Origin of the sequence: Salinivibrio sharmensis (genome assembly GCF_001995985.1) — a bacterium.
In the GTDB taxonomy this organism is placed as follows: Bacteria; Pseudomonadota; Gammaproteobacteria; order Enterobacterales; family Vibrionaceae; genus Salinivibrio; species Salinivibrio sharmensis.
Genome location: NZ_MUFC01000003.1, coordinates 1 through 57,671 on the forward strand (window position 1 = coordinate 1; position 57,671 = coordinate 57,671).

49 protein-coding genes, 2 tRNA genes, 2 pseudogenes and 1 other annotated feature (1 of these 54 running past the window's edge) are annotated in these 57,671 nt (G+C 51.1%); of the genes and pseudogenes, 37 read left to right on the forward strand and 16 right to left on the reverse strand.

Features of this window, described 5'->3' with window-relative positions:
• Nucleotides 1-360 precede the first annotated feature (360 nt).
• The 5 genes from ruvB to aspS form a co-directional block, all read right to left on the reverse strand.
• Nucleotides 361-1,374: a Holliday junction branch migration DNA helicase RuvB gene (gene ruvB, locus BZG74_RS03530; protein WP_046075362.1), complete on the reverse strand. Its 1,014-nt coding sequence runs from the start codon at nucleotides 1,372-1,374 to the stop codon at nucleotides 361-363.
• Between the two features lie 3 nt (nucleotides 1,375-1,377).
• Nucleotides 1,378-2,007 carry a Holliday junction branch migration protein RuvA gene (gene ruvA, locus BZG74_RS03535; protein WP_069361235.1) on the reverse strand — a complete coding sequence of 210 codons (630 nt, stop codon included), beginning with the start codon at nucleotides 2,005-2,007 and terminating at the stop codon, nucleotides 1,378-1,380.
• Nucleotides 2,008-2,314: 307 nt separating this feature from the next.
• Nucleotides 2,315-2,836 carry a crossover junction endodeoxyribonuclease RuvC gene (ruvC, locus tag BZG74_RS03540; protein WP_046075360.1) on the reverse strand — a complete coding sequence of 174 codons (522 nt, stop codon included), beginning with the start codon at nucleotides 2,834-2,836 and terminating at the stop codon, nucleotides 2,315-2,317.
• Nucleotides 2,837-3,583 carry a YebC/PmpR family DNA-binding transcriptional regulator gene (locus BZG74_RS03545; RefSeq protein WP_046075359.1) on the reverse strand — a complete coding sequence of 249 codons (747 nt, stop codon included), beginning with the start codon at nucleotides 3,581-3,583 and terminating at the stop codon, nucleotides 2,837-2,839.
• Nucleotides 3,584-3,768: 185 nt separating this feature from the next.
• Nucleotides 3,769-5,553 (reverse strand): aspartate--tRNA ligase, encoded by a 1,785-nt coding sequence (gene aspS, locus BZG74_RS03550; RefSeq protein WP_077665833.1) that lies wholly within the window; start codon nucleotides 5,551-5,553, stop codon nucleotides 3,769-3,771.
• A gap of 254 nt (nucleotides 5,554-5,807) precedes the next feature.
• Between aspS and BZG74_RS03555 the strand changes: the two genes are divergently transcribed.
• From BZG74_RS03555 to BZG74_RS03590, 8 genes and pseudogenes are all read left to right on the forward strand, one after another.
• Nucleotides 5,808-6,686: a DUF72 domain-containing protein gene (locus BZG74_RS03555; RefSeq protein WP_077771378.1), complete on the forward strand. Its 879-nt coding sequence runs from the start codon at nucleotides 5,808-5,810 to the stop codon at nucleotides 6,684-6,686.
• 133 nt (nucleotides 6,687-6,819) lie between these two features.
• On the forward strand, nucleotides 6,820-7,548 hold the full coding sequence (cmoA, locus tag BZG74_RS03560) for a carboxy-S-adenosyl-L-methionine synthase CmoA (RefSeq protein WP_077771379.1): 729 nt from the start codon (nucleotides 6,820-6,822) through the stop codon (nucleotides 7,546-7,548).
• A 27-nt stretch (nucleotides 7,549-7,575) separates the two neighbouring features.
• Nucleotides 7,576-8,547, forward strand: coding sequence for a tRNA 5-methoxyuridine(34)/uridine 5-oxyacetic acid(34) synthase CmoB (gene cmoB / locus BZG74_RS03565; protein WP_077771380.1), 972 nt, complete (start codon nucleotides 7,576-7,578; stop codon nucleotides 8,545-8,547).
• 344 nt (nucleotides 8,548-8,891) lie between these two features.
• Nucleotides 8,892-9,680: an ATP-dependent zinc protease family protein gene (locus BZG74_RS03570; protein WP_077771381.1), complete on the forward strand. Its 789-nt coding sequence runs from the start codon at nucleotides 8,892-8,894 to the stop codon at nucleotides 9,678-9,680.
• Nucleotides 9,681-9,689: 9 nt separating this feature from the next.
• A pseudogene (locus BZG74_RS03575) lies at nucleotides 9,690-11,192 on the forward strand (inactive transglutaminase family protein); the annotation flags it as partial.
• Between the two features lie 43 nt (nucleotides 11,193-11,235).
• Nucleotides 11,236-12,243: an alpha-L-glutamate ligase-like protein gene (locus tag BZG74_RS03580; protein ID WP_077771383.1), complete on the forward strand. Its 1,008-nt coding sequence runs from the start codon at nucleotides 11,236-11,238 to the stop codon at nucleotides 12,241-12,243.
• Nucleotides 12,244-12,381: 138 nt separating this feature from the next.
• Nucleotides 12,382-12,894, forward strand: a complete 513-nt coding sequence (locus BZG74_RS03585; protein WP_077771384.1) for a VC2046/SO_2500 family protein — start codon at nucleotides 12,382-12,384, stop codon at nucleotides 12,892-12,894.
• A 257-nt stretch (nucleotides 12,895-13,151) separates the two neighbouring features.
• Entirely contained in the window at nucleotides 13,152-13,799 is a 648-nt protein-coding gene (locus BZG74_RS03590; protein ID WP_077521223.1) for an SDR family NAD(P)-dependent oxidoreductase, read from the forward strand.
• Nucleotides 13,800-14,005: 206 nt separating this feature from the next.
• On the opposite strand, the gene adhE is transcribed toward BZG74_RS03590, so the two are convergent.
• Nucleotides 14,006-16,735 (reverse strand): bifunctional acetaldehyde-CoA/alcohol dehydrogenase, encoded by a 2,730-nt coding sequence (gene adhE / locus BZG74_RS03595; protein ID WP_255566388.1) that lies wholly within the window; start codon nucleotides 16,733-16,735, stop codon nucleotides 14,006-14,008.
• A 561-nt stretch (nucleotides 16,736-17,296) separates the two neighbouring features.
• Between adhE and BZG74_RS03600 the strand changes: the two genes are divergently transcribed.
• Nucleotides 17,297-17,935: a YchE family NAAT transporter gene (locus tag BZG74_RS03600; RefSeq protein ID WP_077459195.1), complete on the forward strand. Its 639-nt coding sequence runs from the start codon at nucleotides 17,297-17,299 to the stop codon at nucleotides 17,933-17,935.
• 109 nt (nucleotides 17,936-18,044) lie between these two features.
• The gene (locus BZG74_RS03605) at nucleotides 18,045-18,893 is read left to right on the forward strand and encodes an ion transporter (RefSeq protein WP_077771386.1); all 849 of its coding nucleotides are present in this window, start codon (nucleotides 18,045-18,047) and stop codon (nucleotides 18,891-18,893) included.
• A gap of 117 nt (nucleotides 18,894-19,010) precedes the next feature.
• Here BZG74_RS03605 and cysS read toward each other — a convergent pair whose 3' ends face one another.
• Complete coding sequence (gene cysS, locus BZG74_RS03610) at nucleotides 19,011-20,411, reverse strand: cysteine--tRNA ligase (RefSeq protein ID WP_077771387.1); 1,401 nt, start codon at nucleotides 20,409-20,411, stop codon at nucleotides 19,011-19,013.
• Nucleotides 20,412-20,697: 286 nt separating this feature from the next.
• On the opposite strand from cysS, the gene BZG74_RS03620 reads away from it, so the two are divergent.
• The 13 genes from BZG74_RS03620 to hisIE all read left to right on the forward strand — a co-directional run bounded on the left by BZG74_RS03620 (nucleotide 20,698) and on the right by hisIE (nucleotide 30,893).
• Nucleotides 20,698-21,222 carry a MarR family winged helix-turn-helix transcriptional regulator gene (locus BZG74_RS03620; RefSeq protein ID WP_077771389.1) on the forward strand — a complete coding sequence of 175 codons (525 nt, stop codon included), beginning with the start codon at nucleotides 20,698-20,700 and terminating at the stop codon, nucleotides 21,220-21,222.
• Between the two features lie 142 nt (nucleotides 21,223-21,364).
• On the forward strand, nucleotides 21,365-21,862 hold the full coding sequence (locus BZG74_RS03625; protein ID WP_069361219.1) for a peptidylprolyl isomerase: 498 nt from the start codon (nucleotides 21,365-21,367) through the stop codon (nucleotides 21,860-21,862).
• 82 nt (nucleotides 21,863-21,944) lie between these two features.
• Nucleotides 21,945-22,676: a UDP-2,3-diacylglucosamine diphosphatase gene (gene lpxH, locus BZG74_RS03630; RefSeq protein ID WP_077771390.1), complete on the forward strand. Its 732-nt coding sequence runs from the start codon at nucleotides 21,945-21,947 to the stop codon at nucleotides 22,674-22,676.
• Between the two features lie 32 nt (nucleotides 22,677-22,708).
• Entirely contained in the window at nucleotides 22,709-23,185 is a 477-nt protein-coding gene (locus tag BZG74_RS03635) for a YchJ family metal-binding protein (protein ID WP_077771391.1), read from the forward strand.
• Between the two features lie 94 nt (nucleotides 23,186-23,279).
• Nucleotides 23,280-23,483 (forward strand): hypothetical protein, encoded by a 204-nt coding sequence (locus BZG74_RS03640; protein ID WP_077771392.1) that lies wholly within the window; start codon nucleotides 23,280-23,282, stop codon nucleotides 23,481-23,483.
• A gap of 165 nt (nucleotides 23,484-23,648) precedes the next feature.
• Nucleotides 23,649-23,787: a sequence feature (His leader region), on the forward strand.
• A gap of 34 nt (nucleotides 23,788-23,821) precedes the next feature.
• Nucleotides 23,822-24,718, forward strand: a complete 897-nt coding sequence (gene hisG / locus BZG74_RS03645; protein WP_069361215.1) for an ATP phosphoribosyltransferase — start codon at nucleotides 23,822-23,824, stop codon at nucleotides 24,716-24,718.
• Between the two features lie 6 nt (nucleotides 24,719-24,724).
• Complete coding sequence (gene hisD / locus BZG74_RS03650) at nucleotides 24,725-26,041, forward strand: histidinol dehydrogenase (protein ID WP_077771393.1); 1,317 nt, start codon at nucleotides 24,725-24,727, stop codon at nucleotides 26,039-26,041.
• 2 nt (nucleotides 26,042-26,043) lie between these two features.
• Nucleotides 26,044-27,096: a histidinol-phosphate transaminase gene (hisC, locus tag BZG74_RS03655; RefSeq protein WP_101494657.1), complete on the forward strand. Its 1,053-nt coding sequence runs from the start codon at nucleotides 26,044-26,046 to the stop codon at nucleotides 27,094-27,096.
• Between the two features lie 11 nt (nucleotides 27,097-27,107).
• The gene (gene hisB / locus BZG74_RS03660; RefSeq protein ID WP_077771395.1) at nucleotides 27,108-28,175 is read left to right on the forward strand and encodes a bifunctional histidinol-phosphatase/imidazoleglycerol-phosphate dehydratase HisB; all 1,068 of its coding nucleotides are present in this window, start codon (nucleotides 27,108-27,110) and stop codon (nucleotides 28,173-28,175) included.
• Nucleotides 28,175-28,774 carry an imidazole glycerol phosphate synthase subunit HisH gene (gene hisH, locus BZG74_RS03665; RefSeq protein WP_077771396.1) on the forward strand — a complete coding sequence of 200 codons (600 nt, stop codon included), beginning with the start codon at nucleotides 28,175-28,177 and terminating at the stop codon, nucleotides 28,772-28,774. Before hisB ends, hisH begins: the two co-directional genes overlap by 1 nt.
• A gap of 6 nt (nucleotides 28,775-28,780) precedes the next feature.
• Nucleotides 28,781-29,518 (forward strand): 1-(5-phosphoribosyl)-5-[(5-phosphoribosylamino)methylideneamino]imidazole-4-carboxamide isomerase, encoded by a 738-nt coding sequence (hisA, locus tag BZG74_RS03670; RefSeq protein WP_077771397.1) that lies wholly within the window; start codon nucleotides 28,781-28,783, stop codon nucleotides 29,516-29,518.
• The gene (hisF, locus tag BZG74_RS03675; protein ID WP_077771398.1) at nucleotides 29,500-30,273 is read left to right on the forward strand and encodes an imidazole glycerol phosphate synthase subunit HisF; all 774 of its coding nucleotides are present in this window, start codon (nucleotides 29,500-29,502) and stop codon (nucleotides 30,271-30,273) included. Before hisA ends, hisF begins: the two co-directional genes overlap by 19 nt.
• Entirely contained in the window at nucleotides 30,270-30,893 is a 624-nt protein-coding gene (gene hisIE / locus BZG74_RS03680) for a bifunctional phosphoribosyl-AMP cyclohydrolase/phosphoribosyl-ATP diphosphatase HisIE (protein ID WP_077771399.1), read from the forward strand. Before hisF ends, hisIE begins: the two co-directional genes overlap by 4 nt.
• Nucleotides 30,894-31,016: 123 nt before the next feature.
• On the opposite strand, the gene icd is transcribed toward hisIE, so the two are convergent.
• The gene (gene icd / locus BZG74_RS03685) at nucleotides 31,017-32,267 is read right to left on the reverse strand and encodes an NADP-dependent isocitrate dehydrogenase (RefSeq protein WP_077638817.1); all 1,251 of its coding nucleotides are present in this window, start codon (nucleotides 32,265-32,267) and stop codon (nucleotides 31,017-31,019) included.
• A 139-nt stretch (nucleotides 32,268-32,406) separates the two neighbouring features.
• Between icd and BZG74_RS03690 the strand changes: the two are divergent.
• From BZG74_RS03690 to BZG74_RS03710, 5 genes and pseudogenes are all read left to right on the forward strand, one after another.
• A pseudogene (locus tag BZG74_RS03690) lies at nucleotides 32,407-33,045 on the forward strand (pseudouridine synthase); the annotation flags it as partial.
• A gap of 415 nt (nucleotides 33,046-33,460) precedes the next feature.
• Nucleotides 33,461-34,570 (forward strand): tRNA 2-thiouridine(34) synthase MnmA, encoded by a 1,110-nt coding sequence (gene mnmA, locus BZG74_RS03695; protein WP_077771590.1) that lies wholly within the window; start codon nucleotides 33,461-33,463, stop codon nucleotides 34,568-34,570.
• Nucleotides 34,571-34,583: 13 nt separating this feature from the next.
• Nucleotides 34,584-35,228 carry a high frequency lysogenization protein HflD gene (hflD, locus tag BZG74_RS03700; protein WP_046075327.1) on the forward strand — a complete coding sequence of 215 codons (645 nt, stop codon included), beginning with the start codon at nucleotides 34,584-34,586 and terminating at the stop codon, nucleotides 35,226-35,228.
• A 25-nt stretch (nucleotides 35,229-35,253) separates the two neighbouring features.
• A complete protein-coding gene (gene purB, locus BZG74_RS03705; RefSeq protein ID WP_077771401.1) occupies nucleotides 35,254-36,621 on the forward strand; it encodes an adenylosuccinate lyase in 1,368 nt (455 codons plus the stop codon).
• Between the two features lie 111 nt (nucleotides 36,622-36,732).
• The gene (locus BZG74_RS03710) at nucleotides 36,733-37,881 is read left to right on the forward strand and encodes a ribosomal protein uL16 3-hydroxylase (RefSeq protein ID WP_077771402.1); all 1,149 of its coding nucleotides are present in this window, start codon (nucleotides 36,733-36,735) and stop codon (nucleotides 37,879-37,881) included.
• Nucleotides 37,882-37,897: 16 nt separating this feature from the next.
• Here BZG74_RS03710 and BZG74_RS03715 read toward each other — a convergent pair whose 3' ends face one another.
• The 5 genes from BZG74_RS03715 to BZG74_RS15595 form a co-directional block, all read right to left on the reverse strand.
• Entirely contained in the window at nucleotides 37,898-40,009 is a 2,112-nt protein-coding gene (locus tag BZG74_RS03715; protein WP_077771403.1) for a methyl-accepting chemotaxis protein, read from the reverse strand.
• Nucleotides 40,010-40,155: 146 nt separating this feature from the next.
• Nucleotides 40,156-41,067, reverse strand: coding sequence for an oligopeptide ABC transporter permease OppC (oppC, locus tag BZG74_RS03720; RefSeq protein ID WP_101494658.1), 912 nt, complete (start codon nucleotides 41,065-41,067; stop codon nucleotides 40,156-40,158).
• Nucleotides 41,068-41,077: 10 nt separating this feature from the next.
• On the reverse strand, nucleotides 41,078-41,998 hold the full coding sequence (gene oppB / locus BZG74_RS03725; protein ID WP_077771405.1) for an oligopeptide ABC transporter permease OppB: 921 nt from the start codon (nucleotides 41,996-41,998) through the stop codon (nucleotides 41,078-41,080).
• A 117-nt stretch (nucleotides 41,999-42,115) separates the two neighbouring features.
• Entirely contained in the window at nucleotides 42,116-43,792 is a 1,677-nt protein-coding gene (locus BZG74_RS03730) for an ABC transporter substrate-binding protein (RefSeq protein WP_077771406.1), read from the reverse strand.
• A gap of 689 nt (nucleotides 43,793-44,481) precedes the next feature.
• Nucleotides 44,482-44,646 carry a hypothetical protein gene (locus BZG74_RS15595; RefSeq protein WP_158020627.1) on the reverse strand — a complete coding sequence of 55 codons (165 nt, stop codon included), beginning with the start codon at nucleotides 44,644-44,646 and terminating at the stop codon, nucleotides 44,482-44,484.
• Between the two features lie 812 nt (nucleotides 44,647-45,458).
• Between BZG74_RS15595 and BZG74_RS03735 the strand changes: the two genes are divergently transcribed.
• The gene (locus BZG74_RS03735) at nucleotides 45,459-46,031 is read left to right on the forward strand and encodes an LON peptidase substrate-binding domain-containing protein (protein ID WP_077771407.1); all 573 of its coding nucleotides are present in this window, start codon (nucleotides 45,459-45,461) and stop codon (nucleotides 46,029-46,031) included.
• A 203-nt stretch (nucleotides 46,032-46,234) separates the two neighbouring features.
• Nucleotides 46,235-47,167, forward strand: coding sequence for a uridine diphosphate-N-acetylglucosamine-binding protein YvcK (gene yvcK, locus BZG74_RS03740; RefSeq protein ID WP_077771408.1), 933 nt, complete (start codon nucleotides 46,235-46,237; stop codon nucleotides 47,165-47,167).
• Here yvcK and BZG74_RS03745 read toward each other — a convergent pair.
• The 3 genes from BZG74_RS03745 to uvrB all read right to left on the reverse strand — a co-directional run bounded on the left by BZG74_RS03745 (nucleotide 47,099) and on the right by uvrB (nucleotide 51,254).
• Nucleotides 47,099-47,458, reverse strand: a complete 360-nt coding sequence (locus tag BZG74_RS03745; protein ID WP_077771409.1) for an Hpt domain-containing protein — start codon at nucleotides 47,456-47,458, stop codon at nucleotides 47,099-47,101. The two genes, yvcK and BZG74_RS03745, sit on opposite strands and share 69 nt — an antisense overlap.
• A gap of 13 nt (nucleotides 47,459-47,471) precedes the next feature.
• On the reverse strand, nucleotides 47,472-48,920 hold the full coding sequence (luxO, locus tag BZG74_RS03750) for a quorum-sensing sigma-54 dependent transcriptional regulator LuxO (RefSeq protein ID WP_077771410.1): 1,449 nt from the start codon (nucleotides 48,918-48,920) through the stop codon (nucleotides 47,472-47,474).
• A 306-nt stretch (nucleotides 48,921-49,226) separates the two neighbouring features.
• Nucleotides 49,227-51,254, reverse strand: a complete 2,028-nt coding sequence (gene uvrB / locus BZG74_RS03755) for an excinuclease ABC subunit UvrB (RefSeq protein ID WP_077771411.1) — start codon at nucleotides 51,252-51,254, stop codon at nucleotides 49,227-49,229.
• 745 nt (nucleotides 51,255-51,999) lie between these two features.
• Between uvrB and BZG74_RS03760 the strand changes: the two genes are divergently transcribed.
• From BZG74_RS03760 to rsxG, 7 genes are all read left to right on the forward strand, one after another.
• Nucleotides 52,000-52,075 (forward strand) — tRNA-Asn (locus BZG74_RS03760).
• A gap of 145 nt (nucleotides 52,076-52,220) precedes the next feature.
• Nucleotides 52,221-52,296, forward strand: a tRNA-Asn gene (locus BZG74_RS03765).
• Nucleotides 52,297-52,529: 233 nt separating this feature from the next.
• Nucleotides 52,530-53,114, forward strand: coding sequence for an electron transport complex subunit RsxA (rsxA, locus tag BZG74_RS03770; protein WP_046075315.1), 585 nt, complete (start codon nucleotides 52,530-52,532; stop codon nucleotides 53,112-53,114).
• A complete protein-coding gene (gene rsxB, locus BZG74_RS03775) occupies nucleotides 53,111-53,686 on the forward strand; it encodes an electron transport complex subunit RsxB (protein ID WP_077771412.1) in 576 nt (191 codons plus the stop codon). The genes rsxA and rsxB overlap by 4 nt, the downstream gene beginning before the upstream one ends.
• A complete protein-coding gene (rsxC, locus tag BZG74_RS03780; RefSeq protein ID WP_077771413.1) occupies nucleotides 53,686-56,136 on the forward strand; it encodes an electron transport complex subunit RsxC in 2,451 nt (816 codons plus the stop codon). The genes rsxB and rsxC overlap by 1 nt, the downstream gene beginning before the upstream one ends.
• Before the next feature lie 5 nt (nucleotides 56,137-56,141).
• Complete coding sequence (rsxD, locus tag BZG74_RS03785; protein WP_077771414.1) at nucleotides 56,142-57,221, forward strand: electron transport complex subunit RsxD; 1,080 nt, start codon at nucleotides 56,142-56,144, stop codon at nucleotides 57,219-57,221.
• Nucleotides 57,218-57,671, forward strand: partial view of an electron transport complex subunit RsxG gene (rsxG, locus tag BZG74_RS03790; RefSeq protein ID WP_077771415.1) — the 5' portion only. It continues 185 nt past the right edge of the window; the window shows 454 of its 639 coding nt (coding positions 1-454); its start codon is at nucleotides 57,218-57,220; the stop codon falls past the right edge of the window. The genes rsxD and rsxG overlap by 4 nt, the downstream gene beginning before the upstream one ends.

The following is a 57,671-nucleotide window of genomic DNA, read 5'->3' on the forward strand; positions in this document are numbered from 1 at the left end:
AGTTAAATTTTATCTAATTAAGGTATAACTAATATTATAGGTACAACAATGGGGTGTTAATCGCGTTTTGCTCGGTTTGTCGACTCGGCTGCAAAAACAATAAGGCAAACCAACCAAGATACAAAACTGTGATTAACCGCGAAGAAACTGGGTGAGACGGAGGCATTAACGGAAGCCACTTCTCATTGTCTCGTCACCAGCAACCGCTAGCAGATGGGGCTACGATAAGGGTTCACGTGCTACATAACCTTAATCTAGATCAAAAAACCCCATTGGTTGTCAGCCAATGGGGCTGTTTTAGCAAAAAACGTCTTGATCTTGATTAAGGTTTGCGAGGATTTTCCGCTCAGTCTTAGCCGACTAGGTTTTCGGCAAATCAAAGCCAAAGTGCAAATAGGCACGCTGGCTGGCAATCCGACCACGTGGTGTGCGTTGCAGGTAGCCTTGTTGAATCAAATAAGGCTCGATCACATCTTCGATGGTGTCTTTCTCTTCGCCAATCGCCGCCGCTAAGTTATCAAGCCCCACCGGCCCGCCATCAAACTTCTCAATAATGGCATTGAGTAGCTTGCGATCCATGTAGTCAAACCCTTGGCTGTCGACATCGAGCATATCGAGCGCGCGTTGGGCTATGTCAGCACTGATATCTCCCGTGCCTTTTACTTCGGCATAATCTCGCACACGGCGGAGCAAGCGGTTGGCAATGCGTGGCGTACCACGAGAACGACGCGCCACTTCCATCGCCCCTTCCTCGTCGGTTGATAATGCCAAGCAATGGGCGCTGCGTTTCACGATACCGGTTAGATCCCCCACGCTGTAATACTCTAAACGCTGAGTAATACCAAACCGGTCACGCAAGGGCGATGTCAACGAGCCGGCGCGGGTGGTGGCACCAATCAGGGTAAACGGCGGTAAATCGATTTTGATTGAGCGCGCGGCAGGCCCTTCACCAATCATAATATCTAGCTGATAGTCTTCCATCGCCGGGTACAAGACTTCTTCTACCACTGGGCTTAAGCGATGGATTTCATCAATAAATAATACATCGTGAGGCTCAAGGTTGGTGAGCAAGGCGGCCAGATCGCCGGCTTTTTCTAACACGGGGCCCGACGTAGTGCGAATATTGACGTCCATTTCATTGGCAACAATATTGGCCAAGGTGGTTTTACCCAGACCTGGCGGGCCAAAAATCAACAGATGATCGAGCGCCTCTTGGCGTTTACGCGCAGCATGGATAAAGATTTCCATCTGATCACGGACATGATTTTGCCCCTGGTAGTCTTCCAATAACTTAGGACGAATCGCGCGGTCGATCACCTCTTCTTCCCGATCAGGGGTGGTTTGCGCCGAGATTAAACGATCAGCTTCTATCATGGGTTACACCATTGAACGCAGCGCGTGACGGATCACGTCTTCGCTGCTCATATCATCAGTTGCAATTTGTTTAACCACTTTCTCCGCCTGCGCCGCTTTATAACCCAGTGCGACCAAGGCGCTTACCGCCTCATCCGCGGCAGACGATATGGTGGTTGGCGCTGCGCGTAGGGCTGCGCCCTCAGCCGTCGCAGCATCCGTGTGCGGGGTAAAGAGGTCGAACGCTTCCCAATTTTTAAGCCGGTCACGCATTTCAACCACCAAACGTTCCGCGGTTTTCTTGCCCACGCCGGGGATTTTCACTAGGGTCGAGACATCGTTGTGCTCGACACTGTCGACAAAGTGGTTAGCCGTCATCCCCGATAAAATCGCTAACCCCAGTTTAGGTCCCACACCATTGGCCTTGATCACTTCCCGAAACAGCGCCCGCTCACGTTTACCGCTAAAACCATAGAGAAGTTGCGCATCTTCACGCACCACAAAATGAGTATACACGGTGGCAGTTTCGCCCACCTCCGGCAATTGATACAAGCAGTTCATCGGCATGCTCACTTCATAGCCGACGCCGTTCACATCGATCAAAATCTCAGGAGGTTGCTTTTCTATCAGGGTTCCCTGTAATCGGCCTATCACAATCGCATCTCAGTTTGTTACTTTGCCCCCAAGGATAAAGAATAACTGGATCTATATCCAGTCGGATTGAGGGGGATACGGATTACGGATTACGGATTACGGATTACGGATTACGGATTACGGATTACGGAAAAGCGTAACGTGCCTGTCCCTGTAGAAACAGTTCCTAGGGCCTAGGATCCTAGAACCTAGGCACTACTTCCTGCTCTTCCCGTATTCTGTAAGCGAAGCGCTCTGTATTCAAAAATCCCGAATATATGCATTCCCACGCAGGAGCGTGGGAACGAGTAAAGAGTAAAAAGCGCTTTTACCGATACCGACCGCGGCGGGCGGCGTTGGCTTTGCCGGCCATGGCGATGAGGGTGTGGTTGGTGTGGGCATGGCAAATGGCAACCGCGAGAGCATCGGCGGCATCGGCTTGCGGGGTGGCGCTGAGCTTTAACATATGGGTGACCATATGCTGGACTTGCTTTTTATCCGCACTGCCTTTTCCCACTACGGCTTGCTTGATAAGCCTGGCGGCATATTCAGAGACAGGTAAATCGGCGTTTACCGCCGCAACAATGGCACTGCCGCGTGCTTGACCCAGTTTAAGCGCTGAATCCGCGTTGCGAGCCATAAATACTTGCTCAATAGCAAAGTTATCCGGCTGAAACTGCGTGATGACTTCGCTCACCCCTGCGTAGATGTGTTTCAGTCGACCGGGTAAGTCGTCTGTCTCGGTACGAATACAGCCACTACCGAGATATTCAAGATGCCGACCATGTTGGCGGATCACCCCATAACCGGTGATCCGCGAACCTGGGTCAATTCCCAGTATCACTGCCATTTAGCTTAAACTCGCTGCCACTTCGTCCGAGATATCACCGTTATGGTAGACTTCTTGCACATCGTCAAGGTCTTCTAGCATATCGATCAAACGCAACAGCTTGGGAGCCGTGTCTGCATCTAACTCCGCTTTGGTCGATGGCACCTGCGTCACTTCGGCACGTTCAGCCTCAAACCCGGCTTTATCCAGTGCATCTTTCACATAGCCAAAGTCATTAGGCGTGGTGTACACATCCATTGAACCGTCGTCATAGGTGACCACATCGTCCGCGCCGCCTTCGAGCGCTGCTTCCATCACCGCATCTTCTTCAAGGCCAGATGGGTAGGTGATCACCCCTTTTTTATCGAATAAGAAGCTGACTGAGCCATCGGTACCCAGGTTACCACCGGATTTTGAAAACGCATGGCGCACGCCTGATACCGTGCGGTTGCGGTTATCGGTCATGCACTCCACCATCACCGCCGTGCCCGCAGGGCCATAACCTTCATAGATGACGGTTTCCATGTTCTCGTCACCTTCGCCGCCCGCACCGCGTGAAATCGCACGGTTGATGGTGTCGCGTGTCATGTTGTTTGACAGTGCTTTATCCACCGCGGCACGTAGGCGTGGATTGGTTTCCGCCTCGGGGCCACCCTCTTTGGTTGACACCACAATTTCTCGGATAAGCTTGGTGAAAATCTTACCGCGCTTCGCGTCTTGAGCGGCTTTACGGTGTTTAATGTTCGACCACTTACTGTGACCTGCCATATCGACTCTCCGTTTTTTGCGCTCCCCTCACGTGAAAGGAGTAATAAGAAAAAACGCGCCTTGGCTTTTCAGTCTGAGGCGCGTTGAGACAGTAACCTTGCAACCTTGATATCACTGCGTCATTGCCGCAGCTATCGGCCCCAAGGATAAGACGGGCAAGGCTATTTGCCCGTCATCAGGCGAATTTATTCGCTGTGTTCGTTTTGCTCTGCCGCCGCGGTAATGCTCAGCGCCAGCTCTTCAAGCGCCGCGTCATTGGCAAGGCTTGGCGCGTCAGTCATCAAGCAGGCCGCAGCGGTGGTTTTCGGGAAGGCAATCACGTCGCGAATGTTTTCGGTGCCGGATAGCAACATCACCAGGCGATCCATACCAAACGCCAAACCTGCGTGTGGTGGAGTACCGTATTTCAATGCATCCAACAAGAAGCCAAATTTCTTGCGCTGCTCTTGCTCATCGATGCCCAGCGTCTCAAAAACGGCCGCTTGCATTTCTGGGTTATGGATACGCACCGAGCCACCGCCCACTTCGTAACCATTAATCACCATGTCATACGCGTTAGAGTTCGCCGCCGCCGGATTTGCCACCAGCTCTTCAGGTGTTACGTCTGTCGGCGCAGTGAACGGGTGGTGCATCGCATGCAAGTTACCTTCGTCGTCTTCCTCAAACATTGGGAAGTCAACCACCCACAATGGTGCCCACGCTTGGGTGTCGGTCAATTCAAGATCCAGGCCTAATTTCACGCGCAGTGCGCCCAGCGCTTCGGTAACGACAGACTTTTTGTCTGCGCCGAATAGGATAATGTCACCGGTTTGCGCCTCAGTGCGTGACAGAATGCTTTCCACCACTTCGGCATTGAGGAACTTGGCCACCGGCGATTGAATGCCATCAAAACCGGCGTCACGGTCGTTGACTTTCATCCACGCCAAGCCTTTGGCGCCGTAAATGCCAACAAAGTTGGTGTATTCATCAATCTGCTTGCGCGACAAGCTGGCACCGCCTGGCACACGAATCACAGCCACGCGGCCTTTCTCATCGTTTGCCGGACCAGAGAATACTTTAAACTCTACGTCTTTGACGATATCCGCGACATCGACGATTTCGAGCGGGTTACGCAAATCTGGCTTGTCAGAACCAAAACGGCGCATCGCTTCTTCATACTTCATGGTTGGGAACGCGCCCAAGTCCACATTGAGCAGTGATTGCCACATTTCACGGATCAATTGCTCGGTTACCTCGCGCACTTGGTCGGCGCTCATAAATGAGGTTTCGATATCAATCTGGGTAAACTCTGGCTGGCGATCGGCACGCAAGTCTTCGTCACGGAAGCACTTCACGATTTGGTAGTAGCGATCGAACCCGGACATCATCAGCAACTGTTTGAACAGCTGTGGTGATTGCGGCAACGCATAAAAATTACCTTTGTGCACACGGCTTGGCACCAAGTAATCACGTGCGCCTTCTGGGGTCGCTTTGGTGAGTACCGGGGTTTCGATGTCTAAAAAGTCATTGTCATCGAGGAAACGACGAACAAAGCTGGTGGCTTTAGCACGCAGTTTAATCCGATCGCTCATTTCAGGGCGGCGCAAGTCAAGGTAGCGATACTTCAGGCGCTGCTCTTCGGAAATAAACTGGTTAAAGTCAATCGGCATCGGTGCACTGCGGTTGATGATCTCCAACCCTTTCGCCACCACTTCGACTTCACCTGTGGCCATATCACTGTTGATCTGGCTCTCTGGACGCGCACGCACTTCACCACGGATAGTCAGGCAAAATTCGTTACGCAATTTGTTTGCTTGCTCGTAAACATCACCCATATCAGGGTCAATCACAACTTGCACCAGACCCTCACGGTCGCGCATGTCGATAAAAATCAAGCCGCCCAAATCACGGCGGCGGTTAACCCAACCACAAAGACTAACTTCTTGCCCGACGTGGGCTTTATTCAGGTGACCACAATACTGGGTGCGCATAGATTATTCCTGATCTGTTCTGATGATTCCGCTTGCCCCTGGGGCACAAGCCTGCCAAATACTGAGGGGAATTCGGGTAACAGCGTCTGTCGTACCTGACGGTACGCCCCCATGAGTGCCGTTACTGTCAAAGCCTGCCATTATAAAGGAAAAGCCCCGCTCTTGGTAAAGCGATCGCGCTTAAAACCGATAGTTTTTTTGTTCAATTCCTTTTAGGCTAGTGCCCTATTGGTTGGCAAGGCATCATTACGGGCATGGTACCCCTATTACACCAAGACCTGAATCCGCCCTTACGATTGGGGCTGACGCAATGGTCTCATCCCAGTTGGCAGCATCATTTTTACCCGCCAGGCACCAAGTCGGGAGAGCGTTTAGCCCGCTATGCAGAGGTGTTTAACACGGTTGAAGGAAATACGACCTTTTATGCCTCCCCGTCGCCGCAAACGGTGAATAATTGGGCGGCCGCCATTCCAGGCAGTTTTCAATTTACCTTTAAGCTGCCTAAAACCATTACCCATCAATGCCAGTTACGTCATGCGCAAGACTTAACCGCCGACTTTATCAAGCTGATGGCCCCACTCCATGACCATATTGGTCAGTGGACGATTCAGCTGCCGGCGCGTTTTGGTCCGGAGGGGTTGCCCAGCTTAGACGCGTTTCTTACAACGCTGCCGCGCGATTTAGCCATCGGTGTCGAAGTGCGTCACCCGGCCTTTTTTGCCAAAGGCGACGCAGAGAAAGCGCTCAACCGACTGTTGATCGATCATCACGCCAACCGCGTGATCATGGACAGCCGCCCGGTGTTTGCCGCTAAACCCGACACCCCTGCTATTATTGATGCGCAAAAGAAAAAACCCCGGGTGCCGGTGCACGCCATCGCCACCAGCGACGCCCCCATGGTGCGTTTTATCGGCCATCCGGACTTGCCCGAAAACAGCGCGTTTTTTGACCCTTGGATCCCACGCTTATCCAAATGGATAGCCGCGGGCAAAACGCCCTATTTAATGATTCATACCTCAGATAACGACCAGGCCCCTGCACTGGCAGCACAGTTATATCAACGTCTTGATTTATCAACGCCACTGGCTTCCGTCACGCGCGCCGCGCAAAGTCAACAAGGGGCATTGTTTTAATATCCGCCCCACGCGACGCAGTCACCGTGCAGACAGGGGCAAAAAAATTCACTACAATACGCCGCTTTTGTGGCTGGGTTTACGCGCGTCACGCGCGAAAGCCTGCCAGCTTGGCTGATGTGTAGGGGCTTACATGGCTAATCAGGATAAAATTTTCGCTGCGCCTATCGAAAAAATGGGCGACTTTACGTTCGATGAGAATGTCGCCGAAGTGTTCCCGGATATGATCCAGCGTTCGGTACCGGGTTACAGCAATATTATTTCGGCAATTGGCATGCTGGCCAAACGCTTTGCCACCCCTGACAGCCACATTTACGATCTGGGCTGCTCATTGGGCGCAGCCACTTTATCGATGCGCCGTCATATTGCTCATGACAGCTGCAAAATCATCGCGGTGGATAACTCTCAAGCCATGGTTGAGCGTTGCCGCCTACATGTTAACGCCTATCGCGGCGCCGCCGATGTTGAGGTGCGTGAGGATGACATTCGCGATGTCGAGATAACCAATGCGTCGATGGTAGTGCTTAATTTTACCCTACAGTTTTTAAGCCCTGATGACCGCCAAGCCCTACTGACTCGCATTTACCAAGGCTTAAAACCTGGCGGGATCCTGATTTTATCCGAGAAGTATCGCTTTGAAGATGACACCGCCAATGAGTTACTCATCGACTTACACCACGACTTTAAGCGCGCCAATGGCTATAGCGAGCTTGAGATCAGCCAAAAGCGCAGTGCACTTGAGAATGTGATGCGCCCAGACAGTATTGCCACCCACCAAGCGCGACTTAATGCCATTGGCTTTAGCAGCGTCGCCATGTGGTTCCAGTGTTTTAACTTTGGTTCAATGCTGGCGATTAAGTAAGACCAACCTGACAGTACGAGTAATCTGATGTTTGATTTTTCCGATTTTTATCAGCTGATTGCTAAAAACCGCCTGAGCCATTGGCTCGAGGTGTTGCCAGCGCAATTAGCTGACTGGCAAAACCAGCCCCATGGCGATATGCCTAAGTGGATAAAAGTGCTGCACAAGATCCCAACCACCGCGCCCGAGACGGTTGAACTGAAAGACGCGGTGCGTATTGGTGATGACGGTAGCTTGCCTAATGGCGAGCGCAAAAAATTAGAAAACTTATTGCGCACCTTGCACCCTTGGCGTAAAGGCCCGTACCAGGTACACGGCATTGATATTGATACCGAATGGCGCTCAGATTGGAAATGGGATCGCGTACTGCCGCATATCTCGCCGCTAAAAGGGCGGTATGTGCTCGATGTCGGTTGCGGCAATGGCTACCACATGTGGCGCATGTTGGGCGAAGAAGCCGCACTGACAGTAGGCATTGACCCGTCCGAGCTCTTTTTGATGCAATTCGATGCCATTCGTCGCTTGATGGGCAACGATCAGCGTGCGCACCTGTTGCCTTTAGGGATTGAAAAACTACCTGCGTTGCGCGCATTCGACACCGTGTTCAGCATGGGCGTGTTGTACCATCGCCGCTCCCCGCTCGATCATCTGATGCAACTTAAAGATCAGTTGCGTAAAGATGGCGAGCTGGTGCTGGAAACCTTGGTTATCGATGGCGATGAAAACGCGGTGTTGGTGCCAACCAGTCGCTATGCACAAATGCGCAACGTCTACTTTTTCCCGTCCGCGCGTGCGTTAAAAGTCTGGCTAGAAAAAGTAGGATTTGTCGATGTGCGTATTGTCGACGAGTGCGTCACCACCACTGATGAGCAGCGCAGTACCGAATGGATGACCCATAACTCGCTGCCAGATTACCTCGACCCCAACAACCCCGCGCAAACCGTAGAGGGCTACCCGGCGCCCAAACGCGCGATCTTAGTGGCTCGCAACCCAGACTAACTTGTCGAACCTAAAAACAACACTACCGCCAGTCGCCCTCCGGCTTGGCGGCGGTGTTGAAGCGTCTTTACCTGGCATCCACCCCGCCCTGACGTCACGCTCGCAATCGCGCCGCTTGTATTGAGGGCCTGTGTTTTATTTCATCGCTTGAGTGCTTGTTTGCTAACGACTTTGCTTTATTACCGTCGATTAAATCAGCATTCAGTCAATTCTGACTAACATTTGACAGAATCCCCCTACCCATCTTTGTCCCATCCTTTAGAATTTGCTCTCGCCGTCGCCATCAGGGCGCTAATGCCTGTGACATGGCTAGCCGCAATCCTTCTTATGCTGTGGAGATTTAGATGCTATTTCGTTGCTCACTGATCAGTGCGCTTTTACTTACGGTGTCCGGCTGCACATTGACCTCGCAGCACCAACATCAAGAAACGCTCAACAAATTTGATAACCTGGCAGCCCAAAGCCAGCAACAACAGCAAGCGCTCACCGAGACCTTTACTCAACATGGCACAGCGTTAAATCAGTTGGCCGATAAAGTGAATGCGCTCGAAAGCCAACTGACCGTGATTCAGCGAACCCAAGCCAAACTGTACGCTAACGTGGCAACCGACACCGCTGATGTAAAGGTGAAGGAAAAAGTGGTAAGAGTCCCGGTTAACGATGGCAAGGTTATTCTCGGCGGACGCGAATTTGTCTGGTTTGATGCGGTCGAAAACACCTTTCAATCCCGCGTAGACACCGGAGCTGAGACCTCCTCACTCAATGCGGTGGATATCCAAGAATTTGAGCGTGACGGCGACACCTGGGTCAAATTCAACGTCAACCATAGCGAAAACAGTGACCAGCCAGTGTTCATGGAAATGCCGGTGAAACGCTGGGTGCGCATCCGTCAATCGTCAAGCGATAGCACCGAGCGCCGCCCAGTGGTCGAAGCCTGGATTCGTGTCGGCAACATCCATGAAAAAACCGAATTTACGCTCGCTGATCGCACCAACATGGAATATCCGGTGCTGCTCGGCCGCGAATTTTTTAAAGACTTGGCGGTGGTTGATGTCAGCCAAGTGCACATTCACCCGCAATATCAGCCGGACACGCCAACGGAACCAGGCGATGACGACGCCCCCAACAAATAGGTAATCGATATGGTTTCACGGGTTCCTTTTTATTTTTTGATTGGCTTTTTGGTCGTCGCTGGCATCGCACTCAGTGCCTACCGTCATTTTGTCTATGGCGTGCCATGGCTTGCGGATGAAACGCGTCAAGTGTGGCAAATCGAGGCAAGAATCAATTTTGATGCCACCAACGGGCCGGTTAAAGTCAGTTTGGCGGCACCAGATAGCCAGCCTGGTCTGACTCTGATTGATGAAAGCACCTCATCAGCAGGCTACGGGTTTTCTTTACTCGATACAGAGCATGGCCGCCAAGGACAGTGGTCGGCACGTCACGCCAGTGGTGAACAAACCCTTTATTTTAAAAACCAGATGCTGGTCGATGACAGCGCGCGCTACACCATGACCCCACCAGAGGATGAGGTGGTGGCGACGCCTGTCATGGATAATGCGGCTAAAAACGCCGCACTCGCACTGCTTGACCGTGCTCGCGCTCGTTCTGCCGATAACATCACCCTGACCCGCGAGCTGATTAAGCAGCTTAATAGTCCTGATAGTCAAAACGCTGCGTTGCTGCTCAACACACTGGATAAACCCGATGCGCTGCGTAAAACCTTGGCCCTTGAAGGCATTCATGCGCGCGTGGTGGGCGGTTTAGAGCTTGAAGATGGCCGGCGCCGGCAAAGCATTTCTCCCATGCTGCAAGTGTGGCAAGACAGCCGCTGGCATTTGTTTGACTTGGTGAGCGGCCAAAATGGCCATCACGATAACATCTTGCTTTGGAACCAACATGGCGGGCCCCTGTTAGAAGTGATCGGTGGCGAGCATAGTCAGGTGCATTTTTCTATTATCTCGCAAGATATCAGCCCGCAACAGGCAACCTCCGCCAAGGTCTCCGCTGACGATTTGCTCAACTTCTCCATCCATAGCTTACCCATCGAAGAGCAGGCGATGTTCAAAACCATCATGCTGATCCCGATTGGTGCGCTCATTGTGGTGTTCTTACGGGTGATTGTGGGGCTCAAAACCTCTGGCACCTTTATGCCAGTGCTCATTGCGGTCGCCTTTGTCCAAACTCAGCTCATCACCGGCATTGTTGGTTTTGTGCTGATTGTCGGCACGGGGCTGGTGATCAGAAGCTACTTATCCCGGCTCAATTTACTCTTGGTAGCACGAATATCGGCGGTGATTATCACCGTGATCCTGATTATTTCCGTCTTTAGCGTGATTGCCTTCCACATTGGTTTGATGGAGGGACTCACCATTACCTTCTTCCCGATGATCATTTTGTCGTGGACCATCGAGCGGATGTCGATTTTATGGGAAGAAGAAGGGGCGAAAGAAGTGGTCATTCAAGGCGGTGGCTCACTGCTGACTGCGGTGTTGGTGTATTTAGCGATGACCAATGATCTGCTCCGCCATCTCACCTTTAATTTTATTGGTCTGCAGTTGGTGATCCTCGCCCTTATCTTGCTTCTGGGTAATTACACGGGCTATCGCTTGTCGGAGCTCAAGCGCTTCCGCCCCTTAGCCGAGCCAAGTGACAAACCGCTCGGGTTGGCACCTTCAGGAGGGGATGATGCGCGCACTTCTCGATAAATTAGCCTCCCCGTTTCGGCTTAACCAATCGGGGATCATGGGCATGAACCAGCGCAACATTCGCTATATTGGTCGCTACAATGACCGGCGTTTATACCCGCTGGTTGATGACAAACTACAAACCAAACTCATCGCCCAACAAGCTGGCGCCACTGTGCCTGAGCTGATTGGGGTGATTGACAGCCAAGCGGATGTCAAACGCATCCACGCTATGGTCGCCAACTGGCCTGGTTTTGTGATTAAGCCTGCACAGGGCTCTGGCGGAAAAGGCATCTTAGTGGTGACAAAAAACCACCAAGGTGTCTATACCAAAGCCTCGGGGAAAGCAGTCAGCCATAATGATGTGGAGCGCCATATCACCAATACCCTAGCGGGCCTGTTTTCGCTCGGAGGTAAAGCCGATGTGGCGGTGGTCGAAAACTTGATTGCGTTTGATGATAGTTTTCAAGGCTTCAGCTATGAGGGCGTGCCCGACATCCGGGTGATTGTCTTTCAAGGTTATCCCGTGATGGCGATGATGCGCTTATCGACCTCAGCGTCTGATGGCAAAGCTAACTTACACCAAGGTGCCGTTGGCGTGGGGCTGGATATTGCGACGGGTAAAGCATTGAAAGCGGTTCAGTTTAATCGCCCTATCACCCACCACCCCGATACTCACCAAGATCTCTATACCCTGAAAGTGCCTCACTGGCAGCAGCTGCTTACCCTCGCCGCCAGCGCGTGGGAGATGACAGACTTGGGTTATATGGGTACCGATATGGTATTGGATAAAGAAAAAGGTCCGATGGTGTTGGAGCTCAATGCCCGCCCAGGCCTCGCCATTCAAATCGCTAACGGCTGTGGCCTATTGCCTCGCCTTGATCTGATTGAATCACTGCCGCCTTGTCGCTACCCACCGCTACCGGAAGACCGGGTGGCGTTTTCAATGCAACATTTTGCTGGCCAAAGCACGCGCTCCTTGCAACCTCGGCTTGCCCAAGCAGGCTAATTTACCGTGCGGAGCACGTGAGAAGACAAAGCCGAACAGGCACGCACTGGGTAAAATAAAAAACGTTAAAGTTTTACCCTCGCTGCCGATACCCTAGTTATCACTATTATCGACCGCGTCATAACTAGGGTAACCGCAGTGACAGTTCATACCATCGACAAAGCGCAGCTAATTAGCGACGTTCAGTTTGGGGACAACCTAAACCATGCGGTGGTACAAGGCCGTCGTTCCGACTTTGCCCTGATGATGGCGCTATTGTCTGGAGATGCCAACGAGTCAACCCCGCTGACTCCCGTCGATAAGCCAGTCAGCAATGACCAGGTGCTCCGTCAGCAGTTCCAGCTGGCTGAACCACAACCTCTTGCAGCCAGCAATGAAGAAGACTATCAACGCGCTAGTGCGCAAGCCGATGCCTTTCATCGAGGCGGACTGGCAAGTGCCAACCTCCGTTTCCAACTCGCCCCTGCGGCAATGCACTATCCCCCTCAAGGCACACATGGGTTTGACGAAGCGGTCTATCATAATTTGTCTGGCCACGAGCGCCGTCATTTAGCCGATACCGAGCCCAAGCGCCCCGCCTATAACCCTGCCACCTTGTATGAAAAACTCACCACTTCGCATTGCTTTGATAAAATGCGTGTGAGCGCATAATGCGTCAGATCGCAAGTCGATCTTGATGACATTTGTTGATCCTTTATCAAACTGTGATCCTCTATAGATTCCCGATATTCTTTTTGCCATTCCTCCTGACGTTTTGCGTCTTTTTTTCGCAGTCCTCGTATTTATGGTCCAGTATTACACTCCCACGCTTGAATAAGGTGTGAGTAAGCTGTCACTTTCTCGTGATTTGCTTGGGTAAAAAATGCATCAGTCTGTTTTAACAGCCTGATAATTATGAGGAAATTCTCATGAAGATCGATAGCGCAGTGGTCGTCATTACCGCAGGTGGCTCACCGTCCGGACGCGCCATGGCTGAGCACTTTTGCTCGCTTGGCGCAAACGTGGTTTTGCTCGATACCGAGTGGCCAGCACTACGCCTAAGTGCCGATCAATGTCGCGACTACTTGGGGCGTGTTCAGCCTATTTGTCTCGCCGATCATGAGCCTGATTCGATTCACGATGCGTTCACCCAGGTCACTCAGCTTTTTGGTGGGATTGATGTACTGATCAATCATTGGCAAGGGGATGTTTTGCCTAGTCTGTTTGACAGACAAAAACACTACGATGGCCCCAAAACCCTCAGTGATACCACGTCACAATATTTTCTGGTGGTCCAACGCGCAGCAGAATGCATGCAACAACGCGGCACACCTGGTGTGATCATTAATGTCGCGGGCACTCACCTCACGCCGGATACGGTTGCCAACGCCATGATTGGCGGCTTGACCCAACGGTGGGCGAAGGAGCTATCAGCACTGAAAATTCGTGTCGGCGGTATTGTTCCGCGCCATCGTCACCAGGCGAACAGCGGCATTGATGATGAATTTATTCGCAATGCCGAATACATCGTCTCCAACGATTCTTTTAACGGCCGGTTGTTAGAGGCAAGTGGGTGAGAGGGAGCTAGGTCCGAGAATCCTAGGGCCTAGGAACGGCTTTACGCTTTTTCCGTATTCCGTAAGCGAAGCGTTCTGTATTCAAGAGCCCGATTCAGGCGTAGTGCTAGGACTTATGTTCAGCCGCCAGGTTAGCAATCACGCGGGTAAAATCAAAAAGACCCGCCGGAGCGGGTCTTTGTCGTTAAGCGGTTGCCTAGGGTCTATTAGGCGTCTGCTTTTTCATCTTTTTTCACAGCTTTCGCGGCTTTAGTCGGCGCGGCGGCTGGTCGGTCATCTTTCTTCTTGATCACCGTGGTGCCTTCAAAGGTTTCACATTCTACGTATGGTTTACCGTAGTAAGACGCAACCAACACATCTTTCAACTCTTTGATCAGTGGATAGCGTGGGTTAGCGCCTGTACATTGGTCATCGAACGCCTCTTCCGCCAGCTCATCCAGTTTGGCCATGAAGTCTGCTTCTGGTACACCCGCCGCTTGGATAGAGGTTGGGATGTCTAGTTTCAACTTCATGTCTTCCAACCAGGCTAGCAAACGCTCAATCTTCTGTGCGGTACGGTCACCGGCTTGAGCTAGGCCAAGGTGGTCAGCGATTTCTGCATAGCGACGACGTGCTTGTGGGCGGTCGTACTGTGAGAAAGCTGTTTGCTTGGTTGGGTTGTCATTGGCGTTGAAACGCACCACGTTGGAAATCAGCAATGCGTTCGCCAAACCGTGTGGTAGGTGGAACTCAGCACCGATTTTGTGCGCCATTGAGTGACACACACCCAAGAAGGCGTTAGCAAACGCGACACCGGCAATGGTGGCACCATTGTGCACTTTCTCACGTGCGATTGGGTCGTTTGCACCGTGCGTATAGCTCGCTGGCAGATAGTCTTTCAGCAGTTTCAACGCTTGCAGAGCTTGCCCTTCTGAATACTCGTTAGACAGGATAGACACGTAGGCTTCCATCGCGTGAGTAATCGCATCGTAACCACCAAAGGCAGTCAGTGACTTCGGCATGTTCATCACTAGGTTGGCATCCACAATTGCCATTTGTGGTGTCAGCTCGTAGTCGGCCAGTGGGTACTTCGCGCCCGTTTTATCGTCTGTCACTACCGCAAATGGTGTCACTTCTGAACCGGTACCTGATGTGGTTGTCACACAAACCAGCTCGGCTTTTTTACCCATTTTCGGGAATTTGTAGATACGTTTACGGATGTCCATAAAGCGCATCGCTAGCTCTTCGAACGCCGTTTCAGGGTGCTCGTACATCACCCACATGATTTTCGCAGCATCCATCGGTGAACCACCACCTAGGGCAATAATCACGTCTGGCTGGAAGCTCTTCATCGCTTCCGCACCTTTGCGCACCACGGTCAATGTTGGATCCGCTTCTACTTCAAAGAAGGTATTCACGTCCATGCCTTGCGCTTTAAGCATTGACTCGATTTGCTCAGAATAACCGTTGTTAAACAGGAAACGGTCCGTCACGATCATCGCGCGTTTCTTGTCTTCTAAGTCACCCAATGCGATTGGCAAGCTGCCGCGACGGAAGTAGATCGATTTTGGTAGTTTGTGCCACAGCATATTCTCAGCTCGCTTCGCTACGGTTTTCTTGTTCATCAGGTGTTTAGGCCCAACGTTCTCAGAAATTGAGTTACCACCCCATGAGCCACAGCCCAATGTCAGTGAAGGTGCAACGTTAAAGTTGTACAAGTCACCGATACCACCGTGCGTGGTTGGAATGTTCACCAGAATACGTGCTGTTTTCAGGCGATCACCGAAATACTTGATACGGTCTTGGTTAACGTCTTGGTTGGTATACAGGCCAGAGGTATGACCGATACCGCCCATTTCCACCATTTTGCAAGCCATGTCGACCGCGTGCTCAAAGCTTTTAGCGCGGAACATACCTAGGGTTGGAGAGAGTTTCTCGTGCGCAAACTCTTCTTCAATGCTGATTTCCAGCCCTTCACCAATCAGGATTTTAGTGTCTGATGGCACGCTTACGCCGGCCATCTCCGCAATCTTAGTGGCAGGTTGGCCCACGATATCAGCGTTAAGGTTACCGTTGATAAGTAGTACCTTACGCACTTTATCGGCGTCTGCTTTGCTCAATACATGGCCTTTGTGCGACGCAAAGCGTTCTTTCACTTCATCGTACACTTCGTCCATCACGATAACCGCTTGCTCTGACGCACACACCACGCCGTTATCGAAGGTTTTTGACATCAGTACAGACGCGACAGCACGTTTAATGTCAGCGGTTTCATCGATAACCACAGGCACGTTACCCGCACCCACACCAATCGCCGGTTTACCTGATGAGTATGCCGCTTTCACCATGCCTGGGCCACCGGTCGCCAGAATCAGGTTAATGTCGTCGTGCTTCATCAGTGCGTTAGAAAGCTCAACTGAAGGTTGGTCAATCCAGCCTATGATGTCTTTGGGTGCGCCCGCAGCCACGGCTGCATCAAGAACCAGCTTCGCCGCATCATTGGTCGAGTTTTTCGCACGTGGGTGTGGCGAGAAGATGATGCCGTTACGCGTTTTCAGTGAGATCAGTGATTTGAAGATCGCAGTCGACGTTGGGTTAGTGGTTGGCACGATACCGCAGATAAGGCCAACGGGCTCGGCGATAGTCATGGTGCCGAATTCGTCATTCTCTTCCAGAATGCCGCAGGTTTTGTCGTCTTTGTATTTGTTGTAGATGAACTCAGAGGCGAAGTGGTTTTTGATAACCTTGTCTTCGAGGATACCCATGCCTGACTCTTCAACCGCTTGTTTCGCCAGTGGGATACGCGCGTTGTTTGCAGCCAGTGATGCGGCACGGAAGATCTTATCTACTTGCTCCTGTGAATAGGTGGCAAATTCTTGTTGTGCCTTTTTGACACGCTCAACCATCGCGTTGAGTTCAGCAATATTAGTGACAGGCATAGTCGTCTCCTGGTTCATATTTGAAAATCATTTAGTAATTGCTTGCCGCAGCGTCTTGGCTTACTAAGCCTTGTTTATCTTTACTTAGTGTCGCCGTTCGGTGCGTGGCATTTAGTAAATAACTTTCAAAACTGAGTATAAGTTTTCACAGCGTGAGTAACTTGATCTCGATCAGTTGTTATCAAATCAACCGCAATAAAATTTACGCTTAACCCCCACAATCACTGGGTTTAATATTTTTGTAGCACAGAACACATGTGTCTAAAATTTTCATCACAGTAACATATAATTTACATGGCAAGGCAAATATAAATGTCGATACTGTATGTAAATTTCAACAAAAAACCCGAAAGACGGTTGTTTCTGTTCACGACATCGACCCTCAGTATAGTTTGCCGAGCGAAAGTTGCATGACGATAAATCGTTTGGGTTATCAGCGAAAGCGGGTTCAAAACGCGCAACTATTGCATTCAGAAAATAATAGCTGAGTGGTTGGTTTTTAGGCTGACATCGCTATACTGGCGCCATTGATTTAACCCGAGAGAAACTGGACTTCCTCACAGCATTACGAGAGTCACCATGGCCGCTTTCGACACCATGATTTTTGTGCAGTTTTTTGTCGGGCTTTTTGCCGCCGTTAACCCTATCGGTATCATGCCCGTTTTTGTCACCCTCACCGTACATCTTGATAAACAAGAACGAAACCGCACGGCATACACCGCCGCCATCGCGGTGGCGATCATCTTGATTGTTTCCTTGCTTGCCGGACAGATGTTGCTGGATTTATTCAGTATCTCACTCGATTCATTCCGGGTAGCCGGTGGCATGCTGCTGCTCAGTATCGCTTTTACCATGATGAACGGTAAGTTGGGGGAAGGTAAGCAAAACAAGCAGGAGCAATCCGAGACCATCAGCCGTGAACAAGTGGGCGTGGTACCGCTAGCGATGCCACTGCTCGCGGGGCCAGGTGCGATCAGCTCAACCATTGTGTATGGCTCTCAGTACCCAGATACGTGGAGTACGATTACACTCATCACCACCCTAGTGCTGTTCTCTGCAGGGATTTGGGGGCTGTTTAAAGTCGGTCCTGCAGTGGTGAAATTTTTAGGCCAAACGGGTATCAACGTTATTACGCGGATAATGGGCCTTATCCTTGGTTCCCTCGGGATTGAGTTTATCGCCTCTGGCATGCGCGCCTTGTTCCCCGGCCTTAGCTAAACGCGCGATAAGCCCCTTCAGCGCGTAGAGATAGAAAATCGGCACGCAGTCAGTTGCCGTGCCGGTTTTTTGCGGCTCAATCATGGAAGATTTTTAGCAAGGTAAGCGAATGAATAAGTCACAAAGCCGTCTTCAACACTACCTATACACCACCATCTTTGGCACCGAGACGAAGCACGGGAAAGCATTTGATTTGGCGCTGATTGTGATGATCTTGGCCTCGATGGTGGCGTTGATGCTGGAGTCGATCGCAAGTGTCCATGCTAGATGGTCACAATGGCTTTATTGGATTGAATGGGGCTTTACCGGCATCTTTACCGTCGAGTATTTACTGCGCCTTTATTGCTCTCCGCGCCCGTCTGCTTATGCGCGAAGTTTTTACGGCGTGGTGGATTTACTGGCGATTCTGCCCACCTATATCGCGATTTTTGTCCCGGGGACGACATACCTGATGGTGGTACGCCTATTGCGGGTATTGCGTATTTTCCGTGTTTTGAGGCTGATGCGCTTTTTGGAAGACTCCAACATCTTGTTGCGCTCGATGTTGCTGTCATCGCGAAAGGTAATGATTTTCTTCTTCTCCGTGGCGATCCTGGTCACCGTCTTCGGCGCACTCATGTACGTGATTGAAGGGCCAGAGAATGGCTTTACCAGTATTCCCTATGCCATCTACTGGGCTATCGTCACCCTTACCACGGTCGGTTATGGTGATATTGTGCCGCAAACCGATATTGGCAAGGCACTCGCGTCTTTCACCATGTTGATGGGCTATTCGATTATTGCCGTGCCCACAGGGATCATCACCGCCGAAATCGGTCAGCAGATGTCACTGCATCGCAACTTGGTAAAATGCCCTAACTGCTCAAAAAGCGGCCATGAGTCCGACGCCTCATTTTGTAAGCATTGTGGCAGTGAGCTGCCAGAAGCCGATAAGCGCGTGGTTACACCTGGGCTGTAACACGGCTTCACGTTGAGTGACACGGCAGGCCTGCGCGTAAAAGCACGAGATACCGATAACAAAAAACGGAGCTAGTCGGCTCCGTTTTTTGTGGCTTATTAGGTAATAAACAGTTGCTTATTTACGGCGCCAGGTGGTGCCTTGCGGGCCGTCTTCCAGCACAATACCCATCGCAGTGAGCGCATCACGCGCGGCATCGGCGGTGGCAAAGTCTTTGGTTTTGCGAGCATCATTCCGTTTTTGAATGAGCGCCTCTATTTCAGCCACTTCATTATCAGCCCCTGCATCGCCTTGCAGGAAGCTATCCGCATCTTGCTCGAGTAAACCAAGAATCGACGCTAACTTACGCATTTGCGCACCCAGTGCGGATGCCGCTGCCAAATTATCGCCACGTAAACGGTTAATCTCACGAGCCATATCGAATAGCACCGAATAGGCTTCTGGGGTGTTAAAGTCATCGTTCATCGCCGCTTCAAAGCGTGCCACGTATTCATCGCCACCGGCAGGTGCGGCCTGAGTGTCTAAACCGCGAAGCGAGGTGTATAGACGCTCAAGTGCTGAACGGGCTTGGTTGAGGTTTTCATCGCTGTAGTTCAACTGGCTGCGATAGTGACCTGAAAGCAGGAAATAACGCACGGTTTCGGCATCATAGTGTGCTAGCACGTCACGGATGGTGAAAAAGTTACCCAAGGATTTGGACATCTTTTCACGATCAACCATCACCATGCCGCTATGCATCCAGGTGTTAACATATGGGGTGTCATGGGCGCAGCAAGATTGGGCTATTTCATTCTCATGGTGCGGGAACTGCAAATCAGAGCCACCACCATGAATATCAAAATGCTCGCCCAAGATCGCAGAGTTCATTGCCGAGCACTCAATGTGCCAGCCAGGGCGGCCTGGCCCCCAAGGCGACTCCCAGGTCGGCTCGCCAGGTTTCGACATTTTCCACACCACAAAATCGAGAGGACTGCGCTTGGCTGTTTCAACGTCAACGCGGGCGCCTGCTTGCAGCTGATCGAGAGCTTGCTTCGATAGCTTGCCGTAATCGTCAAACTTGGCCACTTCAAACATCACATCGCCATTATCCGCGACATACGCAAAGCCACGCTCAATTAGCTTTTCTACCAGTGCGATGATTTCGTCAATGTAGTCGGTCGCGCGTGGCTCGATGTCGGGACGCGCCATGTTTAAGGCATCAAAGTCTTGATACATTTCACCGATCAAACGCTCGGTCAATGCATCACAGCTCTCGCCATTTTCCGCCGCACGCTTGATGATTTTGTCATCGATATCCGTGATGTTACGGACAAAGGTTAAATCAAAGCCCAAGTAGCGCAAGTAGCGCGCAATCATGTCAAACGAAACAAAGGTACGCCCGTGACCAATATGACAGAGATCATAAATTGTCACCCCACACACATACATGCCGATTTTTCCCGGCGTGATGGGTTGAAAGACAGCTTTATCTCGCGTCAGTGAGTTGTAGATCTTTAACGGGGGGGTTTGCGTCGACATAATTATTTGATGACTCGTTACAATAGTGACAATGAGTAAGGTGAAGCAGCTATTACACCTTTTCTACTGGCTTGACGCAAGCCTCTCACACCCGCGACACCCGGTGAAACATTCAGACCAGGCTCACAACTTAGCGTTGAAACTCCCCTTATCGCTTGAGCTAACCGATACCTTTGAATTATTTTTCAGTGAAGAATCTTTATCGATAAGTATTTATTAGGCAAACTGGCCCTCTGACTGATTGGCACTCACCGATCTTATTGAGACTAACCGAAGTGGCAAAATAATGACTGATAACGCAACCCCTTCCGCTCCCCAAGAGGACAAAGTTGACCTCATTTTACGTCAGTGGCACGACGAGCGCCCGGATATCGACCCCAGTCCGATGGCGATCACGGGCCGACTCGCGCGGGTTTTGGGCAATATTAACCCCAAACTACAACAAGTCTTTGGTCAATATAACCTCAACCCTGGCGAGTTTGATGTGTTGGCCTCCCTACGACGTGCGGGATCGCCCTATACGTTAACCCCCAACCAGCTGCTCGATGCCCTGATGCTTACCTCGGGCGCGATGACTAACCGTATTGATCGCCTCGAACAAAAAGGCTTGGTGTCTCGGAGCCCGGATCCCAACGACCGCCGTGGCGTGTATGTGTCACTGACAGATGCGGGCATGGATTTAATTGATGATGCAGTGACCGATCATACTAACAACTTGCACCAGCTCTTGGCAGGTCTTACCGCCAACGAGCAAGCCGAGCTCGCGGTGTTGCTTAAAAAGTTGCTCGCGCATGTAGAGCCTGCGTCGTAATCACTTCGACGCCGCTTAGCAGTCAGTGAAGGGGACAGGAATGATGATTAATTCCACATCCAGGGGATCTTTGCTTGATCAGCGAATACTTTCGGCTAAAATCTGTGATCCTTTTTAGCCAAGCCAATGACAGGATTACATCATGGTGACTCTTCATACCACGTTCGGTGACATCAAACTTCGCATGTTTGCAGACGAAGCACCGGCTACGGTCGAGAACTTTTTACAATACTGCCGTGACGGCTTTTATAACGGAACCCTGTTCCACCGCGTGATTGACGGCTTTATGGTCCAAGGCGGTGGCATGGCCTCTGGCATGGAAGAAAAAGCAACGCGTGCGCCGATTAAAAACGAAGCGGACAACGGTTTAAGCAACCTGACAGGCCGCTTGTCGATGGCGCGTACCATGGAACCGCACTCAGCAAGCTCGCAATTCTTTATCAACGTCAATGACAACCTGTTCTTGGATCACAAAGCTAAGACGCCAGATGGCTGGGGCTACTGTGTGTTTGCCGAAGTGGTTGAAGGAATGGATGTGGTCAACAAGATCAAAGGCGTTGCCACAGGTAACTGGGGTTATGTTCACCAGGACGTGCCGGTCGAAGAAGTGTTGATCAATAGCGTGACTATTGAAGACTAAGATGACACTATCGAGCAAGGGTAGCCAAGGCTACCCTTTCTTTTTAATAGCGGCCCATTTGTATTACTGATAAAGCCAACGCATGTCTCATACCCTCTTCATTGCGGATTTACACTTAAGCCCAACACGGCCAGACATTACTGACTGCTTTGAGCGTTTTATGCACAAAGAGGCGATAAACGCCGACGCACTTTATGTGTTGGGAGATTTATTTGAGGTATGGATTGGCGATGACGACAACAGCCCGTTCCACCAACAAATCAAAGCCGCCTTTTCTGCAGTGACAGAGCGCGGCGTGCCAGTGTATTTCATTCATGGCAATCGCGATTTTTTGATTGGTCAACGCTTTGCCAAAGAAACCGGCGTGACGCTGTTAAACGAGCTTGAGTGCATCGATTTATATGGCACCCCTACCCTTATCTTGCACGGGGATACCTTGTGTTTAGAGGATGTTGACTATCAGGCGTTTCGACGCAAAGTCCACCAGCCTTGGTTGCAGCGACTCTTTTTGTGTTTGCCGCTAAGATGGCGCCGTAAGATTGCGGCCAAAATGCGCGCAGGCAGTGCCAATGCCAACCAGCAAAAGTCGTCAACCATCATGGATGTCACGCCACAAGAAGTGCAGCACCAGTTGGATAAAGCGGGAGTGGTTAACATGATTCACGGCCATACTCACCGCCCTCATATTCATCAGTGGCACCAACACGGCACCGCGTACCAACGGATTGTGTTAGGCGACTGGTATGATCACGGTTCTGTCTTAATGTGTAGTGCCCAAGGGTGTGACTTACAAAGCCGCGATTTCATCAACTAATAAGCTGTTCAGCTCATCGTTAAGAGATCTTTATGCAGACTGATTTATGCCCTTGTTGCAGCCATAAACCCTATCAAGACTGCTGCGAACCCATTCATCAAAACCCCGCCAACGCGTCTCACCCTGAGCAATTGATGCGCGCTCGCTACAGCGCACATCCCAAAGGCTTGGTAGATTTTATTGTTGCGACCTACCACAGTGAATGTGGCGCCGAATCGTTTCGTGAAGACATTGCCACCATGACCCAACATCAATGGCAGTCACTCGAGGTGCTCGATAGCGAGGTGTTGCAGCAAGGTGAACTTGGCTTTGTGACCTTCAAAGCCCACTTTATTGCCGACGGTGAGCCTCAGTGCCTCCACGAGCGCTCTCGTTTTGTCAAAGAAACGATCGATGGACAGTTTCAATGGCGATATATCGACGGAGTCTTCCCCGGCCATTTAAAAGCGGGGCGCAATGATCCTTGCCCATGTGGCAGCGGTCGTAAATTTAAAAAGTGTTGCGGCTAGTCGCTGTCGCCCTCTGACCAAGATCTGGTTAAAAAACAATCAAGAATTCTTTTCCTTGGTCGATACTGTTAGTAAGACCAGAGGAGGATGAATCATGAATTGGCTCGGCAATCTCAGTCCCGTTTATCGCACACCGCATGCGCCACCGACCAAAGTATGGGCGATTCGAAAACAAGCTCATATTGAGGAGCGCAAGCAGCGTCGCTTAGATGACCCCAATGATCCTCAACATCACGCTCAGACAGAGCATGAGGAAAACAAAAGAAAAAAAGACGGTGAATTAGATATTTACGTATAAGTTCACCGCCCAGCCGCTAGGCTGTCGCCACCACAGACAAAAACGCATGGAAAAAATACCGGATCATTGGTTGCAATCTAAGCTGATTTTGATAATGTCAAAAGCAGTTAAATAAAGTTCTACGTAACGACGGACGACACAAATGACTTCAGCGCTAATGACAATGCATCACCACCATCATCCTGACTAGTCTTTCGGGAGGAATGGTTTCGACTGGAAGACGAGTAAAAAGCGCTTCCGTCGGTCATTAGCCAGCTAACAGATTCAGACCCTCGGGAGCACCGTCTTCCGAGGGTTTTTTCTTTTTTAGCTTTTCATTTTTAGACAAGGAAGCACACATGCAAACACAACGCTTACGTATCGCCATCCAAAAAAAGGGCCGTCTCGCCAAGGAGTGCCAAGAGTTACTCAAACGCTGCGGGGTAAAAATCAATTACACCGGTGAGCGTTTAGTGGTTCACGCCGAAAACATGCCCATCGATCTGCTACTGGTCCGTGACGATGATATCCCGGGCCTTATCATGGACGGCGTAGTTGATTTAGGGGTGATTGGCGAAAACGAGTTAGAAGAAGTTCGCCTTGAGCGCATCAAGCTGGGCGAGCCCAGCCAGTACCAGCTGCTGCGCCGCCTCGACTTTGGCGGCTGCCGTCTCTCTATCGCCCTCGATAAAGACCAAAGCTATAACGGCCCACAAGATCTGGCCAACCAACGCATTGCCACCACCTACCCCAACATCCTCAAAGCCTACATGGATAAACAAGGTGTGAGTTTTAGCACCTGTATGCTCAATGGCTCCGTCGAAGTCGCGCCACGAGCAGGACTCGCTGATGCGATTTGTGACCTCGTCTCAACGGGTGCCACCTTAGAAGCCAATGGCTTGAAAGAAGCCGAAGTGATTTTTCGCTCCAAAGCGGTATTAATTCAGCGTGAAGGCAGCTTCAGTGAAGAGAAAACCGCATTGATTGAGCGCCTGCTCACCCGCATGCAAGGGGTCATCCAAGCCAAAGAATCCAAATACATCATGCTCCACGCGCCCAGCGAAACCTTAGAGCAAGTGGTCGAGCTACTTCCTGGCGCGGAAGATCCCACCATTTTACCCTTGGCACATGAGAAGAGCCGTGTCGCTGTGCACCTTGTGAGCACCGAGAATCTGTTCTGGGAAACCATGGAAAAATTGAAGCAGTTGGGCGCAAGCTCAATTTTGGTCCTGCCGATTGAAAAGATGATGGAGTAAATAGTCATGCGTACTGTGGTCTGGAAATCACTCGGAGAGTCACAAAAAGAAGGCTTAATGCGCCGCCCTGCAATCACAACCGGCGCCCAAACCCAAGCGAGCGTCGCCGATATTATCGCCGATGTCCGAGAGCGGGGAGATGAGAGCTTAAAGGCATTGACCCAAAAGTTTGATGGTGTCGAACTGGATAGCATCAAACTCGACAAAGCAACCTTGGCCGACGCTGAAGCGCGCTTGGATGAAGATATCAAGCTATCCCTACGCCAAGCCTACGATAACATCAGCACCTTTCACCGTGCGCAAAAAGCGCAGCCGTTGAAAGTCGAAACCATGCCAGGGGTGGTGTGCGAATCCATTACCCGCCCGATTAACCGCGTGGGGCTGTATATTCCCGGCGGCAGCGCGCCCTTGCCTTCTACCGTCTTGATGTTGGGCGTGCCCGCACAAATTGCCGGCTGCCGCAAAGTGGTGCTGTGTACCCCACCGCCGGTGGCCGATGAGATTTTATACTGTGCCAAACTGTGCGAGATTGATGAGATTTATACCCTTGGCGGCGCACAGGCGGTGGCGGCAATGGCCTTTGGCACTCAAAGCGTGACCAAAGTGGATAAAATTTTTGGCCCGGGTAATGCCTATGTCACCGAAGCCAAACGTCAAGTGAGCCTGGCCGCCAATGGTGCGGCCATGGATATGCCTGCTGGCCCCTCGGAAGTGTTAGTGATTGCTGATGCTGGCGCAGATCCAGACTTTGTTGCCGCCGATTTACTCAGTCAAGCGGAGCACGGCCCCGACTCGCAAGTGGTGCTGGTGACCCCCGCGCCAGAAATGGCAGAGAAAGTGGCGGATGCAGTGCAGCAGCAATTAACCACGCTCAGCCGCGCGGAGATTGCCAAACAAGCGCTGGGTAGCAGTGTGATTATTATTGCCGATACTCTCACTCAGTGCGTGTCGATTTCTAACCGTTATGGGCCGGAGCACTTGATTGTACAAACTCAACAGCCAAGAGATTTATTGCCCCTGTTGGATAACGCTGGCTCGATTTTCTTGGGGGCATACTCGCCCGAGTCTGTGGGTGATTACGCCTCTGGCACCAATCACGTGCTCCCCACTTATGGCTATACGCGCACCTACAGCAGCCTTGGGCTGGCCGACTTTACCAAACGCATGACAGTGCAAGAGCTTAGCGACACTGGGTTACAAACACTGGGCCCGACAGTGATGCGTATTGCCGAAGCAGAAGGCTTGGATGCACACCGCCAAGCGGTCGAGATTCGTCTGACTAAGCTACAACAAACTCAAGCCTCAGAGGACTCGTTAGCATGAGCATCGAAAAACTCGCCCGAGAGCAAGTACAAGCGCTTACTCCCTATCAGTCAGCCCGCCGTATCGGCGGTAGCGGGGATGTCTGGCTCAATGCCAACGAGTCACCCTTTGACAATGCTTACACCGTAAGCGGCCAAGGACTCAATCGCTACTCCAGCTGTCAGCCCGATGCATTGATTAATGCCTATGCGGATTATGCCGGCGTAGCAACGAACCACGTCATCACCACTCGTGGCGCCGATGAAGGGATTGATTTGTTGCTGCGTGCGTTTTGTGAGCCAAACCAAGATAGCGTGCTGATTTGCCCGCCTACCTATGGCATGTATGCAGTCAGTGCGGAAAACCAAGGGATCGCCACCACCCAAGTGCCGCTCACCGCCGACTGGCAGCTGGACATGGCAGGGATTGATAGCGCCTTGGAGGCAGACGCCAACATCAAGCTTATCTTCGTGTGTAGCCCCAATAATCCGACCGGCAATCTGATTAACCGCGACGACATAGAAACGCTACTCACCCGCACTCAAGATCGTGCGATTGTGGTGTTGGATGAAGCCTATATTGAATTTAGTCCAGAAGCGACCTGCACCGATTTACTCGCACGCTTTGAGAATCTGGCCATTTTGCGCACCCTATCAAAAGCGTTCGCTCTGGCGGGACTGCGTTGCGGCTTTACCCTCGCAAGCCCCGCTATTATTAACTTGATGCTCAAGGTGATCCCGCCTTACCCCGTGCCGGTCCCTGTGGCAGACATTGCCGAGCAAGCACTCTCCGAAGCCGGTTTGGCACGGATGAAATATCAGGTTTTGGATTTGACCGCCAACCGTGCCTATTTGCAAGCCGGTCTCAGTATGCTGCCGGGCGTTGAGGTGCATCCAGGTTTTGGCAATTATCTGCTCATCACGCTAGATGACGCCGACGCGGTGTTCGCACGTTTAGGGCGTGCCGGCATGATTGTGCGTCAGACCGCCGTTGCCAACAGCTTGCGCATCAGCATTGGTAATCGTGACGAATGTGAAAAAGTGCTGGCCTTTATCCGCCAGCAACTCAGTGAATAAGGACAACCACTGTGAAAGACAAGATTTTATTTATTGACCGTGATGGCACCTTAATTGTGGAGCCGCCTGAAGATTATCAAGTAGATCGTCTGGATAAATTGGCCCTTGAGCCGCACGTGATCCCCGCGTTGCTGAGCCTGCAAGCGGCGGGTTACACCTTGGTGATGGTGAGCAATCAAGATGGTCTGGGAACCGAGAGCTTCCCGCAAGCGGACTTTGATGCGCCACACAACATGATGATGGCCCTGTTTCGCTCACAAGGGATCCATTTTGAAGACGTACTAATTTGCCCGCACTTTGATAGCGATGACTGTAGCTGTCGCAAACCCAAACTAGGCTTGGTGAAAGACTATCTACAGCAAGGCCGAATTGATTTCGCCCAATCGGCGGTGATTGGCGATCGCGACACCGATATCACCTTAGCGAACAATATGGCGCTACAAGGCATCAAATACCAACGTGACGTGATGGGCTGGCCTCAGATTGTCGAGCGTCTCACCCAGCAGCCGCGACTGGCCAGCGTCACCCGCACCACCAAAGAAACCGACATTCAGGTGGATGTTAACCTGGATAAGAGTGGCGGCAGTCGCATTGAAACCGGACTGGGCTTTTTTGACCACATGTTGGATCAAATTGCCACCCACGGCGGTTTTCAGCTCAACGTTCGCGTTAAAGGCGATTTGCACATCGACGACCACCACACCATTGAAGATACCGCCCTCGCATTAGGAGACGCACTCAAACGGGCGCTGGGTGACAAGCGCGGCATTGGCCGTTTTGGCTTTAGCCTGCCGATGGATGAGTGCTTGGCGCAATGTGCATTGGATTTATCCGGACGCCCCTATTTGAAATTTGAGGCCAGCTTCCCGCAGCCACAAGTGGGCGATATGTCGACCGAGATGGTGGGACACTTCTTCCGCTCATTGACCGACACCTTGGCCTGTACTCTGCACCTGACGGTGTCGGGCGAAAACACCCACCACTTGGTGGAAAGTTTATTTAAAGCCTTTGGCCGCACTTTACGTCAAGCCATCAAGGTCGAGGGCGATGCCTTGCCAAGCAGTAAAGGAGTGCTGTAATGCGCAAACAGACTGTCATTATCGATACCGGCTGCGCCAATGTGGCCTCAGTGCGCTTTGCTGTCGAGCGTCTCGGGTATCAAGCCACACTAAGCCGCGATCCGGACGTGGTGCTAGGGGCAGATAAGCTCTTTTTGCCCGGCGTCGGCACGGCCAGCGAGGCGATGAAAAACCTCACCGAGCGTGGCTTGGTAGATTTGGTTAAGCAAGTGGAGCAACCGCTGCTGGGGATTTGTCTTGGCATGCAAATGCTAGGCACTTACTCGGATGAAGGCGACAGTCCGGTAGAGTGCCTCGGCCACATCCCCGCCCCCAACAAGCTGATGGATACCGCAGGGCAGCCTCTGCCTCATATGGGTTGGAACCGGGTTGCCACCGTCAATGACCATCCCTTATTCGATGGCATTGCCGCGGGTAGCCACTTTTACTTTGTCCACAGTTACGCGATGCCGGTCGGCGATTATACCTTGGCACAATGTCATTATGGCCATGCGTTCAGTGCAGCCATCAATCAAGGTAACTACTTCGGGGTTCAGTTTCACCCCGAGCGTTCGGGCAAAGTGGGCGCGCGTTTGATTCAGAATTTTTTGGAGATGTAAGCAAGGATGATTATACCAGCACTCGACTTGATAGACGGCCAAGTGGTGCGCCTTTATCAAGGGGATTATCAGCAAAAAACCGACTACAGTTTTGACCCGCGTGAGCAGTTTGCACGTTACCATCAAGCGGGGGCAGATTGGCTGCACCTCGTGGATTTAACCGGTGCCAAAGATCCGACTGCGCGTCAGGTCGATTTAATCACCGAGATTTTGCAATCAACGCCTGCCAACATCCAAATTGGCGGTGGTGTGCGCACCGAAATGGACGTGATTGAGCTGCTGAACACCGGTGCGCAGCGCGTAGTGATCGGCTCCACCGCGGTTAAATCCCCCGATTTGGTTAAAGGCTGGATGCAAACCTACGGCCCTGACCGCATTGTATTGGCCCTCGACATTCATATCGACAGCGACGGGACGCGACGCGTGGCGGTGTCCGGCTGGCAACAAGACTCCGGCGTCACCATTGAAGCGCTCCTCGACGATTATCTGTCCGTCGGGCTCAAGCATGTGCTATGCACCGACATTTCCCGCGATGGCACCTTACAAGGCAGTAATGTGGCGCTTTACCGCGACTTGTGTCAGCGCTATCCGAGCATTGCGTTTCAATCGTCAGGCGGCATTGGCAGTCTCGAAGACATTCGCGCCTTACGCGATACTGGCGTCGCAGGCGTGATCGTCGGCCGCGCCCTACTGGAAGGCAACTTTAGCGCAGAGGAGGCGATCACATGCTGGCAAAACGGATAATTCCTTGTTTGGACGTCCGCGACGGACAAGTGGTCAAAGGCGTGCAATTTCGCAATCACGAAATCATCGGCGATATCGTCCCGCTCGCCAAACGATACGCTGAAGAAGGCGCTGACGAGCTGGTGTTTTATGACATCACCGCATCTAGTGACAGCCGGGTGGTCGATAAAAGCTGGGTCAGTCGCGTCGCGGAAGTAATTGATATCCCGTTTTGCGTCGCCGGTGGAATTAAATCCGAAGCCGATGCCCAACAAATCTTGGAATTCGGCGCGGATAAAATATCGATTAACTCACCCGCCTTGGCCGACCCAAGTTTGATCACTCGGCTGGCCAATAAGTTTGGCGTGCAGTGCGTGGTGGTCGGGATTGATTCTTTCTTCGATGAAGCGACCGGGCAATATCAAGTCTATCAATTTACCGGCGATGAAAGCCGCACTCAGGCCACGCCTTGGCAAACCGCTGCCTGGGTTGAGGAAGTCCAACAGCGAGGCGCGGGCGAAATCGTACTCAATATGATGAACCGCGATGGCGTGCGCCAAGGCTATGACTTAACCCAACTCAACATGGTGAGAGAGCACTGTCAGGTGCCCCTGATCGCCTCCGGCGGTGCGGGGGAAATTTCGCATTTCGCCGACGCCTTTTTACAAGCGAATGTCGATGGCGCGCTGGCCGCCTCGGTGTTTCACAAGCAAATCATCGCGATAAGCGAATTAAAACAAACATTAAAACAACAAGGGATCGAGGTAAGAGTATGACGGCAGCGTGGGTAGAACGTATCGATTGGGAGAAAAACGCCGGCTTGGTGCCTGCGATTATCCAACACAGCGATAGCGGCCAAGTGTTAATGCTGGGCTACATGAATGCCGATGCACTGAACGCGACGCTCGAAACCGGCCGCATCACCTTTTGGTCGCGCAGCAAGTCGCGTCTTTGGGTAAAAGGCGAAAGCTCCGGCCATGTGTTGAGCCTTGAGCACATTGCACTCGATTGCGATCAAGACACCTTATTGGTCACGGCGACGCCTCACGGGCCCACCTGTCACCTCGGCACGACCACCTGCTTTGACAGTGACAATAAACCGCCACACACGGGGCCCGGCTTTTTGTCGAGCCTAGAGCAAGTGCTTGCCAGCCGCAAAGACGCCGCGCCTGATGAATCTTACACCGCAAGCTTATTTGCCAAAGGCACCAAGCGTATCGCGCAAAAAGTGGGGGAAGAAGGCGTCGAAGTCGCCCTCGCTGCCACGGCAGGCGATAAAGCTGAGCTATTAAACGAAAGCGCCGACTTGCTTTATCACCTGTTGGTATTGCTGCAAGACCAAGAGCTTAGCCTCCATCAAGTGACCGAAGTCCTCGCCTCTCGCCACCAAGGCTAACAGCGAAGCGCGTTAACCAAAGGCACCGCGTTGTCGTGGGAAGATATCGAAGACTAGCTGGAGCATATCCATAAAAAAACCCGGCAACTGAGCCGGGTTTCGTTTCTCACTGAGAGGCAGTGATCACATCTGCTTGACCATCTCGTCAGCAAACTCAGAACACTTACGCAGGCTCGCGCCTTCCATTAAACGTTCAAAGTCATAAGTGACTGTCTTGTTGGCGATGGTTTTTTCCATTGACTTGATCACCAAGTCAGCCGCTTCAAACCAGCCCATATGGCGCAGCATCATTTCTGCCGACAGAATGAGTGAGCCAGGGTTCACCTTGTCTTGGCCAGCGTATTTCGGCGCCGTGCCGTGAGTGGCTTCAAACAGCGCCACGCCGTCACCAATGTTGGCACCTGGGGCGATACCGATACCACCAACCTGCGCGGCAAGCGCATCAGAAACATAATCACCGTTCAAGTTCATGGTGGCAATCACATCATATTCCGCTGGACGCAACAGGATTTGCTGCAAGAACGCATCTGCGATGGAGTCTTTGATAGTGATCTGTTTGCCGGTTTTTGGATTCTTCATCGTCATCCAAGGACCGCCGTCCAGCAACTCAGCACCAAATTCTTCTTTGGCCACTTCATACGCCCAGTCTTTAAACGCCCCTTCGGTAAACTTCATGATGTTACCTTTGTGGACGATAGTCAGTGAGTCACGGTCGTTATCGATGGTGTACTCAATAGCGGCGCGAACCAGACGCTTGGTGCCTTCTTCTGAGATTGGCTTAATGCCTACACCACACTGCTCAGGGAAACGGATTTTGTTGGCACCCATTTCTTCACGCAGGAACTTAATCACTTTATCCGCTTCGGCGGTGCCTGCTTTAAACTCAACACCCGCATAGATGTCTTCTGAGTTTTCACGGAAGATCACCATATCCGTGTCTTCTGGCTTTTTCAGTGGGCTAGGAACGCCAGTGAAGTAGCGAACAGGACGCGCACAGATATAAAGGTCGAGCTCTTGACGAAGTGCCACGTTCAATGAGCGAATACCACCGCCAACTGGGGTCGTCAGAGGGCCTTTGATCGCCACTTTATATTCGCGGATAAAGTCGAGGGTTTCAGCTGGCAGCCACTGATCGTCACCATATACCTTGGTGGACTTCTCACCGGTGTAGATTTCCATCCATGAAATCTTACGCTCACCGTTGTAGGCTTTAGCAACAGCTGCATCAACAACTTTGATCATTGCAGGGCTAACATCCATCCCGATGCCATCCCCTTCAATGTAAGGGATCACAGGGTGGTTAGGGACTACCAGTTTTGTGCCGTCGAGTGTGATCTTCTGACCTTCCGCCGGTACAACTACTTTACTTTCCATTTTAATCTCCTAGCGTCCATTTGTTATCTTTGTGTAAGATGCGAGTCGAGGATACTCGAATTCATACAACACGCCAAACAGATTATTACGTGTATAATACGGAAGTCTCATTTGCCGTTTAATCTATTTGACAGCCCTCATGCCATATAAAGCCCGCCCCCAGCCAGCGTCAAAGGCTGTTTCAAACACCCAAGCTCAATCGGCCACTGGTGGAAAGACACCCCGAGCGGCCGCGCTCACCACCAAAGTGATACTTGTTAACAAACCTTATAACATGTTGACCCAGTTCAGTGGCGAGCCAGGCGACAGTACATTGGCCGACATCGTATCGGTGAAAGACGTGTACCCAGCCGGTCGGCTCGACAAAGACAGCGAGGGGTTACTGGTGCTCACCAATAATGGCGCTTTACAAGCCAGACTCACCCAGCCTTCATCCAAGTCGCCCAAAACCTATTGGGTACAAGTGGAGGGCGAGCCTAGCGATGAGGCGATTCAAGCGCTCTGTGACGGTGTCGAACTGAAAGATGGCCTTACGCTCCCCGCCGAAGTCACCAGAATAGCGCCGCCCGCCGTATGGGAGCGCCACCCTCCGGTGCGCTATCGCGCTAACATTCCCACCACCTGGTTAAAAGTGGTGCTGCTAGAAGGGCGAAACCGGCAAGTACGACGCATGACCGCGCATATCGGCCACCCGACGCTGCGCTTGATTCGCGCCCAACTCGGCCCATGGCAGCTGGATGATTTGCAACCGGGCCAATGGCGTGAGGTCGCTCCCCCGAAAGGCTTTGAGCAATTCACCCCTAAACCCAAAGGCGCAAAAGGGAAAGCACCACGTGGGCGCACTCGCTCGTCCAAGCGCGCACCGTTTAAGAAGGCTCGATAAAGCCAAGCTTCCACAGCAATTGTCGTCACCGCGCTAAGATTGGACGCCACACATAGACACGCCGTAAATCCATCCCTGGAGGCTCCGCCGCGCCATCCATGGCGCGGAGGGTCTTTGCGCAGCATCCAATCACAGAAGCTAACATCCACCAAATAGTAACGTGACAAAGGTGGGAGGCCGATCGCAGGCCACGCGCCCATCTACTCACTTTGGATAACGGCTAACATGTGAGCCCTATCACATCTGTATCCGGCGATTTGATTCTGTTAAACTCAGCATCCGTTTATTGATAGCAGCATTTGTGATCACCATGTCAGATAACAGCAGCAAAAAAGTGATTGTCGGAATGTCCGGCGGTGTTGATTCCTCCGTTTCTGCCTACTTGTTGAAACAACAGGGTTATCAGGTAGAAGGCCTGTTTATGAAAAACTGGGAAGAGGATGACAACGAAGAGTACTGCTCTGCTGCAGAAGACTTGGCCGATGCGCAAGATGTGTGTGACAAGCTTGGCATCGAGCTACACACCATTAACTTTGCCGCTGAGTACTGGGACAATGTCTTCGAGCACTTTCTAACCGAATACAAAGCGGGTCGCACGCCCAATCCTGATATTCTTTGCAACAAAGAAATCAAATTTAAGGCGTTTCTCGAGTTTGCCGACGAAGTGCTGGATGCCGATTATATTGCCATGGGACATTATGTCCGTCGCACCTTCCCTGAAAACGGCGAAAAAGCGCAAATGCTGCGCGGCTTGGACAACAATAAAGATCAAAGCTATTTCTTGTACACGCTCAGCCACGCTCAGGTGGCGCGCAGCTTGTTCCCTGTAGGCGATTTAGAAAAACCGCAGGTACGCCAAATTGCTGAAGAGCAAGGTTTGGTGACGGCGAAGAAAAAAGATTCAACCGGCATTTGTTTTATCGGCGAGCGTAAGTTCACTGACTTTTTGTCGCAGTATTTACCTGCGCAGCCCGGCCCTATCGAAACCACTGAGGGCGACGTGATTGGTGAGCACCAAGGGTTGATGTACCACACTTTGGGTCAACGTAAAGGTCTAGGCATTGGTGGTCTTAAAGGCGGCAACGGTAGCGAAGCACCTTGGTATGTGGTCGATAAAGACGTCGCGCGTAATGTACTGCTCGTCGGTCAAGGCCATGATCATCCTCGGCTCTATTCTGAAGGGCTAATCGCGGCGCAATTACACTGGGTCGATCGCGAGATTGTGACTGAGACCCGCCGTTGCACGGTAAAAACCCGATACCGTCAACACGATATATCGTGTACTATCACGCCCGTTGATGATGATACAGTGAAAGTTATCTTCGACGAGCCGCAAATTGCGGTAACGCCGGGGCAATCTGCTGTCTTTTACGATGGCGATGTCTGCCTAGGCGGTGGCATTATCGAGCAACGTATTTAAGGAGCCGTGATCAGTGGCAGAGACGATTTATGATCGCACCCTGGCGTTTGCCAGCATTTGTCAGGCAGCAAAATTGGTGCAAGACGTATCTCGCAATGGGTATTGTGACCAAGACGCATTAAATACGAGCCTGAGCAGCATTATCATCACCAACCCCTCTTCTACCTTAGACGTATTTCGCGGAGAAGTGGGGAATGTCACCGGTGGCGGTGAGTCAGGCCTTCACGTTGGTTTAGAAACCCTCATTGGCCAACTCGATAATAGCCGCAATGGTAGCGAAACCATGCGCTACCTGATTAATTTGTTGGCGCTGGAGCGTAAACTGTCTAGCCGCCGTGATGCCATGGCACAACTGGGCGATCGCATTGAAACGATTGAGCGTCAAGTAAGCCATTTTGATTTGCTTGATGAGCAAATGATCAGCAATCTTGCCAGCATTTATCTCGACGTGATCAGCCCTCTTGGGCCGCGCATTCAAGTGTCTGGTGACCCACAACATTTACAGCAAACTGGCGTACAACATCGCGTGCGTGCCATCTTGCTTTCCGGTATCCGCAGTGCTGTCCTATGGCGTCAAGTAGGCGGCAAGCGCCGGCACCTTATCTTTGGTCGCAAACAAATGGTTGAGCAGGCCAAACTCATTCTAGCCCGAAGCTAATCAGATTGAACTCAGGAGACAAAAAATGGAACTGTCAGCGCTGACTGCTGTTTCACCGGTCGATGGCCGATACGGTACGAAAACGATTGCGTTGCGATCGATTTTTAGTGAATTTGGATTGCTTAAATACCGCACCATCGTGGAAATCCGTTGGCTGCAAAAACTGGCAGCCACAGACAGCATTGCTGAAGTGCCCGTTTTTAGCGATGACGCCAACGCCCAACTCGACCGCATTGCTGCTGAGTTTGATGAGCAAGACGCCGCGCGTATTAAAGAGATTGAGCGCACCACCAATCATGATGTCAAAGCGGTTGAATATTTTCTAAAAGAAAAGATTGCCGACAACGCTGAACTCAACGCGGTCAGTGAATTCATTCACTTTGCCTGCACCTCTGAAGACATTAATAATCTATCGCATGCACTGATGCTCAAAGAAGCACGTGACACCGTGATTGTGCCAGAAATGCAGCGCCTGGCCGACGCTGTTCAAGATCTGTCTCAGCAGTTCCGCGACGTACCCATGCTTTCACGCACTCACGGCCAGCCTGCATCTCCATCGACCATGGGTAAAGAGATGGCAAACGTGGCGTACCGCATGGCGCGCCAAATCAAGCAGGTTAAAAGCAGTGAGATCCTGGGTAAAATCAACGGCGCAGTGGGCAACTACAACGCGCACTTGTCCGCGTACCCAGAGATCGATTGGCATGCCTACAGCGAAGCCTTTGTGACCTCATTAGGTATCGACTGGAATCCGTACACCACTCAAATCGAGCCGCATGACTATATTGCCGAGCTATTTGACGCGGTCGCACGTTTTAACACCATTTTGATCGATTTTGATCGTGATATCTGGGGCTATATCGCACTGGGTCACTTTAAGCAAAAAACCATTGCCGGTGAAATTGGTTCATCGACCATGCCGCACAAGGTTAACCCGATTGATTTTGAAAACTCGGAAGGTAACCTCGGCCTAGCCAATGCCATTTTCTCTCACCTTGGGCAAAAGCTGCCGATTTCTCGCTGGCAGCGTGACCTGACTGACTCCACCGTGTTACGTAACCTCGGTGTGGGTGTGGGATACACCATGATTGCTTATGCGTCGACTCTGAAAGGGATCAGCAAGCTGGAAGTCAACCAAGCCGCGCTCGAGGCGGAATTGGATCAGAACTGGGAAGTCCTTGCCGAGCCTATTCAAACCGTGATGCGTCGTTATGGGATAGAAAAGCCCTACGAGAAGCTCAAAGAGCTAACACGTGGCAAACGGGTTGATGGCGAAGGGATGCGTACCTTTGTTGATAGCCTTGATTTGCCTGAGCACGAGAAAGCGCGTCTCAAGCAAATGACACCCGCCAATTATATTGGTGATGCAGTCAAGCTCACGGACAAACTATAAGTACAACACTTCCAATACTCGCGGCCTCCATATTGGAGGCCGTTTTTTATCCCACTCGCACCGCCCCGCTCGTCACGTTATACTGCCGCAAATTTCGTAAACTAAGTCGTTATGTATCAATTTCAGTTCTCACTCGCCGAATTTATGGCCACACATTGGCATCAAAGCCCCACCGTTCTCCGTCAGGGATTAGCCGATTTTGACGACCCGATTGAGCCTGAAGAGGTCGCAGGGCTCGCGATGGAAGAGGATATTGACTCACGCCTGGTGACCCAAGCCAATGACAAGTGGCAAGTCGCGAACGGCCCTTTCGAGCACTTCGACGATTTCCCAGAGACACATGCGCAACTGGTGGTACAAGCCGCTAACCATTGGCACCCAGGCGTACGTGAACTGGCTGATGCATTTACCTCGCTACCGCAGTGGCTATTTGACGATGTCATGGTGTGTTATTCCCAGCCTCAGGGCGGCGTCGGGCCACACATTGACCAGTATGATGTGTTTATCGTGCAAGGCCAAGGCCGCCGCCGTTGGCGCGTTGGGCCAAAAGGTGATTACCAAGAAGCCAACTTAGACACCGGGCTCAAGCAGATCACCGGCTTTGATGCCATCATCGATGTGGTGCTAGAGCCAGGTGATATTCTTTATATCCCGCCAGGCTTTCCACACGAAGGCGATACCCTTGAGCCTTCGCTCAGCTACTCAATTGGCTACCGCTCACCAAAAGCCCGCGAGCTACTGAGCAGTTATGCAGACCAAGTGATTGTCGACGAAGCTGGCGATAATCATTTCCATTGGCCTGCCATGTCAGCCCAACCAGACGCGCCTGCGGCATTGGATCCACAGCATCTCGCCCAGATGGACGAAATGATGATGGCATTAATGCACGATAAGACCCGTAAAAAGCGCTGGATTGGCGAATTTCTCTCTCAGGCTCGACACGAGCTCGATTTGCTTAGCCCCGATCCGCAGTGGCAAACAGACAGTCTCAAAGCCGCCATGCAGGATGGAGTTTGCTTAGAAAAACTCAGTGGCTTGCGTGCGTTCTATCACGCCGATCAGCCAGAGATGATTTTTATGCTCGGTGAGAGCTTTGACTTACCGGAAGGCTGTGAGTCACTGACCCCTAAGCTGTGCAATCAACGTTTTATCGATTGGCAAACGCTCGGTAAAGCCGCTGACAATAGTCTGTTTTGGCCGATGCTCACGCTGTGGGTAAACCGCGGCTACTGGTATCCTCTAGAGGAAGCGCCAGAGTAACCGCGGATCACCAAGGTTAGACTTTAAACTGGGCCGTTAGCGCACGCTGACGGCCAGCCAGCGCTTCCAGTTGACTGGCAATACTCGCCGCCGATTCGGCATGCGACAAGAGTTCATCACTGCGCTCACGAATATGGGTCACGTTTTGCGTCACGTCGCCTGACACCGCGCTTTGTTGTTCCGCCGCCGCGCTAATTTCACTGTTAAGCCCCATCATATCCTGCATCGCAGTACGAATTTGGTCCAAACTGGTGACGGTTTCTTGCACCTTTTCAGCGGTATCATCCGCTAGCTGATTTCCATCATGAATCGCCGCTACCACTGATTGTGCGCCGGACTGCAACGAATCAATCACGGTACGGATCTGGGTGATTGACTGGTTAGTACGCTGTGACAGTTCACGCACTTCGTCAGCGACTACCGCAAACCCGCGCCCTTGCTCACCCGCACGCGCCGCTTCTATCGCCGCATTTAACGCCAGCAAATTAGTTTGCTCAGACATGGTATCAATCACGGTTAAGATTTCAGTAATGTCCTGACTACTCTTTTGCAGAGCTTGTGCATCCTCGGTGGCACCATTAAGCGTCTCTACCAAGCGCGTCATCGCTTGCGATGAACCAGTCACAATTTTTTCACCGCTCTCTGTGGCGGTGTTGACCGCGTTGGCCGCAGTCAGCGCTGACTCAGTATGGCTGGCAACCTGTGAGGCGGTTTGCGTCATCTCTTCTGATGCCGTCGCCACTGCATCCAAGCTTGATACTTGCTCACGGCTACCATCTCGAGTTTGCGCTGCCACGCGCGCGGCTTCTTTGGCAGTATGCTCTGCTTCTTCAACGCTATTAATCACATTCGCCATAATAGGCTGCAGCTTGTCGAGGAAGCGATTAAAACGCCCCGCCAGTACCCCGATTTCATCGCGATTTTTAAGCTGGATACGTTGAGTAAGATCGCCATCGCCGTCGGCGATCTCTGCTAATCGTTCTGCCAATAGTTTCAGGGGTTTAACGATTTGGCCCGCCGCTAATCCGACGATAACCAAGGCAAGCAGGGTTGCCACAACCCCTAAGCTACGTTCTGTCCACGCGGCTTGACTGCGCTGCGCGGTAATTTGTTGGCTTAATCGGTTTGCCTCAGAGAGTAAGACATCTTCCGGTAAGGTGATCAGGGCTCCCCACGTGGTACCAGGCAAGGCAATCGGCACGTAGGTCATCAACTGGCCTTTTTGCCACATGGTCTGTGGTTGACCTTGCGTCAGCCATCTACCCATGTTGTCGGGCGCCGACGGCAAATCATCAACCTTCCCTCCCGTTGCTTGCGAGTTATCAGACGCCACCACTCGCCCACCTTGGCTCAGCACACTGACATTCCCGGCACCGTCAAATAGGGCTTTATCCGCCTCAGAGATCACTGACTGTAAGCTGCCAAGGGCAATATCAATGCCTAGTACCCCCAGCACTTGTCCATCACGCATCAGCGGTGAGGAAATGGTGACACTCATACTGCTACCCGCTTGTTTGGGCGCAGACACACAAGCCGCGCCTTGGCTCAATGGGCACTGGTACCAATGATTCGCTGCTTGCCCACTGCCATTATTGTTGTCGTTGTTAATTTGCTTCTCACTGAGCACACTGCCTTGCAGCTCGCCATCCCGCTTTTGCCAGCGGCTGGCAAAACGCCCTGTGGCATTGGCGCCCCGCTCTGTATCGAGCTGATAAAAGTCATCTTCTTGGTCAAGCGCATTGGGTTTAAACACCACGAACGCGGCTTGGACCGTATCAAAGTTCTCCACGGAGCGCCGCACCAGCTCATTGATTGAGCCGCGAAGTTCACCACTGTCGGTAAAGTTTTGCTCAGCGTTATACTGAAGGTACACCACACTTTGCGCCAGCATTTGCGCGCGGTACACCGCTTCATCTAAAGAACGTTGAACATGGGTCGCTTGAACTTGGGCTTGACTGGTCGCGAGACGTTGGGCCGCATTACGCAGCGTTTGGGTACTCGCTTGCCCCACCGTTTGCTGAAACTGGTTATTAACGTATGTTGAGAAGGTTAATAACGTCACCGCGGTCACAGCAACGCACAAACTGGCCACGAGGGTGACCTTCCATTGAATTGAGAGGGATCGCATGACAGCTCCTTTGTCACTCTATCGACAGCCACCACTGCTATCGATTCTCATCCTTGAAACACGCATTTAACAGTAACAAAAAAGCGCAGGAAATAAACCTGCGCTTTTCATATTATTGCGTTTTTTACGATGGCAAAAAACGTCGCTTATCTGTCTTTTGGATCCAAGGCGTCACGAAGCCCATCGCCAACATAGTTAAAACAGAACAATGTCATCACCATAAAGGCGGCAGGGAACAGCAGCTGCCAAATCGCAATTTCCATGGTTTGCGAGCCTTCTTGTAGTAAGGCGCCCCAACTGGTCATTGGCTCTTGCACACCTAACCCCAAGAAACTCAAGAAAGATTCAAATAAGATCATGTTCGGCACCAATAAGGTCGAGTAAACCGCAACAATCCCGAGTACGTTTGGCACGATATGGCGAGTAATGATGTGGCGCGTGCTCACCCCTGAAACGTGAGCCGCTTCGACAAACTCTTTACTCCGTAAGCTCAGTGTTTGACCGCGCACAATACGTGCCATATCTAGCCACGCAATACAGCCAATCGCCACGAAGATCAGCACGATATTACGGCCAAAGAAGGTGACCAGTACAATCACAAAGAACATGAACGGAATCGATTGGAGGATTTCCACCAAGCGCATCATCACCGCATCGGTGCGGCCGCCAATAAAGCCTGATGTAGCACCATATAAGGTACCAATCAAGACGGCGACAAAGGCGCCCATGACGCCTACCATGATCGATATACGCCCGCCCATCATGGTGCGAGTAAAGAGATCTCGGCCTAACGCATCGGTACCAAACCAATGTCCATCTAACCCCAATGAGGGAGCCGCATGAATGGCATACCAATCGGTCGCGTCATACGCGTAGGCACTGATATACGGCCCAAGGATCACGCTCAAACCAATCAATACCAGAATCACCAAGCTCGCCATTGCAGCACGGTTACGTTTAAAACGAATCGCCGCATCCTGCCAAAGACTACGCCCCTTGACATCGACTTCTTCAGCAAAGTTTTCGAGGGCGTCAATGTTTTCTTTTTTCGTCAGCATCATGTCACCCCTAGTAACGAATCTTAGGATCGATATACGCCAGCAGGATATCGACGATCGCATTGAAAAGAATGGTTAGCGTACCGATCAAAATGGTACAGCCAAGTACTAATGAGTAGTCACGGTTAAACGCGGCATTGACAAACAGCTTACCGATACCGGGCAGGCCGAAGATGGTTTCGATCACCACCGACCCCGTAATAATGCCCACAAACGCGGGCCCCATGTAGGACACAACCGGTAGCATCGCAGGTTTGAGCGCATGTTTAACAATAATTTTCGGGTAACTGAGCCCTTTGGCACGCGCGGTGCGAATAAAGTTACTGTTTAGGGTTTCGATCATGCTGCCGCGGGTCACACGCGCAAAAGTGGCCACATACAGCAAAGACATACCGATCATTGGCAGCACCATAAACTGCCAACCGCCACCTTGCCAGCCACCGGCGGGGAACCAACCAAGGTTAATGGCGAAGATATAAATAAGCACGGGGGCTAATACAAAGGATGGCATCACCACCCCTAACATCGCCGTGGACATGATGGTGTAATCAATCCAGGTGTTCTGTTTAAGCGCAGCAATGGTGCCAATCGTCACACCGAATAAGAGGGTGAAGATAAATGCAACAGCACCGATCTGGGCTGATACGGGGAGCGAGCCCGCGATCAACTCGTTGACTGAGTAATCCACATACTTAAATGAGGGACCAAAATCCCCTTGTAGGATATTGCCCAAGTAGGTGGTGTATTGCTCAAACACAGGCTTGTCTAGACCGTATTTGGCATTAATGTTTTCCATTACGGCAGGGGGCAATGGGCGTTCGCTTGAAAAAGGGTTGCCTGGTGCAAACCGCATCAAGAAAAAAGAGATAGTAATTAAGACCAACAACGTTGGAATAGCTTCCAAAAGGCGCTTGGCGATAAATTTCAACATAACTGTACCGTTTCGTTTTGAGCCTCACAGCGTCCGCTACCTAGGCGATACCTACATAGCGACAACCAGCCAAGGGAGCCGCATCGAGCGGCTCCCTTATCAGCTGTGAATCAGGCGTTACTCGGCCTTGATATAAAGATCTTTTGAGTAAATCTTTTCTTCAGCGTTATTGGCAGGGAAGCCACCGACTTGTGGGCTAAGCAGACGCGCTTTTACATATTGGTAAATCGGCGCAATCGGCATATCTTTTGCCATTTGGGCTTCTGCATCCAAGTACAGTTGTGTGCGCTTTTCATCGTCTGTGGTGGTCATGGCGTTTTCCATGATCGCATCGTAGGCTTGGCTATCGTAATGCACACCACCTGATGTGTTGGAGCTGCGCATCAAGCTAAGGAAAGTAGACGCTTCATTGTAGTCACCACACCAACCGGCACGCGCCACATCAAAGTTCCCCTCATCTTTGGTGTTCAGGTAGGTTTTCCACTCTTGGTTATTAAGTGCAACATCAACACCCAGCTTATCTTTCCACATTTGACCGATGGCAACCGCCAGCTTTTTGTGGTTTTCGCTGGTGTTATAAAGCAGTGAGAAGTCGAGCGGATTGTCTTCACCGAACCCAGCTTCTTTGAGCAGACGCTTGGCCTCTGCATCACGCTCTTCTTGTGTCATCTTGGCGTACGCTGGCAGCTCAGGATCAAACCCAGCGGTAATTTCAGGCGTCAAGAAATACGCGGGCTTTTGCCCTTGACCCAGTAGCGCATCGGTAATCACGTTACGGTCAATCGCGTAAGACAAGGCTTTACGCACACGGACATCATCAAAAGGTTCACGCTTGGTATTAAAGATGTAGTAGTAGCTACACAGGTTACCCACGATAGATAAATCTTCTGGGTGCTCGTTTTTCAAGCGACGGAAATGCTCGTTCGGGATCTCATACGTCATGTCAATTTCACCAGCCAAGTAGCGGTTCATTTCCGCCACTTGGTTTTCAATAGGTAAGAAAGTGACTTTATCGAGCGTGGTGTCTTCGTTATCCCAATACTGGTCGTTGCGTGTTAATACAAGACGCTCGTTAATCACCCATTCGTCAACCACATATGCGCCATTACCCACGAAGTTCTCTGGCTTGGTCCACTGATCACCATATTCTTCTACCGTTTCTTTATGCACCGGCTTCATGGTGGTGTGGCCCATCATCTTCACAAGATAAGGCACCGCGGTATCTAACGTTACCTGAAGGGTGTGATCGTCCAGCGCTTCGACACCCAATGTGTCTTTATCTTTGTCACCTTTAATAATGGCTTTGGCATTCTCCATGTGGGTGTAGCCAAGGTACCAAGAGTAAGGTGACGCCGTCATTGGATCAGCCACGCGCTTGAAGCTGTACTCAAAATCTTGCGCGGTAACAGGGTCGCCGTTTGACCACTTAGCATCTTCGCGAAGGTAAAACGTAAACACCTTGTTGTCTTCGTTTTCCCAGCGCAAAGCAACGCCTGGAATGACATTACCGTCTGCATCCTGGTTAACCAAGCCTTCTAACAGGTCACGAATAACATGCGATTCAGGCACACCTTGGGTTTTATGTGGGTCCAACGACGCCACTTCGGCACCGTTACCACGTACGAGCTCTTGCTCTGCCGCCAGTTTCGGTTCGCCTGTCGCGGATTCGGCTTTTTGTTTGGTTTCAGGGTTGGATTGAGAGGTCTGTTTTTGCTCTGGTTCGCTGCATCCTGCTAGAGCCAGAGAAAGGCCAGCGCCCATAAAGAGGGTTCGGGTGATCGTGTTTAGCTTCATCGTGTAACTCCATAACAATCGCTATTGCATCCATGACAATCGACGCTACGTGACGGGAGAATCCGTTTTGCACAATCTAAAAAGCTGTGCTACGCCTCGCTGCGCGATTAGAGGCAAAACATTATCAAGCAACGCTGTGTTTTGCCATAAATCTGAAGTATTTTGCCACAGAATGAGATTAAAAACTCATCTTTCACTACTCAATCACCACAGAAGAGAATTTCAAGCTGGTAAGATGAGGCATCATTAGCGCTTTATTCACCACGAGAAACAAAATACGGAACAAATTGCTATTTATACTGAATCTGGGGATATCGGCACTAATGCTTAACTAGCTTGTTGTCTAAAAAAAACACAAGCCTCTTTGTATCTTTGCAATCTCAGTGACTTTGACTGCTAATATGCGTCAAATGTTACTTAATTGTAAAGCCGATACTAAACGTTATTTGTCGAAAAAACTCAACAGAAATACATGTACGTGATGTCAGACAGCTATCACGGTCACAAAATCTGGGTCAAGTAAGCGGTCATGGTGCCTGTCAGCGGCAGCGCTCATCCCGAATAGGGGCGAGGGTCACGCTCAGATGTAGAACGGAGGAGGAAGGTAGAAATGGCTGCTTCAGTAGGCTTGAGCGGTGATAACATCGCAACAAAGCCAGCTTCGCAGGCTGGCTTTGTCCTATACACCACTATTTCTTGGCATCGTCGGGACTAAAAACGGGGCCACTATCGGATGAGCGAGCATTGGCTTCATCGTGCAGAGCACGGTTGTCCTCACGTGCTTTTTCCATTTCTGGCATGACCTCATTGAGCATTTCTTTGATTTTCTTGTTGCTATAGCGCTTGTGTTTCATTGTGTCCTCCTGAACTCATCAGTATTTGGCACAGTCACTCGCGTAACAACCAACGAGTACACTCAGCTATTACGCCAGTACAAACCGCTTGTGCAATTTTTAAGCTACACCCTCATCGTCAATAAAGCAAAAAATTGCCGAAAAGGCTCGCCAGACAGCATCGTCACAGCATCTCGACTTCTCAACCCTGAACCATAGCGGATATCGGCCCGCTCTTGCCTTAGTTTAATAACATTTGCTGATAATAAGAAACTGTTTAGACGAAATACCAATATTGACGCTTTTTTAAGCAAACGATGTTGTTATTCGACGCTATATCCCCCATCATTATGTTGTTGATGAGATGTTCCCGATCATTAACGTGATTTTTCTTCCGACAAGAGAGTAATAAGCAAGACTATGAGACCTCAAAGCTCAACCTCGCGCCCTTTATGCGCACGCGTTCGCCATGGTTACAACCCAAATAAAGGAAAAAAACCACAGGTTAACCGCTAACGCGGTGTTGATGTTAAAACACCTCTTTAATAGCCTCCAAATGGAGGCTATTTTTTTGTCTTTATGCTGCGACGCTGACGACGAGTCAGGGCGTAGTCCTATTCACAAGCGGCCACAATGCGAGCGAGTTAGCGTTCGCACAATGCGTTATCGCGAGCGGATTTGCGTTGCAAATTGCGAGCTCTCGCTTTCAAGCGCTACGTAATCGCGACATCACGATGCCGAACCGCTGGTATAGGGCGTTTTAAAAAAGTAGGCACCCCTTTTGCAATATCTAGATTACTAGACCAACGTCATTGCTTGTCAGGGGGGGTCACATGGGACAATCCACACCAATTTTGTTTAATGATCGTCATATCTTGCCTGGGGGCCGGATACCTCTTCGGATCCCATCAGGCGACTCGTTAGACACACTCGTATTCGCGTTAAAGCATGGGCTTCCAATCGGCGTATGTATGGCCGAGACTCAGGCTCAGCGCCCTCACGTCGATATCGGTACCTTTATCGAGATTGAAGATTACACAAGGAGCCAAGAAGATGGTTGCTTGGTGATTACCGCTCGCGGTACGGCACGCTTTGCTATTCAAGCATTTAACCAGCAGCACAACCACATCTTATTTGCCACGGTCAACGCATTACCCCGCTGGCCTGATTGTCACGTCGACAAACAAAGTGAGCCTCTGGTGGAGCGCTTACAGTCGATGTTTGAACGCTACCCTGAACTACAACAAATGCACAGAGAAACCGAATTCTCTAACTTGACGTGGTTATGCCAGCGCTGGTTAGAACTGTTGCCACTCCCCACTGGGGAAAAGCAACAGTTAATGGCAAACAGCTCCTGTGTCGCCACACGGGATTACCTGTTGAGTATGATGCAAGATCCACACTAAACCGTTTTTATTGCTGCCTTGCTATTTGCCCTGTTTATTCATCTGCTTGATTGGGCGAGGTAACGCGACGCGTTACCTCTTTTTTTCTTCACCTTTTTATCCCACTTCCCTGATTTGCTCACACTTTACGGCTCCAACAAATACCTTGTCGCTCACGCTTCAGGTAAACTAGGCGCATTGATTTTTTCTCAGGACACTAAGCGATGAGCCAACAGGTTGCAGATCAGCATTCACAACGTATCGTCGCGATCGGTGGCGGACATGGTCTGGGGCGCGTCTTATCGGCATTGGGAGCCTATGGCGAACAGGTAACAGGCATTGTCACCACAACCGATAACGGCGGGTCAACTGGCCGTATCCGTGCCTGCCAAGGTGGAATAGCTTGGGGCGACATTCGTAACTGCCTCAACCAGTTAATCACCGAGCCCTCGGTCGGCTCCATGCTGTTTGAATATCGCTTTAAAGGGAAAGGTGAGTTGAACGGGCATAATTTGGGCAACCTGATCCTTACCGCACTGGATAACCTCTCAGTTCGTCCGCTTGAAGCCATCCAACTTATTCGCGATCTGTTAGATATCCGTCCCAATTTGCTACCGATGTCTGAGCATCCTGCTGAGCTTGCCGCGTTAACGCCAGAGGGTGAGACAGTGTCGGGAGAAACACATATTGATGAGCTAAGCGCCCCCCCGACACGTCTCTTTTTGTCCCCAACCGTCCCCGCGACCCGCGAGGCCATTGATGCGATTGAGCAGGCTGACTTGATTTTGCTCGGCCCTGGCAGTTTTTTAACCAGTGTGATGCCGCCACTGCTGGTTCCTGAGCTAGGCCGAGCACTGAAACATACGCAGGCGAGGCTGGTTTTTGTGAGAAACCTCGGCAAAGAAACAGGGCCAGCCGGCGAGATGCCTTTAGCGACTATGCTTACTTGGTGTGAGCGCGCGATGGGCGGGAAAGAAATTGACATTGTGATTGGTGAACAACATGCGTCGCAGCTCGCCACACGTTACCAACAAAAAGAGGCCCAATTGGCCTCCTCAAATCATCATTGGCGTCATGACAGGGATAAACTACGTCAAGCTGTTGATGAAGTCTTGCTCGACAGCCATCTCACGGTAGGTAGATGCGGTTCCACGTAACATCTCGGTGAGCTCATCTAAGTGATGTGTCATCCAGTCTTGTTGCCCTTGTTTCACCCGTGATTCACACTCGCGAGCCATTTCTGCCAGGTCATCGGCGCCAAAACTGGCAGCGCTGCTTTTGATAGCATGGCTGATCTCTCGGACTTGTTCTATCGACGGTGAACCAGACAACTGAGAATGATATTGAGATAGCTCATCACTAAACACGGTGAGCAGCACAGTCACCGTATCCTCTCCCACTTCTGATTTTAGTCGACGTAATGTTTCAGTGTTTATTGTGGTCGCCATACATCCATTCCTATCATTCATTCGCCGCAGATTTTTGCCAAGCTTGTAACTTTCGGTACAAGGTTGAAGGACTTACTTCGAGCAGCCCCGCTGCTTGCGAGATATTGCCATTGCACACGTCGATCGCCACTTCGATGGCGCGCTTTTCTGTTTTCCATAACGGTTCAATGTCCGTTTTCCTCACCACTGATGACGCCGCATGAGGTGGTTCACCTGTTGCGCGCGCATTTATCGTGGGCTCTGACCGAAAACTGTCCTCACTCGATGCAATTTCAGCACCAGAAATTCGCATGACCGGTGGCGGTAGCATCTCTTTGCTGACTTCTTCACCGTTATGAAGCACAACAATGTTGCGGATCACATTTTGCAGCTGCCGAACATTACCGGGCCAATCGTAGCGAAGCAGCTGAGCCGTCACCTCCTCGCTGAACCGGCAGAAGTCTTTGCCTTCTTCCGCGGAAAACAAAGCAAGCAAGGCATTGGCAATGGCAATAACGTCATCTCCGCGCTCTCTCAGAGGAGGTAATTCAAGCGGGATAACGTGTAAGCGGTAGTAAAGATCTTCGCGGAATTTTCCCTGCTGAACTTGGAGCCAGGGATCACGGTTAGTGGCACAGACAAATCGAACATCAACCGATTTGACTTGCGAAGACCCCACCTTTTGAAAGCTACCCGTTTGAATGAAACGAAGCAGTTTGGATTGCAAATCCATATCCATTTCGCAAATTTCATCCAAAAATAAGGTGCCGCCATTGGCCATCTCCGCCGCACCTTCACGCTCAGACGCCGCCCCGGTAAATGCCCCCTTCACGTGACCAAATAACTCACTCTCAATAAGATCTTTGGGGATGGCAGCACAATTTAATGCAATAATCGGCTTGTTGCTTCGCGTACTGGCAGCGTGAATCGCTTCTGCGCAGACTTCTTTACCTGTGCCACTTTCACCTGTAATGAACACGGTCGCTTTGCTGGGTGCGGCCGATTCGATCACACGGTATACCGCCTGCATTGGCAAGCTGCGGCCAATAAACCCGTGGTATTCGCTTTCTTGCTTAGTGGCTTTGCCCTGGTGTGTCGGTTTGGGTTTTAGTGACTTATTGACCGTGACGCGTAATTGATCTGCCTCACAAGGTTTGATCAAAAAGTCATTGGCGCCATGACGCATGGCATCAACAGCCGCATCAATGGAACCATGAGCGGTCATGATAATTACGGGAAGTTCAGGCGCCACCGCACGCACTTTAGCCAGCACATCAATGCCTGACATATCCGGCAGACGTAAATCTAAGATCATCAGTGATAACTGATCGCCTGCTTGCTCGAAAAAAGTCATTGCATCCTGCCCCGTCCCAACGATGGTGACATCCACATCTAAGGGGTTGAGGTAGGACTTATACAACGCCGCAACCGACGCCGTGTCTTCCACCATCAATATTCGTTTACTGGGTGATAGTGCTGGCATGTATCCTCCAAGAATCGCATCGCCGCGTGTAGCGTTAACTCACTCAGTTGCACGAGCGTATGCGAAATGCGTTGCATTATGCAATTTTATCCCCATTGTAGCTGGGCGAGTCCGTTAAAACCACACGTTTTGTCGATGTAATGGCTATCTTTTATTTTTGGCACGCCAAATGCATCTGTTCCAGTGACCCTAAGGGGTCACCTAGCCAACTGACGTTGTTTGTGAGTTTTCACTCACTGAAACACTGTAGCCAACCTGTCATTTAGGTTGGCTTTTTTTTACTTCAAGCAGTGCTTTTTCATCCCATTAACTGTTTACGATAAACTGCTCACGCAGCGCTTGTAACTGATCGCGCAATTGTGCCGCGGTTTCAAAATCAAGGTTCTGGGCTGCCTCAAACATCTGACTTTCCAATTTTTTGATTTCAGCATCAATTTGTTGTGGTGACTTCAACGCATAGTCCGCATCAGGCTCGGCAACGGCACGCAACGATTTGGCTGCTGGTTTCGCGGTTTTACCCCGTTTACCCGTGCCTATCTCCATCACGTCCATCACTTTCTTGTTCAATTTCTGTGGCGTGATGCCATGCGCCTCATTATGTGCAATTTGCTTCGCCCGGCGTCGCTCCGTTTCATCAATGGCGCGTTTCATCGACTTGGTGATAGAGTCGCCATACAAAATCGCTTTACCGTGAAGGTTACGCGCTGCACGGCCAATGGTTTGAATCAATGAACGTTCAGAGCGCAAAAAGCCTTCTTTATCCGCATCCAAAATTGCGACCAAAGACACCTCAGGCATATCTAACCCTTCACGAAGTAAGTTAATCCCGACCAAGACATCAAACTCACCAAGACGGAGATCCCGAATAATTTCCATGCGCTCCACCGTATCAATATCAGAGTGAAGGTAACGCACTCGCACATCATGCTCTTGCATGTATTCGGTTAAGTCTTCTGCCATACGCTTGGTCAAGGTCGTCACCAGCACACGTTCGTCTCGCTCCCCACGCGCGCGCACTTCAGAGAGCAAGTCATCAACTTGAGTGGCGACCGGACGCACTTCTATTTCAGGATCGATAAGCCCCGTTGGACGCACCACTTGATCAATGATATCCGCGCCCGATTTCTCAGCTTCATAGTTACCCGGTGTGGCGGAAACATACACGGTTTGTGGCGCGAGTGCCTCAAACTCATCAAATTTTAGCGGTCGGTTATCCAACGCTGAAGGCAGCCGAAACCCGTAGTCCACCAAGGTCTCTTTACGCGAGCGATCGCCTTTGTACATGGCACCAATCTGCGACACAGTGACGTGTGACTCATCGATGATCAACAATCCATCGGCGGGCAAATAGTCAAACAAGGTTGGTGGTGGCTCGCCTTCTGCACGACCACTCAAATAACGCGAGTAGTTTTCGATACCCGAGCAATAGCCCAACTCATTCATCATCTCAATATCAAACTGCGTCCGCTGTGTGATGCGCTGCTCCTCAAGCAGCTTATTGTGCTCAAGCAATGTTTTTTTACGGTCAGCTAACTCCACTTTGATCTGCTCGACAGCTTCGAGGATTCGCTCGCGCGGTGTCACGTAATGCGTTTTGGGGTAGATGGTGCAACGTGGCATATCTTTTACGCTGACCTGTCCCGTCAAGGGATCAAACACGCTGATGGTTTCGACCTCGTCGTCAAATAACTCAACGCGAATGGCATCTTTGTCAGACTCGGCGGGGAAAATGTCAATAACCTCACCACGGACACGAAATGTCCCCCGCTCAAAGGCCAAATCATTGCGGGTATACTGCAGTTCAGCGAGGCGTTGCAAAATGGTGCGCTGGTCTAAAAAGTCACCGCGACGAATGTGTAGCATCATTTTTAAATATGAGTCGGGATCGCCCAAACCATATATGGCAGAGACCGACGCCACAATCACCACATCACGTCGTTCCATCAATGCCTTAGTCGCCGATAAGCGCATCTGCTCGACATGATCATTTATCGATGCATCTTTTTCTATAAAGGTATCCGTCGACGGGACATACGCCTCTGGCTGATAATAATCATAATAGGAGACGAAATACTCTACCGCGTTGTCAGGAAAAAACTCGCGCATCTCCCCATAGAGCTGAGCCGCCAAGGTTTTATTAGGTGCCAATATCATCGTCGGGCGATCGAGCTCAGCTATGACATTAGCCATAGTGAACGTTTTCCCCGACCCTGTTACCCCCAGCAACGTTTGATGGGCAAGGCCGGCCTCTAACCCTTCACACAGACGATGGATGGCCTCAGGCTGATCGCCTGATGGCTTAAAAGCAGAATGCAGCGTAAATGTTTTACTCATGAAACTATCCTGTTTGGGGCTGACCACGATGTCCAGCATGGGGCGCTAAAGCGGAACATCTATTGTCCTGACTCGCCCTACGGAGTCAACGATTGCGGTTAACTACTGACAAACCACCAATTGCGATCTTTTTCGTCTTGAGTGCTTGATCTCATGAGGGTGTCTAGGTAACCTATCGTTCCTCTTTTGGCATGCAGTCAATGCATCCAGCCTCTCTAAGCGAAGACAAAGCGCTAAGTAACTATAGTGCTATAAAGATAAAGCCTCTGAATCATGCGTTTTCGCGCATATTTCTACTGAACATTTTCCCTTATGACCGTTTTATCCCCGATACTCAAGGGTTGAACAAATAGCGACCTGTGCATAATCCACGCTCGATTTTTTTTTCAAACTTATTGCTTTAAAAAAACACACCTACTAAAAATCAACACTTTACAGTTATCTCCATACCTACCATGGCTGCATCAAGCTTGTATAAAATCAGTCATATAGTCAGTTGATCAAGATCCACACACATGGTTATCCACAGAATCTGTGGGTAACCGCTGAGAGCCCTTTCAGAATCGGCTGTGTAAAAAGTCAAGACAAAATTAGCCTCTATGCTCAATCAATCGACACTATGATGTTTTTATCATCGTCGCTGGCTAGCTTTTCAGCAGTCGATTGAAAAGACAGATTTTATTGCTTCTCATGAGTTGACACCTTTCGAGGTGCTCGCTAACATTCGCTCCGTTCTCAAGGCAATTCCCCCTTAGTTCAGTTGGTAGAACGGCGGACTGTTAATCCGTATGTCGCAGGTTCGAGTCCCGCAGGGGGAGCCATCCTTATTGAGAAAAATAAGTGTTTCAAAAGCTGGCATCCGTTCTGCTGCGCAGAATATGTCGCAGGACTGGGCGTCCCGTTGAGTCCCGCAGGGGGAGCCATCTTCTTGAGACACCACACCACAGAGAACAATAGCTACACGATTCCCCCATAGTTCAGTTGGTAGAACGGCGGACTGTTAATCCGTATGTCACTGGTTCGAGTCCAGTTGGGGGAGCCAATTTTATATATCCCTTCTCCTTGACCTATCCTACGGTCTTCATGATCTCATCACACACTCTTACCGTGATCGCACACGCTACGCTGCCACTACCCTTAGAATAAGGTACACGCGTAAAGCGTCACTAACAGCTTACAGCAAACCAAGCAAAAACCCTGCTTGATGGCGGTTGTTATAGCCGCCTCAAAGGTCGATAATAGGCAGATCACAAAAACATTAAATGATTAAACAGCATGGCTGAGTATTTGTTGCTACTGGTGGGCACGGTATTGGTCAATAACTTCGTACTGGTGGAGTTTTTGGGCTTGTGTCCATTCATGGGCGTATCAAAAAAACTGGAAACAGCAATTGGGATGGGGCTTGCCACAACCTTCGTGTTGACCTTGGCGTCAGTGAGCTCGTATCTGGTTGAAACCTATATTCTCATCCCCCTCGACCTCGGATATTTACGGACACTGAGTTTCATTCTGGTTATCGCCGTGGTGGTGCAGTTCACTGAGATGGTGGTACATAAGACCAGTCCCACATTGCATCGGCTACTGGGTGTTTTTTTACCCTTGATCACCTCCAACTGCGCGGTGCTGGGCGTTGCACTGCTCAACGTGAAGCAACAGCACAGCTTTATCGAGTCGATTATTTATGGCTTTGGTGCCGCGTGTGGTTTTTCGTTGGTGCTGGTTTTATTTGCCGCGATGCGTGAGCGCATCGCGGCCGCTGACGTCCCCGCTCCCTTTAAGGGCGCGTCGGTGGCAATGATTACTGCAGGATTAATGTCGCTTGCCTTTATGGGCTTTACTGGACTGGTGACCTTATCATGAGTGGAATAGTGATAGCGGTAGTTGTTATCGCCGCCCTCGCCGCAATATTCGGCGCAATTCTTGGTTTCGCATCGATTCGCTTCAAAGTGGAGGCGGATCCGATTGTCGATCAAATAGACGCTATTCTTCCCCAAACGCAATGCGGTCAATGTGGTTATCCTGGTTGTCGTCCCTACGCTGAAGCCATTGCCAATGGCGATGACATAAACAAATGCCCACCAGGTGGCCAGCAAACCATCGAGAATCTCGCAGATCTCATGGGCGTAGAAGCCACCGAGCTCGCTCATGATGAGGAAAAAAGCATTAAGACAGTCGCCTTCATCCACGAAGAAGATTGTATTGGCTGCACCAAATGTATTCAGGCCTGTCCGGTCGATGCCATAGTTGGCAGTACCAAAGCTATGCATACAGTGATTGAGCAAGACTGCACGGGTTGCGATTTATGTGTCGCGCCCTGCCCAACCGACTGTATTGAAATGATCCCCGTTCAAGACACGCCTGAAACTTGGAAATGGCAACTTGAACAAATTCCTGTTGTAGACGTAACCGAGAGTCAGGGAGCACGTGCCTGATGGAAAGCCTGATAGAACAAATCAAACATGGCCAAGTATGGGATTTTCATGGGGGCATTCATCCGCCTGAGCACAAAACGCAGTCGAACCAGGGAGAAATCCTGCCAAACATCCTCCCTAATGAGCTTGTAATACCGTTAAAACAACATATCGGAAGCAAGGGGAAATTGCGCGTTAGCCAAGGTGATCACGTACTCGCTGGCCAAGCGCTTACCGAAACAGATATTCAACAATGTGTGCCTGTGCACGCGCCCACTTCTGGCATTGTGGTTGCGATTGAAGATAGAACCATTGCACATCCTTCAGGCTTGTCCGACCGTTGCGTAGTGATTCAGCCCGACGGTAAAGATACGTGGGGACCTAAAGCGGCTTTACCCGCATACCACACTCAACCACCCGAGCAATTGATCGATCATATCCGCTCTATGGGCATTGCTGGGATGGGAGGTGCAGGCTTTCCAACCGCAAGAAAGCTACAAAGCGGTTTGGCGCGTACGGAAGTGCTGATCATCAACGCCGCAGAGTGTGAGCCTTATATCACTGCCGACGATCGTCTGATGCAAGACTGCGCAGACGAAATCATCGCGGGCATACAAATCCTCAATCACATTGTGAAGCCTAAGCTATCCGTGATTGGCATTGAAGATAATAAGCCAGAGGCTATCGCAGCGCTTAAAGCCGCGGTGGAGGCCGTTGATGAGGACATACTCATCCAAGTGGTACCTACCAAGTACCCCTCTGGCGGTGAAAAGCAGCTGATTCAAATCATCACGGGTAAAGAAGTCCCCGCCAAAGCCTTTCCTGCCAGTATTGGTGTGCTAATGCAAAACATTGGTACTACCTATGCGATCAAACGCGCCGTGCTAGATGGCGAGCCTCTGATTAAGCGTGTGGTCACTTTGACTGGGAAAACACTCAAAACCCAGCAAAACCGGTGGGCACTTCTCGGCACGCCAATTGGTGAGCTGTTGGCACATCATGGCTATAAGGCAGAAAAAAAACTGCCACGGGTGATCATCGGCGGCCCGATGATGGGCTTTACCGTTCCCCACACACAAGTGCCTGTTACCAAAACCACTAACTGTGTGTTGGTGCCCACACGTAAAGAAATTGCCCCAGCCAAGCAAGAAATGGCCTGCATTCGTTGCAGTGCCTGTGCCGATGTCTGTCCCGCTCACCTTTTACCTCAGCAATTGCAGTGGTATGCCAAAGATCAGGATTACGACAAGTGCCAAGACTATGATCTTTTCGATTGCATCGAATGCGGCGCCTGTGCCTATGTGTGTCCGAGTGAGATCCCACTGGTTCAATACTATCGCCAGGCTAAAGCGGAAATTCGTGAAATTGAAGCGGAAAAAGAAGCGGCTGAACGCGCACGTCAGCGCTTTGAAGCCAAAAAAGCGCGCATGGAACGTGAAAAGCAGGAGCGAGAAGAAAAACACCGCAAAGCTGCGGAGCGTCGCAAAAAAGCCGCGCAACAAAACACGGGCTCCGATGATGCACTTAACGCTGCAGTAGAGCGGGTGAAAGCGAAAAAAGCCGCACAAGCGGCATCGAGTGATGTCAAACCTGCCGTTGCAGCGGCAATCGCCCGAGCGAAAGCGAAACAGGCCGAGGCGGCGCAAGCGGGCAGTGATGAGCCAGACAACAGTGAAATGATGAAATTGCGCGAAGAGCGTAAACGTCAAGCGCGTGAACGTAAGGCGGCCAAAGAGGCACAAAAAGCCTCAGATGCAACCGATTCACAGGCAACATCCGACAGCACCGACAGTGAAGACGGTAAGAAAGATGCGGTCGCTGCCGCGGTTGCTCGTGCCAAAGCACGTAAAGCCGCGCAGCAGGGTGATGCCAACTCAGAGTCGACACCGGCTGCCGAACAATCATCCGTCTCAGGAGATGCTAAGGCACAAACGGATGACGCTGGCGATAAAAAAGCCGCTGTCGCTGCCGCGGTTGCTCGTGCCAAAGCACGTAAAACCGCGCAGCAGGGTGATGCCAACTCAGAGTCGACACCAGCTGCCGAACCATCATCCACCTCAGACGATGCTAAGGCACAAACGGATGACGCTGGCGATAAAAAAGCCGCTGTCGCAGCCGCCGTTGCACGTGCCAAAGCACGCAAAGCCGCGCAGCAGGGTGATGCCAACTCAGAGTCGACACCAGCAGCCGAACCATCATCCACCTCAGAAGATGCTAAGGCACAAACGGATGACGCTGGCGAGAAAAAAGCCGCCGTCGCTGCCGCCGTTGCCCGTGCCAAAGCGCGTAAAGCCGCGCAGCAAGGTGATGCCAAGGCACAATCTGAGACGGCTGCCGATACGTCATCCGACTCTGAGAACACCGCGTCGCCAACTGACGAGGCTAACGATAAAAAAGCCGCCGTCGCGGCAGCAGTTGCACGCGCCAAAGCGCGTAAAGCGGCAAAACAAACACAAGAAGATAAGGAATAACCCACGTGGCGTTTTTCATTGCAAGTTCACCACACGCCCATAATAAGCGCTCTACCAGCCATATCATGCTGACGGTGCTCCTTTGTGCTCTGCCCGGTTTGGCGGCACAGTGGTATTTCTTCGGCTGGGGCGTGCTTGTTCAATTAGCCTTGGCAGTTATCACGGCATGGTCAACCGAAGCATTGGTCATGCGATTGCGCCGTCGCCCTGTAATGGCTTACCTTCGCGATAATAGCGCGCTCCTCACCGCGTTTTTATTGGCCGTCGCGATCCCGCCGATGGCACCTTGGTGGGTGATCGTTATTGGTACCGCGTTTTCTATTATTGTTGCCAAGCATATCTACGGCGGATTAGGACAGAACCTCTTCAACCCCGCCATGGTTGGCTATGTGGTACTGCTCATCGCTTTTCCGGTGCAAATGACCACTTGGTTGCCACCGGAAAGCCTCGCCATCCATAGTTTGACCATTACCGATACCCTCGCGGCGATTTTTGGCGGCTATACCTTAGATGGTTTTAGCGTCAACCAGTTACGTATGACCGTGGATGGCGCCACCATGGCAACGCCTCTGGATACCATTAAAACCGCGCTAGCGGGCGGCCAAACCGTCAGTGAAGCCTTGCAGCAGCCCATTTTTTCTGCGCTCGGCGGTAAAGGTTGGGCGTGGGTGAACACGCTTTACCTACTCGGTGGTTTGGTGCTTATCCAACGTGGCATTATCAATTGGCATATTCCGGTCGCGGTACTCACTGCCTTGTTCTCCTGTTCATTGCTCGGCCACTTGATCGCGCCCGATCAACTCGCCTCGCCACTGATCCACTTGTTGTCTGGCGCGACCATGCTCGGGGCGTTTTTTATCGCCACCGATCCGGTGTCGGCCTCCACCACCGACCGTGGCCGCTTATGGTTCGGGGGACTGATTGGGGTGTTGGTGTATTTAATTCGTACTTGGGGTGGCTACCCTGACGGTGTCGCGTTTGCGGTGATCATTGCTAACTTATGCGTTCCTTTGATTGATTATTACACCAAGCCAAGAACGTATGGGCATGCCACAAACCGTGCAGAGAAGAAGTCACAGTCATGATTGATACCATAAAAAAACATGGGAGCATCCTCGCTGTTGCTGCCCTCTTGTCGACAGCACTGGTTGCGGTCACTAATGCGCTAACTGAAGATACCATTAAAGAGCAGCAGCAAATCCAATTATCAAAAGCGCTCAATCAGGTGATCCCTGAAAGCCAGCACGATAATGCACTTCATCAAAGCTGCCGCCTTATCGAAAATAAGGAAGCGTTAGGAACCGATGACGCTCAGCCTTTTTATGTTGCCACCCTGAACGGGGAGATCAGCGCCGTTGCCATTCAAGCCATCGCGCCTAATGGCTACAATGGTGCCATCAAGGTATTGATTGGTATGGATGCGACCAGCCATCAGGTGCTGGGTGTGCGGGTTCTCGAGCATAACGAAACCCCAGGGCTGGGAGATAAAGTGAGCTTGCGGGTGTCAGATTGGATCCGAAGCTTTAGCGGCAAAA

What these genes read in the sequence shown, in the direction of transcription:
- yvcK (WP_077771408.1), top strand. Translation starts at nt 46,235, where the DNA reads ATGAGCCAACAGGTTGCAGATCAGCATTCACAACGTATCGTCGCGATC.
- BZG74_RS03715 (WP_077771403.1), bottom strand. Translation starts at nt 40,009, where the DNA reads ATGCGATCCCTCTCAATTCAATGGAAGGTCACCCTCGTGGCCAGTTTG.
- BZG74_RS03625 (WP_069361219.1), top strand. Translation starts at nt 21,365, where the DNA reads ATGGTGACTCTTCATACCACGTTCGGTGACATCAAACTTCGCATGTTT.
- BZG74_RS03545 (WP_046075359.1), bottom strand. Translation starts at nt 3,583, where the DNA reads ATGGCAGGTCACAGTAAGTGGTCGAACATTAAACACCGTAAAGCCGCT.
- cmoA (WP_077771379.1), top strand. Translation starts at nt 6,820, where the DNA reads ATGGCTAATCAGGATAAAATTTTCGCTGCGCCTATCGAAAAAATGGGC.
- BZG74_RS03735 (WP_077771407.1), top strand. Translation starts at nt 45,459, where the DNA reads ATGGGACAATCCACACCAATTTTGTTTAATGATCGTCATATCTTGCCT.
- mnmA (WP_077771590.1), top strand. Translation starts at nt 33,461, where the DNA reads ATGTCAGATAACAGCAGCAAAAAAGTGATTGTCGGAATGTCCGGCGGT.
- icd (WP_077638817.1), bottom strand. Translation starts at nt 32,267, where the DNA reads ATGGAAAGTAAAGTAGTTGTACCGGCGGAAGGTCAGAAGATCACACTC.
- hisD (WP_077771393.1), top strand. Translation starts at nt 24,725, where the DNA reads ATGCGTACTGTGGTCTGGAAATCACTCGGAGAGTCACAAAAAGAAGGC.
- purB (WP_077771401.1), top strand. Translation starts at nt 35,254, where the DNA reads ATGGAACTGTCAGCGCTGACTGCTGTTTCACCGGTCGATGGCCGATAC.
- BZG74_RS03570 (WP_077771381.1), top strand. Translation starts at nt 8,892, where the DNA reads ATGCTATTTCGTTGCTCACTGATCAGTGCGCTTTTACTTACGGTGTCC.
- BZG74_RS03710 (WP_077771402.1), top strand. Translation starts at nt 36,733, where the DNA reads ATGTATCAATTTCAGTTCTCACTCGCCGAATTTATGGCCACACATTGG.
- hisA (WP_077771397.1), top strand. Translation starts at nt 28,781, where the DNA reads ATGATTATACCAGCACTCGACTTGATAGACGGCCAAGTGGTGCGCCTT.
- aspS (WP_077665833.1), bottom strand. Translation starts at nt 5,553, where the DNA reads ATGCGCACCCAGTATTGTGGTCACCTGAATAAAGCCCACGTCGGGCAA.
- hisH (WP_077771396.1), top strand. Translation starts at nt 28,175, where the DNA reads ATGCGCAAACAGACTGTCATTATCGATACCGGCTGCGCCAATGTGGCC.
- BZG74_RS03605 (WP_077771386.1), top strand. Translation starts at nt 18,045, where the DNA reads ATGAATAAGTCACAAAGCCGTCTTCAACACTACCTATACACCACCATC.
- BZG74_RS03730 (WP_077771406.1), bottom strand. Translation starts at nt 43,792, where the DNA reads ATGAAGCTAAACACGATCACCCGAACCCTCTTTATGGGCGCTGGCCTT.
- hisIE (WP_077771399.1), top strand. Translation starts at nt 30,270, where the DNA reads ATGACGGCAGCGTGGGTAGAACGTATCGATTGGGAGAAAAACGCCGGC.
- cmoB (WP_077771380.1), top strand. Translation starts at nt 7,576, where the DNA reads ATGTTTGATTTTTCCGATTTTTATCAGCTGATTGCTAAAAACCGCCTG.
- oppC (WP_101494658.1), bottom strand. Translation starts at nt 41,067, where the DNA reads ATGCTGACGAAAAAAGAAAACATTGACGCCCTCGAAAACTTTGCTGAA.
- rsxB (WP_077771412.1), top strand. Translation starts at nt 53,111, where the DNA reads ATGAGTGGAATAGTGATAGCGGTAGTTGTTATCGCCGCCCTCGCCGCA.
- uvrB (WP_077771411.1), bottom strand. Translation starts at nt 51,254, where the DNA reads ATGAGTAAAACATTTACGCTGCATTCTGCTTTTAAGCCATCAGGCGAT.
- cysS (WP_077771387.1), bottom strand. Translation starts at nt 20,411, where the DNA reads ATGTCGACGCAAACCCCCCCGTTAAAGATCTACAACTCACTGACGCGA.
- ruvC (WP_046075360.1), bottom strand. Translation starts at nt 2,836, where the DNA reads ATGGCAGTGATACTGGGAATTGACCCAGGTTCGCGGATCACCGGTTAT.
- rsxA (WP_046075315.1), top strand. Translation starts at nt 52,530, where the DNA reads ATGGCTGAGTATTTGTTGCTACTGGTGGGCACGGTATTGGTCAATAAC.
- BZG74_RS03555 (WP_077771378.1), top strand. Translation starts at nt 5,808, where the DNA reads ATGGTACCCCTATTACACCAAGACCTGAATCCGCCCTTACGATTGGGG.
- rsxC (WP_077771413.1), top strand. Translation starts at nt 53,686, where the DNA reads ATGGAAAGCCTGATAGAACAAATCAAACATGGCCAAGTATGGGATTTT.
- BZG74_RS03580 (WP_077771383.1), top strand. Translation starts at nt 11,236, where the DNA reads ATGCGCGCACTTCTCGATAAATTAGCCTCCCCGTTTCGGCTTAACCAA.
- oppB (WP_077771405.1), bottom strand. Translation starts at nt 41,998, where the DNA reads ATGTTGAAATTTATCGCCAAGCGCCTTTTGGAAGCTATTCCAACGTTG.
- BZG74_RS03635 (WP_077771391.1), top strand. Translation starts at nt 22,709, where the DNA reads ATGCAGACTGATTTATGCCCTTGTTGCAGCCATAAACCCTATCAAGAC.
- BZG74_RS03600 (WP_077459195.1), top strand. Translation starts at nt 17,297, where the DNA reads ATGGCCGCTTTCGACACCATGATTTTTGTGCAGTTTTTTGTCGGGCTT.
- BZG74_RS03590 (WP_077521223.1), top strand. Translation starts at nt 13,152, where the DNA reads ATGAAGATCGATAGCGCAGTGGTCGTCATTACCGCAGGTGGCTCACCG.
- hisF (WP_077771398.1), top strand. Translation starts at nt 29,500, where the DNA reads ATGCTGGCAAAACGGATAATTCCTTGTTTGGACGTCCGCGACGGACAA.
- BZG74_RS03620 (WP_077771389.1), top strand. Translation starts at nt 20,698, where the DNA reads ATGACTGATAACGCAACCCCTTCCGCTCCCCAAGAGGACAAAGTTGAC.
- BZG74_RS15595 (WP_158020627.1), bottom strand. Translation starts at nt 44,646, where the DNA reads ATGAAACACAAGCGCTATAGCAACAAGAAAATCAAAGAAATGCTCAAT.
- hisG (WP_069361215.1), top strand. Translation starts at nt 23,822, where the DNA reads ATGCAAACACAACGCTTACGTATCGCCATCCAAAAAAAGGGCCGTCTC.
- BZG74_RS03745 (WP_077771409.1), bottom strand. Translation starts at nt 47,458, where the DNA reads ATGGCGACCACAATAAACACTGAAACATTACGTCGACTAAAATCAGAA.
- luxO (WP_077771410.1), bottom strand. Translation starts at nt 48,920, where the DNA reads ATGCCAGCACTATCACCCAGTAAACGAATATTGATGGTGGAAGACACG.
- BZG74_RS03640 (WP_077771392.1), top strand. Translation starts at nt 23,280, where the DNA reads ATGAATTGGCTCGGCAATCTCAGTCCCGTTTATCGCACACCGCATGCG.
- adhE (WP_255566388.1), bottom strand. Translation starts at nt 16,735, where the DNA reads ATGAACCAGGAGACGACTATGCCTGTCACTAATATTGCTGAACTCAAC.
- ruvB (WP_046075362.1), bottom strand. Translation starts at nt 1,374, where the DNA reads ATGATAGAAGCTGATCGTTTAATCTCGGCGCAAACCACCCCTGATCGG.
- lpxH (WP_077771390.1), top strand. Translation starts at nt 21,945, where the DNA reads ATGTCTCATACCCTCTTCATTGCGGATTTACACTTAAGCCCAACACGG.